Annotated in this window: 50 protein-coding genes and 1 pseudogene (2 of these 51 running past the window's edge); 18 read left to right on the top strand and 33 right to left on the bottom strand. The window is 44.0% G+C overall.

Translation table 11 applies throughout. From position 1 onward, the window contains the following. The 3 genes in view from AC13DA_RS11565 to dapA are tightly spaced (at most 24 nt apart) and all read right to left on the bottom strand, a layout consistent with a single transcriptional unit that may run on beyond the window. Positions 1-461 carry the 5' portion of an MBL fold metallo-hydrolase gene (locus tag AC13DA_RS11565; RefSeq protein WP_284450783.1) on the bottom strand. It extends 307 nt beyond the left edge of the window, so only the first 461 of its 768 coding nucleotides appear in the window; the start codon lies at positions 459-461; its stop codon lies beyond the left edge, outside the window. Next, positions 461-1492, bottom strand: coding sequence for an outer membrane protein assembly factor BamC (gene bamC / locus AC13DA_RS11570; protein WP_284450782.1), 1032 nt, complete (start codon positions 1490-1492; stop codon positions 461-463). Before bamC ends, AC13DA_RS11565 begins: the two co-directional genes overlap by 1 nt. A 24-nt stretch (positions 1493-1516) precedes the next feature. Continuing rightward, on the bottom strand, positions 1517-2395 hold the full coding sequence (gene dapA, locus AC13DA_RS11575; protein ID WP_007145178.1) for a 4-hydroxy-tetrahydrodipicolinate synthase: 879 nt from the start codon (positions 2393-2395) through the stop codon (positions 1517-1519). 119 nt (positions 2396-2514) lie between these two features. Between dapA and AC13DA_RS11580 the strand changes: the two genes are divergently transcribed. The 7 genes from AC13DA_RS11580 to AC13DA_RS11610 all read left to right on the top strand — a co-directional run bounded on the left by AC13DA_RS11580 (position 2515) and on the right by AC13DA_RS11610 (position 12339). Then, complete coding sequence (locus AC13DA_RS11580; protein WP_007145179.1) at positions 2515-2982, top strand: peroxiredoxin; 468 nt, start codon at positions 2515-2517, stop codon at positions 2980-2982. A gap of 190 nt (positions 2983-3172) precedes the next feature. After that, positions 3173-5320 carry a methyl-accepting chemotaxis protein gene (locus tag AC13DA_RS11585; protein WP_482945952.1) on the top strand — a complete coding sequence of 716 codons (2148 nt, stop codon included), beginning with the start codon at positions 3173-3175 and terminating at the stop codon, positions 5318-5320. Positions 5321-5407: 87 nt separating this feature from the next. After that, complete coding sequence (locus AC13DA_RS11590) at positions 5408-5935, top strand: hypothetical protein (protein WP_284451884.1); 528 nt, start codon at positions 5408-5410, stop codon at positions 5933-5935. A 351-nt stretch (positions 5936-6286) separates the two neighbouring features. Beyond that, the gene (locus tag AC13DA_RS11595; protein ID WP_040576223.1) at positions 6287-9190 is read left to right on the top strand and encodes a ribonucleoside-diphosphate reductase subunit alpha; all 2904 of its coding nucleotides are present in this window, start codon (positions 6287-6289) and stop codon (positions 9188-9190) included. Then, entirely contained in the window at positions 9190-10356 is a 1167-nt protein-coding gene (locus AC13DA_RS11600) for a ribonucleotide-diphosphate reductase subunit beta (RefSeq protein ID WP_284451885.1), read from the top strand. The genes AC13DA_RS11595 and AC13DA_RS11600 overlap by 1 nt, the downstream gene beginning before the upstream one ends. A gap of 117 nt (positions 10357-10473) precedes the next feature. Then, on the top strand, positions 10474-11652 hold the full coding sequence (locus AC13DA_RS11605) for a Swt1 family HEPN domain-containing protein (protein ID WP_284451886.1): 1179 nt from the start codon (positions 10474-10476) through the stop codon (positions 11650-11652). Positions 11653-11805: 153 nt separating this feature from the next. Continuing rightward, complete coding sequence (locus tag AC13DA_RS11610; RefSeq protein WP_284451887.1) at positions 11806-12339, top strand: REP-associated tyrosine transposase; 534 nt, start codon at positions 11806-11808, stop codon at positions 12337-12339. 62 nt (positions 12340-12401) lie between these two features. Here AC13DA_RS11610 and AC13DA_RS11615 read toward each other — a convergent pair whose 3' ends face one another. The 3 genes from AC13DA_RS11615 to nfsA form a co-directional block, all read right to left on the bottom strand. After that, on the bottom strand, positions 12402-13097 hold the full coding sequence (locus tag AC13DA_RS11615; protein ID WP_284451888.1) for a hypothetical protein: 696 nt from the start codon (positions 13095-13097) through the stop codon (positions 12402-12404). Between the two features lie 205 nt (positions 13098-13302). After that, entirely contained in the window at positions 13303-15606 is a 2304-nt protein-coding gene (locus tag AC13DA_RS11620) for an FdhF/YdeP family oxidoreductase (protein ID WP_284451889.1), read from the bottom strand. A 189-nt stretch (positions 15607-15795) separates the two neighbouring features. Continuing rightward, positions 15796-16527 (bottom strand): oxygen-insensitive NADPH nitroreductase, encoded by a 732-nt coding sequence (gene nfsA, locus AC13DA_RS11625; RefSeq protein ID WP_284451890.1) that lies wholly within the window; start codon positions 16525-16527, stop codon positions 15796-15798. Positions 16528-17213: 686 nt separating this feature from the next. Here nfsA and AC13DA_RS11630 point away from each other — a divergent pair. Then, positions 17214-18101 (top strand): annotated as a pseudogene (locus AC13DA_RS11630) (diguanylate cyclase domain-containing protein). A gap of 72 nt (positions 18102-18173) precedes the next feature. On the opposite strand, the gene AC13DA_RS11635 reads toward AC13DA_RS11630, so the two are convergent. Then, positions 18174-18368: a hypothetical protein gene (locus tag AC13DA_RS11635; RefSeq protein WP_284451892.1), complete on the bottom strand. Its 195-nt coding sequence runs from the start codon at positions 18366-18368 to the stop codon at positions 18174-18176. A 166-nt stretch (positions 18369-18534) separates the two neighbouring features. Here AC13DA_RS11635 and AC13DA_RS11640 point away from each other — a divergent pair, with 166 nt between their 5' ends. Further along, positions 18535-19038, top strand: a complete 504-nt coding sequence (locus AC13DA_RS11640) for a YgjP-like metallopeptidase domain-containing protein (protein WP_284451893.1) — start codon at positions 18535-18537, stop codon at positions 19036-19038. A gap of 422 nt (positions 19039-19460) precedes the next feature. Then, positions 19461-21551, top strand: a complete 2091-nt coding sequence (locus AC13DA_RS11645; RefSeq protein WP_284451894.1) for a putative bifunctional diguanylate cyclase/phosphodiesterase — start codon at positions 19461-19463, stop codon at positions 21549-21551. A 39-nt stretch (positions 21552-21590) separates the two neighbouring features. Here AC13DA_RS11645 and AC13DA_RS11650 read toward each other — a convergent pair whose 3' ends face one another. Both AC13DA_RS11650 and AC13DA_RS11655 read right to left on the bottom strand, forming a co-directional pair. After that, positions 21591-22775: an MFS transporter gene (locus tag AC13DA_RS11650; RefSeq protein WP_284451895.1), complete on the bottom strand. Its 1185-nt coding sequence runs from the start codon at positions 22773-22775 to the stop codon at positions 21591-21593. Between the two features lie 184 nt (positions 22776-22959). Then, positions 22960-24459, bottom strand: coding sequence for an FAD-binding domain-containing protein (locus AC13DA_RS11655; RefSeq protein WP_284451896.1), 1500 nt, complete (start codon positions 24457-24459; stop codon positions 22960-22962). Between the two features lie 189 nt (positions 24460-24648). Here AC13DA_RS11655 and AC13DA_RS11660 point away from each other — a divergent pair, with 189 nt between their 5' ends. The 3 genes from AC13DA_RS11660 (at position 24649) to AC13DA_RS11670 (ending at position 26757) form a co-directional block, all read left to right on the top strand. Then, complete coding sequence (locus tag AC13DA_RS11660) at positions 24649-26052, top strand: TonB-dependent receptor (RefSeq protein ID WP_284451897.1); 1404 nt, start codon at positions 24649-24651, stop codon at positions 26050-26052. 209 nt (positions 26053-26261) lie between these two features. After that, positions 26262-26450, top strand: a complete 189-nt coding sequence (locus tag AC13DA_RS11665; protein ID WP_007145211.1) for a hypothetical protein — start codon at positions 26262-26264, stop codon at positions 26448-26450. A gap of 85 nt (positions 26451-26535) precedes the next feature. After that, positions 26536-26757, top strand: coding sequence for a hypothetical protein (locus AC13DA_RS11670; protein ID WP_007145212.1), 222 nt, complete (start codon positions 26536-26538; stop codon positions 26755-26757). 90 nt (positions 26758-26847) lie between these two features. On the opposite strand, the gene AC13DA_RS11675 is transcribed toward AC13DA_RS11670, so the two are convergent. Then, complete coding sequence (locus AC13DA_RS11675) at positions 26848-27315, bottom strand: hypothetical protein (protein ID WP_007145213.1); 468 nt, start codon at positions 27313-27315, stop codon at positions 26848-26850. 84 nt (positions 27316-27399) lie between these two features. Between AC13DA_RS11675 and AC13DA_RS11680 the strand changes: the two genes are divergently transcribed. Together AC13DA_RS11680 and AC13DA_RS11685 are read left to right on the top strand one after the other, a co-directional pair. Continuing rightward, positions 27400-28437 carry a helix-turn-helix domain-containing protein gene (locus tag AC13DA_RS11680; protein ID WP_482945953.1) on the top strand — a complete coding sequence of 346 codons (1038 nt, stop codon included), beginning with the start codon at positions 27400-27402 and terminating at the stop codon, positions 28435-28437. Between the two features lie 88 nt (positions 28438-28525). After that, positions 28526-28963, top strand: coding sequence for a hypothetical protein (locus AC13DA_RS11685; protein WP_007145215.1), 438 nt, complete (start codon positions 28526-28528; stop codon positions 28961-28963). A gap of 73 nt (positions 28964-29036) precedes the next feature. On the opposite strand, the gene AC13DA_RS11690 is transcribed toward AC13DA_RS11685, so the two are convergent. Beyond that, complete coding sequence (locus AC13DA_RS11690; RefSeq protein ID WP_284451899.1) at positions 29037-30152, bottom strand: choice-of-anchor A family protein; 1116 nt, start codon at positions 30150-30152, stop codon at positions 29037-29039. Between the two features lie 102 nt (positions 30153-30254). Here AC13DA_RS11690 and AC13DA_RS11695 point away from each other — a divergent pair, with 102 nt between their 5' ends. Next, entirely contained in the window at positions 30255-30803 is a 549-nt protein-coding gene (locus AC13DA_RS11695) for an NUDIX domain-containing protein (RefSeq protein ID WP_284451900.1), read from the top strand. 30 nt (positions 30804-30833) lie between these two features. On the opposite strand, the gene AC13DA_RS11700 is transcribed toward AC13DA_RS11695, so the two are convergent. Both AC13DA_RS11700 and AC13DA_RS11705 read right to left on the bottom strand, forming a co-directional pair. Beyond that, on the bottom strand, positions 30834-33227 hold the full coding sequence (locus AC13DA_RS11700; RefSeq protein WP_284451901.1) for a YbcC family protein: 2394 nt from the start codon (positions 33225-33227) through the stop codon (positions 30834-30836). Continuing rightward, positions 33224-34795 (bottom strand): NADH-quinone oxidoreductase subunit L, encoded by a 1572-nt coding sequence (locus AC13DA_RS11705; RefSeq protein ID WP_284451902.1) that lies wholly within the window; start codon positions 34793-34795, stop codon positions 33224-33226. The genes AC13DA_RS11700 and AC13DA_RS11705 overlap by 4 nt, the downstream gene beginning before the upstream one ends. 93 nt (positions 34796-34888) lie before the next feature. Here AC13DA_RS11705 and AC13DA_RS11710 point away from each other — a divergent pair, with 93 nt between their 5' ends. Both AC13DA_RS11710 and AC13DA_RS11715 read left to right on the top strand, forming a co-directional pair. After that, positions 34889-35773: a LysR family transcriptional regulator gene (locus AC13DA_RS11710; RefSeq protein ID WP_007145222.1), complete on the top strand. Its 885-nt coding sequence runs from the start codon at positions 34889-34891 to the stop codon at positions 35771-35773. A 150-nt stretch (positions 35774-35923) separates the two neighbouring features. Beyond that, positions 35924-36340 carry a glycine zipper 2TM domain-containing protein gene (locus AC13DA_RS11715; protein WP_284451903.1) on the top strand — a complete coding sequence of 139 codons (417 nt, stop codon included), beginning with the start codon at positions 35924-35926 and terminating at the stop codon, positions 36338-36340. Between the two features lie 65 nt (positions 36341-36405). Here AC13DA_RS11715 and AC13DA_RS11720 read toward each other — a convergent pair whose 3' ends face one another. The 20 genes from AC13DA_RS11720 to AC13DA_RS11815 form a co-directional block, all read right to left on the bottom strand. Beyond that, complete coding sequence (locus AC13DA_RS11720; protein WP_284451904.1) at positions 36406-38625, bottom strand: NADP-dependent isocitrate dehydrogenase; 2220 nt, start codon at positions 38623-38625, stop codon at positions 36406-36408. A gap of 261 nt (positions 38626-38886) precedes the next feature. Beyond that, a complete protein-coding gene (locus tag AC13DA_RS11725) occupies positions 38887-39885 on the bottom strand; it encodes an energy transducer TonB (protein ID WP_284451905.1) in 999 nt (332 codons plus the stop codon). A gap of 33 nt (positions 39886-39918) precedes the next feature. Beyond that, on the bottom strand, positions 39919-40329 hold the full coding sequence (locus tag AC13DA_RS11730) for an ExbD/TolR family protein (RefSeq protein WP_273181432.1): 411 nt from the start codon (positions 40327-40329) through the stop codon (positions 39919-39921). Positions 40330-40401: 72 nt separating this feature from the next. Next, positions 40402-41046 carry a MotA/TolQ/ExbB proton channel family protein gene (locus AC13DA_RS11735; protein WP_284451906.1) on the bottom strand — a complete coding sequence of 215 codons (645 nt, stop codon included), beginning with the start codon at positions 41044-41046 and terminating at the stop codon, positions 40402-40404. 197 nt (positions 41047-41243) lie between these two features. Continuing rightward, complete coding sequence (locus AC13DA_RS11740) at positions 41244-42578, bottom strand: TolC family outer membrane protein (protein WP_284451907.1); 1335 nt, start codon at positions 42576-42578, stop codon at positions 41244-41246. A gap of 5 nt (positions 42579-42583) precedes the next feature. After that, positions 42584-43927 (bottom strand): HlyD family type I secretion periplasmic adaptor subunit, encoded by a 1344-nt coding sequence (locus AC13DA_RS11745; protein WP_284451908.1) that lies wholly within the window; start codon positions 43925-43927, stop codon positions 42584-42586. A 14-nt stretch (positions 43928-43941) separates the two neighbouring features. Beyond that, positions 43942-45672 carry a type I secretion system permease/ATPase gene (locus AC13DA_RS11750; protein ID WP_284451909.1) on the bottom strand — a complete coding sequence of 577 codons (1731 nt, stop codon included), beginning with the start codon at positions 45670-45672 and terminating at the stop codon, positions 43942-43944. Positions 45673-45715: 43 nt separating this feature from the next. Further along, on the bottom strand, positions 45716-46186 hold the full coding sequence (locus tag AC13DA_RS11755) for a type II secretion system protein (protein WP_284451910.1): 471 nt from the start codon (positions 46184-46186) through the stop codon (positions 45716-45718). Beyond that, on the bottom strand, positions 46173-46550 hold the full coding sequence (locus AC13DA_RS11760; RefSeq protein WP_284451911.1) for a type II secretion system protein: 378 nt from the start codon (positions 46548-46550) through the stop codon (positions 46173-46175). The genes AC13DA_RS11755 and AC13DA_RS11760 overlap by 14 nt, the downstream gene beginning before the upstream one ends. Continuing rightward, the gene (locus AC13DA_RS11765) at positions 46550-47032 is read right to left on the bottom strand and encodes a type II secretion system protein (protein ID WP_284451912.1); all 483 of its coding nucleotides are present in this window, start codon (positions 47030-47032) and stop codon (positions 46550-46552) included. Before AC13DA_RS11765 ends, AC13DA_RS11760 begins: the two co-directional genes overlap by 1 nt. A gap of 5 nt (positions 47033-47037) precedes the next feature. Next, entirely contained in the window at positions 47038-48915 is a 1878-nt protein-coding gene (locus AC13DA_RS11770; protein ID WP_284451913.1) for a type II and III secretion system protein, read from the bottom strand. Between the two features lie 86 nt (positions 48916-49001). Continuing rightward, entirely contained in the window at positions 49002-49544 is a 543-nt protein-coding gene (locus AC13DA_RS11775; protein WP_284451914.1) for a hypothetical protein, read from the bottom strand. Continuing rightward, positions 49544-50101 carry a hypothetical protein gene (locus AC13DA_RS11780; RefSeq protein WP_284451915.1) on the bottom strand — a complete coding sequence of 186 codons (558 nt, stop codon included), beginning with the start codon at positions 50099-50101 and terminating at the stop codon, positions 49544-49546. The genes AC13DA_RS11775 and AC13DA_RS11780 overlap by 1 nt, the downstream gene beginning before the upstream one ends. After that, the gene (locus AC13DA_RS11785; protein ID WP_284451916.1) at positions 50101-50622 is read right to left on the bottom strand and encodes a hypothetical protein; all 522 of its coding nucleotides are present in this window, start codon (positions 50620-50622) and stop codon (positions 50101-50103) included. Before AC13DA_RS11785 ends, AC13DA_RS11780 begins: the two co-directional genes overlap by 1 nt. Further along, a complete protein-coding gene (locus AC13DA_RS11790; RefSeq protein WP_284451917.1) occupies positions 50619-51494 on the bottom strand; it encodes a hypothetical protein in 876 nt (291 codons plus the stop codon). The genes AC13DA_RS11785 and AC13DA_RS11790 overlap by 4 nt, the downstream gene beginning before the upstream one ends. Further along, positions 51475-53193, bottom strand: coding sequence for a GspE/PulE family protein (locus AC13DA_RS11795; RefSeq protein WP_284451918.1), 1719 nt, complete (start codon positions 53191-53193; stop codon positions 51475-51477). Before AC13DA_RS11795 ends, AC13DA_RS11790 begins: the two co-directional genes overlap by 20 nt. Further along, entirely contained in the window at positions 53190-54386 is a 1197-nt protein-coding gene (locus tag AC13DA_RS11800) for a type II secretion system F family protein (protein ID WP_284451919.1), read from the bottom strand. Before AC13DA_RS11800 ends, AC13DA_RS11795 begins: the two co-directional genes overlap by 4 nt. 12 nt (positions 54387-54398) lie before the next feature. Then, positions 54399-54848: a type II secretion system major pseudopilin GspG gene (gene gspG, locus AC13DA_RS11805; protein ID WP_284451920.1), complete on the bottom strand. Its 450-nt coding sequence runs from the start codon at positions 54846-54848 to the stop codon at positions 54399-54401. A gap of 74 nt (positions 54849-54922) precedes the next feature. After that, positions 54923-57253, bottom strand: coding sequence for a calcium-binding protein (locus AC13DA_RS11810; RefSeq protein WP_284451921.1), 2331 nt, complete (start codon positions 57251-57253; stop codon positions 54923-54925). Between the two features lie 83 nt (positions 57254-57336). After that, on the bottom strand, positions 57337-57671 hold the 3' end of the coding sequence (locus AC13DA_RS11815) for a hypothetical protein (RefSeq protein WP_284451922.1). The gene runs 655 nt beyond the window's last position; the window shows 335 of its 990 coding nt (coding positions 656-990); the start codon falls outside the window, past its right edge; it ends in the stop codon at positions 57337-57339.

Below are 57671 nucleotides of genomic sequence, written 5' to 3' on the forward strand. Positions count from 1 at the left end.
CAACCAGACAATATTTGCTCAATCAAAGGTGTAATTGAGCCCACGTCTGTCAATAATCCTAAACGGTGTTGTCCATCACCAAATACAAACTGACTCGGCTCTCTTGCATCATGCGGAACTGGGAAAGGTTCAACTTCCAAATCCTTGATGCTGAAGGTTTCGTGGCAATTAAATGTTTTAATGTGAGGTGCAACATCTTCAGGTAAACAGCCTGCAGTGCCGGGTGTTGTATAGACTGGTAGGCGATATTTACGTGCCATGACCCGGATGCCCGCCATATGATCCGCATGTTCATGCGTCACTAATAATGCTGACAGGTGATGAGGATCGACCCCCAGCATCTGCAAGCGTTTTTCAGCCTCACGAGCAGAAAAACCACAGTCAATCATGACTGTGGTTTCTCCCGATGTTACCAGTGTAGCGTTTCCTCGACTACCACTTCCAAGGGAAGCAAAACGCATTACGGTGCAAGTTGTTCCTGAATCAGATCTAACAAACGTTTAGCAGATTCATCAGAAGTTCGCACTTCATTTGAATCTAATACCATCACACGTGTTTGATCAGCATCAGACAGCAACTTAATGTAGTAGTATTCGTTTGGTTTTTTCTCAACATCATCACGCCAGAAAGCCAGCTTACTCAGCATGCCTTCATCATCTTCTTCGGCTTTCTTGAATGGATCAATGTAACGAACAAAGTATTGTCCTTTAGTACGATCACGATCTTCTACAGAGAAACCTTTGCTATCAAGTACACGTCCGACTCGGCCCCAAACAGTTTGGAAATCCTGCTCAATCAGTAAGCTTTGCTGACCATTGCTATCATCCATCAGTAAGACACGCGCTGTTTCTTCTGGTGGTGGTGCTGGCGTAGCTAATTTAAACTGTTCCATATCCTGTTGATAAAGCGTACCTAAATAATCAGCCAGTTGACGAAGCATGGCTTCATCTTTCTGAGTATTCGCTTGCTCATCATCAGGGTTACCTAAATAGACTTTCGCCATCTTAGAGGTATCGCCTCGTTCCACTCGGATTCGATACACATAACCATCTGCATCAGGCGTTGTATCCATCAAACCAATGCGGTCATCTGCGCGAGCAATGCCCAAGTCTTTGGTAGCCCAGAAATCAATGATGCGCTGCCAAGTCACTTCACGTTCACCTGGCACAACGAGATGTCGGTCTTTACCTTCACCTGACAGTGCGGGTTTTGTATCCGGTGTAATGTTGTATTTAGCTGCCAGAGGATTTGTCGCTGCTTCTTCAAATTCAGAGTAAGTTGCAGTATTAGTTTGATTACCGGAAATATCATCTTTAATACGGCTTGTGCTTAAATCCGGCGGCACATCAAGCGGTGGCATGGTTTCAGCTTTACGGTATTTCTGAGTATTGTCAGGAACCACCTCATCCAATGATGAAAAAGCGCCACAAGCAGTTAGAGCAGTCGTCATCATGACAACCAGCGATGTTTGTTTAAATAATTTTACGTTCATTTAATACAGTTCACTCACTTGAATTTAGTTTAGAACACCGGCAGTGTTCAATGCATCACGCACAGATTGATGATAATTCTCAGACAATACCGTCATTGGCAGACGAATGCCACTAGAAATAAGTCTCATTTCGTTCAAAGCCCACTTAACAGGTATAGGGTTTGATTCTACAAATAAGAACTGGTGTAGTGCGACTAACTTTAAATTGATTTCGCGTGCCAGCGTCTCATCACCAGCAAGAGCAGCCTGACACATTTCATGCATCAGTTTCGGTGCGACATTTGCGGTAACAGAAATGACACCCTGACCTCCTGCGAGAATAAAATCGACAGTATTGGCATCTTCACCGGTATAAAGTTCAAATCCTTCTCGTGATAATTGTTTAATTTGTTGAACACGAGATACATCACCAGTGGCTTCTTTGATACCGATGATATTGGACAGTTCAGAAAGCCTTCCGACCGTTTCTGGTAACAGATCAGACGCTGTGCGACCTGGAACGTTATAGAGAATTTGTGGAATGTTGACGGCTTCAGCAATAGCTTTGAAATGGAGATACATCCCCTGCTGAGTCGGTTTATTGTAATAAGGTGCGACCAGCAATACAGCGTCAACACCCAGATCTTTTGCAGATTGAGTCAGTTCGATAGCTTCTGACGTGGAGTTAGCACCTGTACCCGCAATAACAGGAATACGACCATTAACTTGTTCTACCACCAGACGAATCACGTCGCAGTGTTCTTCTACGCTCAAGGTTGCAGATTCACCGGTCGTACCGACAGCGACAATGGCATCTGTGCCCTGGCTGATATGAAACTCGACCAGCTTTCGCAGGCTGTCAACATCCAAGGCACCATCTGCCTGCATGGGTGTGACAAGAGCTACCATACTGCCGCTAAACATATTTAAATGACTCCGAAAAAATAACAGGCATGGTACTTTGCCTGCCTGTTGATGACAAGATCAGACTGAATTGTGTAAGGTACTTTGCTTTCTAAATCTTTTCAAACAGGACGACTAAGATGACACAAGTACGATTAGGTGAAGCTGTCCCAGACTTTACGCTGCCAAGCACAGGCGATAAAACATTCCAACTTTCAGCGCTCAAAGGTAAACGTGTTTTGATCTATTTTTATCCAAAGGATAATACGCCCGGTTGTACACTTGAAGGTCAAAACTTCCGCGATAATATCGACTTTTTCAATGAGCATAATACCGTCATTTTTGGTATTTCACGTGACAGCCTTCGTATGCATGAAAATTTCAAAACTAAGCAGGCATTTCCTTTTGACTTACTGTCTGACGCTGATGAAGAAGCCTGCCAGTTATTTGATGTGATCAAACTTAAAAAACTCTACGGGAAAGAACATCTGGGCATTGTCCGCAGTACGTTTTTAATCGATGAAAATGGTGTACTTCAACAAGAGTGGCGAAATGTGAAGGTCAAAGATCATTTAGATGAAGTAAAACAAGCAATACTTGACCTATAGATACCGGATACAGGCTTGGCCATGTTACAACCACGACCGTGCCCATAATGGAACATCTATCTTTATCATCCGCACTAAATTTGTGCACTTTTTGTCAATACCACTTTGTAGGTATACCAAAATAGATAGTCTTGGCGATTGGTCTGCTTTTTGCCTCTCGCAGTGTTAAACAACACTGTTAGGGGTAACAATGAGTCAATTACGAAGTACTTCCATGAATCTTAGCCACAAAGAAAAAACGTGGCTACCGTGGTTTGGACCAACAGGGAAACTGGCCATGTCCTGGTCGTGTCGCCTTAATCGACACAACTATGCCGCTGTCGAAAAAACATTTGAGGGAATCGCCGCTACCCGAGTAAAAATTCTTCAGCAATGGGTAGAAAATCAATGGAATCAAATGTCGTTCTTAGCTGAACAGCTAGCGGGTTCTTATCCAGAGCTACAAGCATCGCTGTTGGACGATCGGCTCAAGGCTGCGCCAGATTTCTCTGAATTATTTATCATCGATACCTCTGGCAAGGTCACTCACTCAACGTACAGCTCGCACGTCAATAAAGCAGACCTATCGAGTAAAGCGGTGCAGCATGGACTATCCGCACCGTTTCTTCACGGCCCTTATGTCGACAAATTAACCCTAGAAATTGGTCCTTCAAGCTCTAAGTTCCATGATGAAGTTACACTGATGTTCTACCAACCATTGATTGTGGAAGGTGAGAGCGTCGGAGCCATATGTGGCCGTGTGCCAAATGATGTGTTAGGTGATCTTATCCAGCGTGAAGCAGGTCATATCTATACCGAATCAGGTGACAACTATATTTTTATGGTCGAATCGCGGTTCGATCCTACTTTGCAACAGGGCATAGCCCTCTCCCGCTCTCGTTTTGAAGATAATACGTTTTCACATGGCGAAAACCTGAAAAGCGGTATTCATACAGCTTTTGGTGTCGTAAAAATTCAACACCATACCGAGTTTGAAATACGCTTTACTGATCCGGCAACCAACGAGCTTCATCCAGGTGTACGTGAAACCATTCGCAACGGCGAAAACCTATTTGTCACCTATCCTGGTTACTCAGATTACCGGCACATCCCTGTTATTGGTAAAGGTGTCACCTTCCAATTAAAAGGTTCGCCAGATCGTTGGGGCATGATGTGTGAAGGTGATCTTGAGGAAGTTTACCGACGACGTTCAGTCAATGTCAGTTTAATGAAAGGCTTTGTCTGGTCAATGTCACTACTGCTAGGCACCAATATGGCATTACACGCTTTCACCCAATTGCCCGTGGTGGCTGTCAATGCTTTATCGATTGTCATGATTGCTGTGATAGCCATGATGTATAAGAAATTGACGACCAATCCACTGGCCAACCGCCTTGACCAAATGACCCACGTTATTCAGACGATTGCCGAGGGTGAAGGTAACTTGGCACAGCGACTTGATAACACTAAATTTGTTAACGACGAAACGGGTGATATGGGACGTTGGATAAACAGCTTTATTGATAATCTGGATGGCATTGTTGGTCAAGTCATCAAAACCAGTACGAATGTCCGCCACACGAATGAAGCTATGCTCGAAACAAACCGGGAAGCGTTTCATGTTTCTAATGAAGTAGCTAGTGCGATAGAAAGAATGTTGCAGCTGCTGGAAGATCAAATCCGTGACATTGGCAATGCATCAAACACAGCAGAAGCAATGAAACAAGCGATGGATGAAGTTGTTCAAGAGGCCAGGTTGCAATATGAGTCAGTACGAAGTGGTACGCAGGAAATTCGTGATGTGGTTGAAACGTCAGCTAAAGCAGTTCAATCCCTACATAATCGTACCGCAGAAATCGGCAATATTATTGGCGTCATCACTGAAATCACTAATCAAACCAATTTGCTCGCACTAAATGCGGCTATTGAAGCTGCCAGAGCCGGTGATCATGGTAGAGGTTTCTCAGTGGTGGCAGATGAAGTCCGTAACCTAGCACAAAGAACAGCAACATCGGCTGATGAGATTCAACAAATGATTGAAACTATTCAGTCTGAAACGCTGGAAGCGTATAAATTTATGGAGTCAGGTGTAGAAAATGTGGACCGCAGCCTGAAGAAAACGGAAGAAGCCTCTTCTGAAAATACACAATTACATCAGTTAGTTGAACAAATGTTCTCCACCATTAAACAACTTGATCAGAATAGTCAGTTGCACGGCGCCACTGCACGGGACGTTGGACACTCGGCAAGCTTGATGACACAAGCCATTGATGCCTTGCAGCATCGCTCTGTTATGGTAAAAAATACTGCCCAAAAGCTCAGCCAACTGGTTGGCGTTTTCAGTGTGAGTACTCAGTAAATTTTCAGAAAATATAAGCAGATAGGGATATCTGCTTTATTCCTATTGTCACCTACTCTGTGTTTAGCCAGAAAAGGAGACTGCTCTATGGACATGCACATCAACCAAGAAACTAAACCAAGTAAACTTGCTGCTGTATTTGATGATGAACAGAAAGCCATCGATGCCAAGCAAACCCTCGTCAATGTTGGTCACTTCAAACAGCAAGATATCGAAGTAATACAACCAAAAGACCGTAACACCAGTAAAAAAATTGAATCCGAACCCAAAGCTATCGCACGCTTTATTACACGTTCTCATTTTATTTTTGGTGGTATTGGCTTGCTAGTTGGGCTAGTCATTGCCAGTGCGATGGTAGTATCCGGTCCAATGATGACTCAGTCGAGTCCACTCTATACCTATATAGCACTGGCCGTAGTGGGTACATTTGTTGGACTGTTGTTTGCCGGATTACTGTCGCTACGTCCGGATCATGATCCGCTAATCAACGATACCATGACCGCAAGCCGTCATAATTTATGGACACTCATTGTGCAGACCGATGGTCGCAAAAATCTGAAGAAAGCACATCAACTCATGAACCCGACGGCCGTCTCTGTCACAGAAACATTCTAGTTCTTAAGTGCTTAGCGAAAAGTCTTCTGGTGCTGGTTGAACAAAACAATCAGCACCAGTATGATGCCCGTCCCCCTGGGACCAGACACAACAAAATCTGCCTTTTTTTCAGTAATAAAAAAAGTTTTTTCAGGCACCAAAAAGTTACAAAAGCTGTGATCCCGCATAGGCGCTGACTTAGCTCTAAGCACACAGTAAGTTATCCACAAAAAGTGCACAAATTATGTGCAAAATCTCCACTTGCCAAGCCTTCAAAAACACACTATCTTGTGGTTCAATCATTTCGAAACCACAACCTCTAGTGGTTTTGTGTTTTTTGATTATTTCAACATTATTGCAGGGATTTTCATTATGGCGAGCGAAACAGCACAACCCATTTATACCTCATCACAATCCGAAAGCGGATACAGCGTTATCCGTCGAAACGGTAAAGTCACCGAATTTGATAGCAGCAAAATTGCTGTCGCTATCACCAAAGCTTTTTTAGCGGTTGAAGGTGACTCAGCAAAAGACAGTCGTCGTATTCATGACACAGTGGCAAAACTGACCAGACAAGTCACTGACAATCTTTTACGTCGTATTGATGATGGTGGCACCGTTCACATTGAAGATATTCAAGATCAAGTTGAATTAGCTTTAATGCGTGAAGGTGAATATAAAGTTGCTCGCTCTTACGTTGTTTATCGTGAAAAACAAGCAGAAAAACGTGCTGAAGAAGAAAAGAAACATCCACAGCCTGCCAATGAATCTCCCCTGCATGTCATAGCAGCTGATGGCAGTCGTCACCCGCTAGACATCGATCGCTTACACAACCTCATTACCGAAGCATGTGAAGGTCTGGCAGAAGTTAACCGTGATGCCATTTTACGTGACACCCAACGTAACCTGTTTGACGGCGTTAAAGAGGCCGACGTCGAAAAAGCACTGGTGATGTCAGCGCGTACCTTTATCGAAAAAGATCCTGCCTACAGCACTCTGGCCGCTCGCCTGCTGATGGATGGTATTCGTCGTGAAGCATTAAGTTTTGTCTACAAAACACCTAAACAAGCCTCTCAGAATGAAATGGGCGATTTGTACGCTGACTACTTCAAAACTTATATCTCAACAGCCATTGAAAAAGAACTGATTGACTCAGAACTGGGCTTATTTGATTTAGACCGTCTGGGTAATGCATTAAAACCAGAACTGGACTTCGAGTTCACTTATCTGGGTCTGCAAACGCTGTATGACCGTTACTTCATTCACTTTGATGGTACACGCTTCGAATTACCACAAGCCTTCTATATGCGTGTGGCAATGGGCTTGGCTATCAACGAATTAAACCGTGAAGAACGTGCTATCGAGTTCTATAACTTGTTATCAAGCTTCGACTTCATGAGCTCGACGCCTACCCTGTTCAACTCAGGCACACTGCGCCCACAATTATCTTCTTGCTACCTGACAACCGTGCCGGATGACCTGAGCGGTATTTATAACGCGATGCGTGATAACGCCCTTTTATCAAAATACGCCGGTGGACTGGGTAATGACTGGACCCGTGTTCGTGGTCTGGGTGCTCATATCAAAGGCACCAATGGTAAATCACAAGGTGTTGTGCCTTTCCTGAAAGTCGCTAACGATACTGCCGTTGCCGTTAACCAAGGTGGTAAACGTAAAGGCGCTGTTTGTGCGTATTTAGAAACATGGCACATCGACGTTGAAGAATTCTTAGACTTACGTAAAAACACCGGTGACGACCGTCGTCGTACACACGACATGAATACCGCTAACTGGATTCCAGACTTATTCATGAAACGTGTGGCTGAAGAAGGTCAATGGACCCTGTTCTCACCAGAAGAAGTCGAAGACTTACATGACTTAACCGGTCTTGATTTTGAAAGAGCCTATGAAGCCTACGAAGAAAAAGCCGCCCGTGGCGATATTCGTAACTTCAAACAACTGCCTGCCACAGACTTATGGCGCAAAATGTTAGGTATGCTGTTCGAAACAGGTCACCCTTGGATTACTTTTAAAGATCCATGTAACCTGCGTAGCCCACAGCAGCATGTTGGTGTCGTTCACAGCTCAAACCTGTGTACAGAAATCACCCTCAACACATCAGATAAAGAAATCGCTGTCTGTAACTTAGGCAGTGTCAATATGGTGAAACATATTGATGAAAACGGTAAGCTGGACAAAGAAAAACTGCAAAAAACCGTTCGTACCGCGATGCGTATGTTAGATAACGTTATTGAGTACAACTACTACAGCGTACCGCAAGCACGTCACTCAAACTTACAACACCGCCCTGTTGGTTTAGGTCTGATGGGCTTCCAGGATGCACTGTACAAACTGCGTATTCCTTATAGCTCTGATGAAGCCGTTCAATTTGCTGATGAATCAATGGAAGCGATCAGCTACTACGCGATTGAAGCTTCTTCTGATTTGGCTGCAGAACGTGGTAAATACCAAACCTACGAAGGTAGCTTGTGGAGCAAAGGTATTCTGCCCATCGATTCAATCAAATTATTGAAAGAAGCACGTGGCGAATATCTGCAACAAGACGAAAGCAAAACCATGGACTGGGACATGCTGCGTGACAAGATCAAACGTCAAGGCATGCGTAACTCAAACACCATGGCGATTGCCCCAACAGCGACGATTTCAAACATCTGTGGTGTCAGCCAATCGATTGAACCGACCTATCAGAACCTGTTCGTGAAATCGAACCTGTCAGGTGAGTTCACGGTTATCAACCCATACATGGTTGAAGATCTGAAAGCACGTAACCTGTGGGATGATGTGATGATTAACGATCTGAAATACTTCGACGGTAGCCTGCAAGGTATCGACCGTATTCCAGCCGAGTTGAAATCACTCTACACCACGGCATTTGAAATGGATGCACGCTGGTTAATTGAAGCCGCATCACGCCGCCAAAAATGGCTGGATCAAGCTCAAAGCCTTAACTTATATATGGCTGAACCATCAGGTAAGAAGATGGACAACCTCTATAAACTGGCTTGGGTACGTGGCTTGAAAACCACCTATTACCTCCGCTCTATGGGGGCAACAGGTGCAGAGAAAACCAGCACAGCACCGACTACAGCAACAGAAGCGCCTGCACCAAGCAAGCCTAAACCTGTTGCTGCCGCGAGCACGCCAGCGCCGGTTGCCAGCTCGTCATCAAGCATAGACGATTTAGTTCTAGGTGAAGGTATGGAAGCGCCAAAAGCGTGTTCAATTTTAGAACCAGATTGTGAGGCATGTCAGTAATGTTGAATTGGGATGATCCATTCTCAGCACCGATAGCCGGTACTGCGGAAGCAAAAAAACAAAGCGAAGAAAAAGCAGCAGCACAGCCTGCTGCTCCAGCCGCTAACGATCTCAGCGAAGCCCCGGCTTCTGCTGAGATCAAAAAAATGCCATTAATGAACGCCAAACCCGTCAATGCTGACGACAAACGTGTTATCAATGGTGAAGCCGATATTAACCAGTTAGCCCCGTTCAAATACCCTTGGGCATGGAACTACTTCCTGAATGCCAACAAGAATCACTGGACACCGCTGGATATCAACATGGCGCAAGACGTTCATGACTACCGTCATAAACTGACGCTGGAAGAACGCCATGTCTATGAAAACGTGCTCTCATACCTGACCACCTCAGACATCCTGGCGATGCGTAATATCGGTCTGGCCGTAATGGAAAAAATGACCGCGCCTGAACTGCAAATCTATCAGGCTCGCCAAGTGTATGAAGAAGCATTGCACACATGGACATACCAGCACTGTATCGAAACTATTGGTCTAGATCAGTCAGAAATCTACAACCGCTACCGTGTTGTACCAGAGATTTACCAAAAAATTAAACTGGCCAATGACCGTTTAAACACGGTCATGCGTAGTGATATTGATCTGCATGACCGTGATGAACTCGAAAACTTTGTCATGTCCTATGCGTTCTTCGCTGGCATCTTCGAAGGTTCATGGTTCTACAACGGCTTCAGCCCAATCTTTGCTCTGCAACGTCGTGGTTTGATGAAAGGCACCGCCGAACAGCTGCAATACATCATGCGTGACGAGGTCATGCACGCATCTTTCGGTATTCGCGTCTGCAAGCAAATCATGAAAGAAGAAAACATCACGCTGGACCCGAAAAAAGTCCAACAGATGTTTGAAGAAGCCGATGCTGCAGAAGAAACCTATGCAGGCTACATTCTGCGTGACCCAATTTTAGGTTACTCAAAAGAAGTGCATCACGGCCAGTTCCGTTACACAGCCAACCGTCGTGCGAAACAACTAGGCTTTGAAGAACCCTTCCCCGGTGCCGAAGCCACCCTGCCCTGGCTTGATGAACAAGCCAATATGCGGAAAGAAAAGAACTTTTTTGAGACAAAAGTAACAGAATACCAAACAGGCGGTGGCCTCAAATGGGACTGATTATTTAATAAAAAAAGCCGACTTTTATGTCGGCTTTTTTATAATATTTAATGAACAAATGGATTTGTGTATACCTGAGGATACATGCCACTCATGTCAGGCTAGGTACTAAAACTTATGGAATGGAAAAAAGCAACGAAGCAAGACACTCATCTGGTACAAATTCCAGAAAGATGGCTACACCTATACTACTATGAGGCGCTTAATGTTCTATTCAGGTTTGAAAATGCGCTTCGTGTATTCGTATATGTCATCTTAAAAAAGGAGTTCAATGAAAAATGGTCAGAAACGGCTATCTCATCTGGCGGCTCTATCAAAAGTGAAACAAAGTCCAGAATAGCCAAAGCCAAAGAGCATGCATATTTAGGATACGAATTGTCTTCGCCAATGTTGTACCTCAATAGCGGAGAGTTAATTGACATCATAATATCTGATGCGTATTGGAAGTACTTCTCCCCATTCTTTAAAGCTAGTAGATCTATTGTTTCGACTAAACTTCAAGAAATAGGAATGGTGAGAAACTCTCTCGCCCACTTTAGACCGATAAAAGAAGATGATATTGATTTAATCAAACAAAACACAAAACATGTCCTCCTTGAAATCGAAAAGTGTTTAATTCAATTGACTGCAATAACTACTATCGTTCCATCGAATAGTAATGACGACTGGTACAAAGAAATTAAGCCTATTGGTAGTGAGAGTCTAAAGATATCCATTTTTCACAGCGAAGATGAAGAATGGGTAAGAGTCAGTATCATTCACACAATTCCAACTCTAGAGAAGAAAAAATTTGGTGAAAATTACTACTCATACAAAGCAGGTAATTTTCGAACCGATCAACTATTCTCAGAGTTTCCGATTTTAAAAGACAAATGTATCTATCTATCAGAAGGTCATCTGTGGGGTGGCCAACATCCAAACTTTGATCTCAATAGTGTCAAAGAAATTAGTCTAGTATTCGCCAAAAACTGCTTAAGTGATAACTTACAAAATATAGTGAAGGCCTTAAAAGAAATTGTGCAGATTGTAGATGAAGAGACAGATTTGCTGAAACAAGATAATTTAGCTCGTGGGAAACTAATCGAAACTAAAAGTGCAAATGCCAGTATTAGAACTAGAGATGATGGCTCTAGTTATTGGTCTGTGTCCTTAAACTCTATGACTACTCCCCTTGTTAACACAAGCGAGGTTGAGTATTGGGGCACACGTGCACATTATGAGACTGATTTTATTTCAGGTTCTAACCAATACCCTTGGATGCCTGATTCAATCTCTGACTACGAAATTCCTTTTTGAAATGACTAAGCCCGTAGGTTGGGTTGAAGCATGAAACCCAACAAACACCTCAAATAACAAAACACCTCTCAAAACATCACAATGTTGGGTTTCGTTATCACTCTCCCCAACCTACAATAATGGTTATTTTTTGTTTCACATGGATAGTGAACAATGCAATATCGACGAGCCTTTGTGCCCGGTGGTACATTTTTCTTTACGGTCAATTTATTGGAACGTCGTAAAACGTTATTGACGGATAATATCGATCTGTTAAAACGATCTTTCCAACACGTTAAACAAGCTCATCCATTTAACATCGATGCCATTGTTATCTTGCCCGAACATTTACATACTATCTGGACATTACCTGAAACTGATTATGACTTTTCGATACGTTGGCGATTAATCAAATCGACATTTTCGAGAGGCTTGCCCAAGGATGAACATATCAACAAAACTCGTCACTCGAAAAATGAACGCGGTATCTGGCAACGTCGATATTGGGAACACTTAATTCGCGATGAAAAAGATTATATGAACCATGTGGATTATATTCACTACAATCCCGTCAAACATGGCTATGTCGATAAAGCCATTGATTGGCCTCACTCCAGCATTCATAAATTTATTCGTAACGGCATGATTGATAAACACTGGGGATATGATGAGAAGATTGGTATGAAAGCTTTTGGTGAGAGAACTTGAGTTTTTATCCCGTCCTAGACATGTTGGGTTTCGCTACCGCTCTACCCAACCTACGGAATGCGTTATTTACCTTTTTGAATCAGATAGCTATCTACTAACGGCCAGACTTCTATCTTGTTGTTGTACAGAGCAACTTTCTTATCATTAGCAGAGATAAGAATTCCCTTGGCAATCATTTGATTATTCTTGGTGGTATCGATCAAATACGTGCAACGGCCAACTTTTTCTTCAGTCTGGCAGCCTGATTCTGCAAATATTTTCATTTGTTTTTCGGCATCATACTGGCCTCTTTGATAAGGAAAGACAGTCAATAACCCAATAAAACAAAGAATGACCAGCGGATAATAAAACCGAGATGAAAGCTCAACATGCATTTCACCTAATTTGCACCAATGCCATTGAGTAATACCTAATATTTTTCTACCTTGGTTTTCTTTGCTTAGCTCTTGAAAGAACCAATCTTTACCATTTTCTTTTGCATGCCTTGCAATAAAAAAAGTAGCTAAACCAATAATAACGAGCAATATAAAGAAGCCAAGAAAATATGGCCATTTAGAAAGTAACCAACCAATCGCTAATACGCCGATATACCAGCTTTCTACCAAGACATCAGACATGTCTTTATTAAGAAGTTCGTGACTTAACCCAAACTTATAAATATGACCGATATGGTAACTAAAGCCAGATAACAAGATACATGGCACAACGAGTGCCACAGCCGATGCTGCTAATTTTAATAACCGCTCAAACTTTTCCATACAACACGTCCCTGTTTAGCTCAACTCGCTTTTATCTATTCATCAACATAGAGAAAACTAAGAATAATAAACACAACGCGTTTTGCATATCTATCAACCCACAATTTAAAGTCTGTAGGTTGGGTTGAAGCATGAACCCCAACAAAACACCGCTTAAAACTTCAAAAAATTGGGTTTCGCTATCGCTCTACCCAACCTAGAGAACTCATTGCCTGATTTCCACAGGTACACCTTTGTATGCAGGGGTAAGAGAATTTTTTTCGTGATAGGACAATGGAATCAGAGGATTGAGTTCAGGATAATAGCCAGCTACTGTGCCATCAGGCAGATCATAGGCCGTGACTTTTAGCCCATCGACCTGACGCAAATTGCCATCTTCTACCTGAGTATACAGGCTGACTATTTGCCCTTCCTGCAAGCCAAGTCGAGCCATTTCTTCGCGATTGATCAATACGATTTCGCGACTGCCTGCCAATCCACGCAGCCGATCAGAAAAGCCGTAAATGGTGGTGTTGAATTGATCGTTGGAACGCAATGTAATTAGGGTAAATCCATTCTCACCGCAGGGATGCTGTCCCAGTGAGGTAAGTGTTGTTGGTGGGGTAAATTGTGCTTTACCGCTTTCCGTTTTCCATTTTCTTTCACGGGCTGGGTTGCCACGATAGAAGCCACCGGGCTGCATCATTCTGTTGTTGAAGTCACTAAAATCATCAGGGAAGGTCTCAGCAATGAGATCACGAATCAGATCGTAGTTGGCACCCCATTCATCCCAGCGGAGTTTAGGGTTGGAAGGTAATGTCGCCTTCGCGATACCTGCCACAATCGCTGTCTCGGAACGGACTTGATCACTGGGTGGCTCTGCCGCGCCAATCGAGGCATAAATATGACTGAACGTGTCTTCCATAGAAACAGCTTGTGGCCCACTTTGCTGCTGATCAATATCGGTACGACCCAGACAAGGCAGAATATAACTGACTTTACCCGGTATAAGATGTGATCGATTGGGCTTGGTGGCGATATGTACCGTCAGATCCAGATTTGACCAGCCCTTTTCCAAACGCTCACGATCAGGCAGAGCCCGTAACAGGTTTCCACCCAGTGAAAGCATGGCCTTGATGTCGCCATTTAATACACCTTCACTCGCTTGAACAATATTCTGACCGTCTTCCGTCGGGGCATTTATACCAAATAACTGATGTAATTTGTCAGCTGGCATATGTGCAGATTTTTCGCCTATACCGACGGTCCGCTGTCCTTGCACATTTGAGTGGCCACGCACAGGCGAAATACCTGCACCAAGACGACCTATATTGCCCCGCATCAGCAGTAAGTTGCAGAACATCCCCAGATTGAGCCAGCCATCAACATGCTGCGTCAGTCCCATACCATAGATACCGATAACCTTTTTTGCCTGACAATATATCTCGGCTGCTTCTTCAATCATGGTACGAGTTAAACCAGATTGTGCTTCGATATCTGACCAATCAAATGCGTTGACCTTTTCTACGGTTTCGTCAAAACCTGTTGTCTCCGCAGCAATAAAATCTTGATCCAGTATGGTGCCAGGAGCAGCTTCTTCACGTGCCAGCACATATTTCATCATGCCTGCGATAACGGCAATATCACCGCCAGGTTTCACTTGATAATATTTGTTGGAGATCTCGGTGGGGTTATTGGTGATCATCTGCATGATATTCTGTGGCTCAATGAATTCAATCAGCCCCCGTTCACGTACAGGGTTGAAAGTCACAATTTTGCAGCCACGTTCAACAGCATCTTTGAGGATATGCATAAAGCGTGGAGAGTTGGTGCCGGTATTCTGTCCGAAAAAGAAAATGGCATCGCAATGTTCGAAGTCTTCCAGTGTACAGGTGCCAACGGGTGTACCGACAAAGGTCTTGAGGTTCACACTGGTCGTTTCGTGACACATATTGGATGACTGTGGCAGATTCTGATGCCCCATTGCCCGCGCAAAAAGGGCATAAAGATAGGACGCTTCCAAGCCGGCATGGCCACTAGCATAAAAAACGGCTTGCTTCGGGTTCATCGCAGCAAGCTTTTCACCAATATCCTGTATTGCCTCATCCCAACTGACCGGCACATAGCGGTCGCGTTTCGCATCATAGCGAAGCGGTTCGGATAATCTGCCCGCTTTTTCCAGATCATGGTCGTGCCAGGTTTTTAATTCAGTAACGCTATATTGCTCAAAGAAGTTAGCATCCGCCTTTTTCTCATCCAACTCCCATAAGGTTGCTTTGGCACCATTTTCACAAAACTCGAACCGTGAGGGATTGGCAGGTTTGGCCCAGGCACATGAACTGCACATCACCCCACCGGGCTTATTAAGCCTGGAAAGAATTTTCGCTGCGACGGTAGAACCATGGACCTCACCGAAGATTCTAGATACACCGCGCAGCGATCCCCACCCACCTGCTGGGCCTTTGTTATAGCTTGTATTGGGGTCCTGTTCTGTAGGGGAATGATCGTTTTTAGTGCTCGAGTTTGCCATGCTTTCTCCTAAGCTGTTTCGCCATCAGAATAATATTCAGCAAGCTGGAAGCCGATTTCGAGTGTAGAAAGCCTAATCATCAGGCTCCAGAAAATCGTGCTTCCATCATCGGATAATTAGTTTGGTTATTTTGTAAGTTAATAGTTCCAATGGATGTAAAGGCGTCTAGCTCAGGCTGTTGCCCAAAGTTTATTTAAACTTAAAGCCCTTTTTATCAAGAAACGCTTTCATGTGGGGACGCATTGGTTTACTCATCATCGTCGCTATCTGGTGTGTCCAAGTCTCATCACGGGCACCGCTGGAACGATTTTGATAGTAGGCTTTGCACGTCTCGTTGTACTGTCCCAGTTCTGACTTATCTTGCTGGTATGATTCTTCTTTCAAAATGACATCGACAGGTAACCTTGGCTTTTGCTCGGGCGATGCTGCCGGATAACCAAGACACATCGCAAACACAGGATAAACTTGCTCAGGAAGTTTAAGTAGCTCAGATACTTGTTCCGGGTTATTACGGATACCACCGATAAAAACACCGCCAAGGCCGAGCGATTCTGCTGCAATCATCGCATTTTGTGCGGCCAGACTGACATCCACGGTGGCAATAATGAATTGTTCAGTATATCCAGGCACCATTTCCTGACTTTCATAATCACAAGCCGCCTGACTACGTTTAAGATCGGCACAAAAAACTAAAAATACCGGACTGTTTTCCACCCATGTTTGCGAACCGGCGAGCTCTGCAATCTGCTGACGTGTTTGTGGATTTCTGACTCTAATAACGGTGTATGCCTGGACGAAGTTAGATGTGGCAGACCAGCCTGCTGCATCAATAATCTCACGCACCAACTCATCACTCACAGGTTCTGGTGTGAATTCTCGAATTGAACGATGATTTTTCAGCAGTTTGATAGTTTCATTCATATAACTTGTATCCATTGAGATTAAAGGCATTGCAATTTTAGATACTCCATTGATAAAGAGTTTCCAACTCGCTGCAATTAAGTGACATTTATTAAATAAGATAATTGCTCAAGTCATCACCACGTTGGGTTTCGCTTTCAATCTACCGAAACTACGGGCTGCGTAATTCATCTTTTCGAATTAGATAGCATCTACCTTATCTGGATGTTTCTTATGCGATAATAACTTTTCTATTTTGCTAGCCGACAAACGATAAATTAACTCGATTCATGACCACTGATTACCGTCACCTCACCCATATCAAAAGTTTAGATGAGCTTGGTCTTTACGAGTTGATTCCTAACATCGTCTGGATTTTTGATCTTGATAGACATGGTTGGTGGTGGGGTAATGCAGCAGCGCTGACGTTTTGGGGACTCAACTCAGTTGATGAACTGATAAATAAAGATCTATCGGGTGATACCCAAGGTGCAAAAGATAGAATGCATCAAACCTTTGAATTAGCCGCTAAAAATGGTCTTAGCATTGACCCATGGACCACCTATCCAAACGGTAAAGCCAAAACACTGTATATGTTACATCGGGCGGTTTTAGTGGGTCCTGAACGTCATCGCGCCATCATTGCTTATATCAACGAACAAGTTGAACTCGGGGAAACACCTGAAAATTTATTGCTTGTTGAAGCCATGCGCTATACCACTGTATTAGTGAGTACCTTTACCTTCTCCGGTGATATCGTCATCGAAAACCCAGCAGCCACAGAAGCCTATAAACACATCATTCCACAACAACTTGATAGTGATAGAAATGCCTTCACTGCCCGCTTTGATAAGCTCGAAGAAGGGATTGAGCGTTTAAAGGATGCCACGGAAAAACGGGTTGGACGTTGGACGCATATGATGAAAACCAGTGCAGGGCTTCGCCAACATACGCTGGATATTCGCATAACACGCCACCCATTAACGGCCGAATTTTTAATGTTGGTCACTGAATATGATGTCACTGAACTTCATCAAGCGTTAGAAGCAGCCCATCATGCGCAAATCGAATTAGAGAAGCAGGCGCATTTTGATGCTATTACCGGCCTGCCATCTCTGCATTATTTGCAACAACATGCCGATAATTATTTGGCTAAAGCTAAGCGACAAAATCAACAAATCGCTGTGATGTTTTTAGACCTGGATGGCTTTAAATCGGTCAATGACACGTGGGGTCACGATGCGGGCGATCAGGTGTTGCGGCAAGTGGCTAGGCGGTTTACTGGTATCCTGCGTTAAGCAGATCAGTTGGCAAGAATCGGTGGCGATGAGTTCGTGATGATGATTGATGATCTAACGGATAGCGATGACGTGGAAATCATTGCCCAAAAGCTTATCAATGAACTGAAAACACCCATCGAATTCACTTATTCAGAAAAAGAAACAAGGCAAGTCAGCATTGGTGTCAGTATTGGTATCGCCTTTTTTCCTGAACATGGCACTACCCTTGATGAACTGGTCAAAGTCGCAGATAGAGCAATGTATGATGTTAAACGTCAGGGTAAGAACAGTTATTCTCTGGCTATGCGTGGTTGAGCTCGTTTTATTCTGATTCAATAAATCAGTGTATTTGACCTTTTCATTACCGCAAAACAAGACAATGTTGGTTTATTTCTTCTTGCGTTTTTTTGCTGACTGAATGGCTGAATATATCTGGTAAAGCATATAAGGCAGCAAAGCCAGTATCAGCGCTTCTATACCACTTAGCTTTTCACCGGCCAGAATAAGTACAATAATGAGCAATAATCCTACAGCCACAAGCTTGAGAAACTTCATTGATTCTTTCGCTAACACCTTCTGCATTTTGCTTCCTTTTTTTTAAACAGAAATACTATTCATGAAAAGCCAGTTAACAGTAAAAAACTATGTCCATTTATGGCTTTTCACGCTTAAATAGTCAAGCGAGTAGCTGATGAAAACTCAGAGTCGGTTATCAAAGAAACAAAAAGCAGAAAACAAGGCAATCACTATGTCGGCACTAAAATATTTATCAGGTTACCCTGCCCCTGTTCTCGATCAAGTCAGCGCCGCTATTTCAGCAAAAACACTCGGCCAGTTTCTGTTAAAAAAATATCCAGCCACACATGACATTAAAACTAATAAAACGTTGTATGCCTATGTGATGGATATGAAGAACCAGAATCTGCGTCAATCCAGTCCGCTCAGCAAAGTGATTTATGATGACAAGCTGGATGTGTTGCATAATGCTCTGGGTTTACACAGTTATGTCTCACGCGTTCAGGGCAGTAAATTAAAAGCCAAAAATGAAATGCGTATTGGCTCCGTCTTTAAAACTGCACCGATAGAATTTTTGAATATGATTGTGGTGCACGAACTGGCGCATTTAAAAGAGAAAGACCATAACAAAGCATTTTATAAGCTCTGTATGCATATCGAACCGAACTATCATCAGTTGGAGTTTGATGTGCGGCTTTACCTTACCCACTTAGAGATATTTGGTGAGCTATATTAGTCTTTTATAATGCGCTAATGTATCGGTTTTAGTCTGAATAATGATCAAGTATTCAGACAAACAGCACATAATCTGAATTACATGATTCCACTGGATTATTCGCTTATATATATCAATGTTCAACTCTCTCCGAGCACTGTAAAAATGTTCATTGACAACCTTGTTAATTATATGGTTATTTAACCTTATAACTAACGTGTGAATTTAATCAAAAAATAACATTTTTCTACATAGCTGATTGGGATATAGAGACAGTGCCAACGAACAACCAAACCATACAGAATAAACATTCTTTTGTTGTTTTAAAGCATGGTTTATTAAAAACCGGCCCAACCTATCTCACTCCAAACAATGACAAATGTTTACATTTATTATTGTTTGTAATGAGGTCATTAACTAACAGCCAGAAAGAGTATTAGTCAATGACATCGACGATATCAAGAACCTCGTCAGAGGCAAAACTGAGTGTTCTTTATCTGGGCAAAGATAAATACTCAGAAAATAAAATTAGCACTTTACTTGGCTCTCACATAAGTAATTATCTGACTGCTGATAATTGCGATAATGCATTAGCTTTATTTAAACAATATGCCATTGACACCATCGTTGCTGAGACTTTTTTTCTTAGGGACATGCCAGACTGCACTATTCATAAACTTCGTCACATTAATAACAATATCAATATCATTTTAATTAATGAAAATTATGAAGTGATATCTTCACCTTTCGATTTGCCTTGCTTGGCAAAGGAACAATGTCCTTTAAAACCTACCAGTCTGGATAATCTATTCAACGCCATATCAGATAGCCGTAAAGAATCTGATAAAAATGATCTGATTCACATCACTTCATCAGCTTTTTTTCACAGTTCTGTGGCAATGACAATAACTAGTCATGACAATAAAATCATCGCCGTTAACACTGCATTCACTCAAATTACAGGCTTTAAGCAACATGAAATTCTTGGTAAAAATCCGAGAATACTGAGTTCGGGTAAGCACGATAAACAGTTTTATGGAGAAATGTGGACGGCCCTTTCTCGAGAAAAGAAATGGAGCGGTGAAATTTGGAATAAACGCAAAAATGGTGAATTATTTCTCGAATGGATAACCATTAATGCCATCACGAACAGTACTGGTGAAATCACACATTATTGTTCAATCTTTGCTGATATCACCGAACGTAGGGCGGCAGAGGAAGCCATCTGCAGGCTGACATATAACGATCCTCTAACAGACTTACCTAATCGACGTGCCTTTATGGAACGCCTGGAAGACTCGCTTGTTATTTCCAGGAAAAACAATCAACTATGCGCCATTTTGTTTCTTGATCTTGATAACTTTAAAGATATCAATGACACCTTGGGCCATGATATCGGAGATGCCGTTATCAAAGAAACGGCATTACGTTTGAAAACGTGTATCCGTGAAGATGATCTGATCGCCAGATTAGGCGGTGATGAATTTACCGTGTGTCTAACAGACATGTGCTCAGCAGAAGATGCAAGTACGGTTGCTCAGAAACTGCTGGATGCCATGTCATCCCCATTTATTTTAGACGACGAAAGACTCTATTTTTCATTTAGTATTGGTATTGCTCTATTTCCTGAGCATGGTGAATCAACTCAAGAACTACTCAAGCATGCTGATCAGGCGATGTATCATGCAAAATTCTCTGGTCGTAACAAATTTTCTTTTTTTGATGTTTCCATGGCGCAGCATGCCCTTAACAAAACGGAGATCGTAAAACATCTTCGAAACTCGATGGGTTCAGACCAGTTTTCAATACATTATCAGCCCATAGTTAACCTTGAAACTGGCATGATTGATAAAGCAGAGTCTCTACTGAGGTGGACACATCCAGAACTCGGCTACATTAGCCCAGATGAATTTATCCCAATAGCCGAAGATATCGGACTGATATGTGAGCTTGGCGATTGGGTATTTCGGCAGAGTGCATCTCAAGTTAAATCCTGGCAGGAAAAATATAAGGAAAATTTTCAGCTTAGCATAAATATATCGCCTAAACAGTTTCAAAACGAATCTTGCGATCTGGAAGAGTGGACTGATTTTTTATCACAAAAAGCCCTTAGCAATAAGGCAGTTTCCCTGGAAATTACTGAAGGGGTGATGATGAATGAAGGCCCGATGACCGAACAACGATTAGGCATGTTAAAACAGGCGGGGATTGAAATTTCACTTGATGATTTTGGTACTGGATATTCTTCATTGGCTTATTTAAAAAAGCTGAATGTTGATTACCTAAAAATTGATCGTACTTTTATCCAGAATATCCATATCAACCTAGATGATCAGGCCATGTGTGAAGCCATTGTCGTCATGGCGCACAAGCTCAATATTAAAGTCATTGCCGAAGGTGTTGAGAACGAAGCACAATTAGACTTTTTAAAATCGGTTGGCTGTGATTACGCTCAAGGCTACTGGTTTTCTAAACCAGTCCCTGGTCATGACTTCGAATTGTTATTGTCGAAAAATGGAGCTCAAATTCACTAACAATAGCTAATAAACCATGTTGAATAACAGCTGCGTTTGTTAATTTGTACGTGCTTCTACAGTAAGTGCAAGTTTAAATACCGCAAGGCCGGACAAGCTTAAAAATAAGCCCACCCAGACAGGTGCGACCCAGCCCATTTGCTGACTAATCACAAACCCGCCTAAAAAGGCACCAAGTGCGTTTGCTGCATTAAATGCCGAATGGTTAAGTGAGGCCGCCAGAGCTTGCGCCTCCCCGGCAACATCAATTAAGCGAATCTGCAAGACACCCGCCAAACCTGTCACAGTAAAACCAATCAAAAACAAGGCTGCCATCGCTGAATAAAGTTGCGTCATACTGAATGCGGCTATCACAAAAGCAATGGCAGAACTGACCAGCACCGCAACGATGGTTTTATTCAAATGTTTATCTGCTAACCAGCCAGCAACGAGGCCACCAATCACCATACCAGTGCCAAATATGGCTAAGGCCATGGGTACGACTTTAATGCTGGCGCCAGTATATTCAGTCAAAATTGGTGAGGCATAGCTGTAAACAGAAAACATACCGCCAAAACCAATCGCACCTATAGCCAGGGTCAGCCACATATTAATGTTTTTAAAGCCTGCCAGTTCAGATCGGTAACTGGCTGAAGCATGTGGTGCAATGCGTGGTACAAAAAAGCTAATCGCCAAAATGGTCGCCAATGCAATCATTGCTGAAAACTCAAAACCTGTTCTCCAGCCAAAAGATTGACCTAACCAGGTAGCAAAAGGCACGCCGATAACATTGGCAATCGTGAGTCCCATCATCACTTGGGCAATGGCTGTGGCGCGGCGATGTTGTCCGGCCAGATCAGCAGCAACCAATGATGCAATACCAAAATAGGCACCATGAGGTAGCCCAGCGATAAAGCGACTTAGCAACATGGTTGTTGAGCTATCTGCAAACGCGGTCATCGCATTAGCCAAGCCATAAAACAACATCAAACCCAATAGCAAGGTTTTACGTGGCAACTTAGCCCCAAGAATGGCTAGGGCTGGCGCACCGACCGTCACACCTAAGGCATAAGCAGTAATGAAATGTCCCGCCGAAGGAATGGATACCTTCAGATCAGCAGCGATTTCCTGAATCAATCCCATTGCCACAAATTCTGTGGTGCCAATGCAGAAACCACCGATAGCCAGGGCAAAAATAACCCAGGGTAATGAATAAGAATGTGATGCTGTGTCTTGCGAAGTCATGTGCTCAAATGGCTTATTGGGAAGGCGCGCAATGTAACACAAACCGTGTTAAACCAACATTAAGATAAAGCGACATTTATGCCTGTCATCAGCTCATGAAGTCGTGAGTAGAAATAAATGATAAATTCGTTGAAGTGCACATGGCTAACATTAGGCAATTGCAGCAAATTTGCTGTGGATTTATTTAAAGAGGCAACTCACCTTGTTGCCACGATGATGTTTTTTGTTTCTTGTTCGTTGCGGTTTTTTTTCGACTCGCATGTTTTTTAACGATAATTGCAGCTTCTTGCTTATGTTGTGATTGCTTCCTTAATTCATACAGACGTTGTGCAGCTGATTTTCGAGCCGACTTTTCATCAACAATGGGTGCAGGATACCCGTTCATCAATGAAGGACGAGTCCATGGTTGATGAATAAACGGTGCTGGCATATCAGCTAATTCAGGTATCCATTGTCGTATAAAGGCGCCTTGGGGATCTTGCTCCATACCCTGCTTGATAGGGTTGTAGATTCGAATACTATTAATGCCCGTGGTCCCAGACTGCATCTGTACCTGTGGGTAATGTATACCTGGTTCGTAATCCGTAAATAACCTGGCCAGATATAATGCTGGTTGCCGCCAATCTAACCAGAGATGATAACTGGCAAAACTCATCAACATGGCTCGCATACGAAAGTTTATCCAGCCTGTAGCAATTAATGCTCGCATGCAGGCATCAATCATAGGAAACCCGGTCAATCCACTTCGCCAGGCATCAAAATATGTCTGATTGATATCGGACATTCGCAAGCTATCGTATATCGTATGCATATTCTCAAACTCAATACGCGGTTCATCCTCCAGTTTTTGCATGAAATGACAATGCCAGCGAAGACGGGCTGAGAATGAACGCATTGCTTGTCGCCATTGTGATCTCGCTTGTGTATCGCTTTGTTTGATAGTGGTAATACGTTGCTCAGTGGCTTGGTACACTTCGCGAATCGATAAAGTGCCAAATGCCAGATAAGGTGAAAGCCGGGAACAACTATCAACCGCTGTCAGCGGTGAAGACATTTCCTTAGTGTATCCCTGTCCTCGTTCGTACAAAAACGTATCTAACAGGCGAAGTCCTCGCTCCCATCCCCCTACTTGCCGTTGAACACAACCATCGTCAACTAAGCCGAGTTTGTCGGCCTTTGGCAGATAATCATTTTTTTCGCTTGGGCCGGTCAGTTTTTCAGGACAGATATAACAAGCCTGACTCATATGTTGATACCAGCGCTTGGCCCACCCATCTCTGTCTTTAAGCCGTCTGATAACACCATGCTGACGAAGTTGATGCCAGTTGAGCTGATGTTTATCAGCCCAATTCTGAACAGCAATATCCCGCTGATATGTCCAACCATTCCAGGTCTCCTGATGCGACCATAGTGATGTGACATTATATTTTTGCCTGAATGATTCCAAAATGCTGACAGCATCACCGACTTTAACGATTAATGGACACCCCAACACGCTGAGTGCTTCATTTAGCTGGTATAGGCACTCTTTAAGAAACGCGAATTGTCTGTAACTCATGTCTGGCTGTGACCATAGAGCCGGCTCAAAAATATATACAGGTAGAATCGGCCCCTGCGCTGCTGCAAGTGTCAGGGGGGCATGATCATGTATTCGTAAGTCACGCTTAAACCAAACCAGATTCATTAAATGATGACTTCTTCAAAAAAATTACGGTGTTGAATACTTTCACTAAATATGTGAAAAATAAGTTAAGTAGTTAAATTCGGTTAGCCATTTTTGTGACTTAGAAAAACACTAATGACCGACTTGCACCAGCAACAAATTCGCTGAAGCTCAACACGCTCTCTTTCACACGCGTCTAATAGGTAAGATATGGAAAACAAAATACTCTCTCCCGGAGCAAAAGCACTTGAAGTGAACCTTGATAACGTCCGTTACGGCTCTTTTGCTGAAATTGGCGCAGGTCAGGAGGTAGTGCGTTGGTTCTATAGAGTGGGTGGTGCCGCCGGTACTATCGCAAAAAGTATTTCCGCTTATGATATGAAAGTGAGTGATGATATCTATGGCGAAGCACCAAGATATGTCTGTCGTGAGCGCCTCGAAGATATGCTGGAGTTGGAATATAACCTCAATATAGAGCGCTTGAGTGAACAACGCGGCGACACTACCGCTTTTTTTGCCTTTGCTGATACGGTCTCTGCTCGCAACTATCACGGAACAAATGAGTGTCATGGCTGGTTGGGTATTCGTTTTCAAACTGAACCCCACAGCGCGCCCAGTGAAATCATTATTCATGTGCGTATGCTGGATAATGAAAACTCTCTACAACAAGAAGCGCTCGGTATTATTGGTGTCAACCTTGTTTATGGTGCATTCCACTATTATCAAAGCCCCGATCTCTTAGTGAAATCCTTACTGGATAACCTCACAACTGATCGTATAGAAGTAGATATGGTGGACATGCATGGCGATGCCTTTTTACATGTTGATAACCGCGTGATTAGTCTACGCCTGGTGCAGCTTGGCTTGAGCGATGTGGCCATGTTCTCTGCCGAAGGCAAGGTTCTGCAGCCATCTGAACATCTGCGAAAGAAAAATGTGCTTGTCGAACGTGGACGTTTTCGCCCAGTGACCCACGTCAACATTGATATGCTCAATTCAGCACGTAAACAGTTTGATGCAGATAATGCAGCGTCGCCAGCAGATACGATCTCAATTATGGAGATCACAATGCACAACCTCCGTAGTGAAAGTGACAGTATTGATCTGGAGGACTTCATCAGCCGTGCTGACGTGCTGGAGGCTGCAGGACACACTGTAATGATTTCTGATTATCCAGAATATTATCGTCTTGTTTCCTACCTCTCCCGCTATACCGATCGTCATATTGGTTTAACGATGGGGGCCCATAGCTTGGTGGAATTGTTTAAAGAAGACTATTACAGCCGCTTGCAAGGTGGGATTCTGGAAGCCTTTGGTCGCTTATTCAAGCACAACGTTAAGCTATACATTTATCCATACAAAGATACTCAAACCGGTACTTTATACAAAGTAGATAACCTTAGAATTGATCCTAAACAAGCTAATCTCTATGAGTATTTGAAACAAGGTGAACACGTTCAGCAGCTCAGAGAGTTTAATGAAGCCTATTTACCGATATTTTCACCGGATGTCTTGAAAATGATTACCGAGAATCAACACGGTTGGGAATCTCTGGTGCCTGAGGTAGTGGCTGAAAAAATAAAGAAACAACGTCTGTTCGGTTATAAAAATTGATATACGTAGGATCATCCACTGCTCTTCGACCTATTTTACTCGTGACAGATTGCAACTTACTGACTTATTTTCAGACTCATTAATAAGATCAGTGCTGATGTTTCTGTTCGCAAAAATCTATCTCTATCAGCCAGCCGATTTAAGTCAGCCATAATCAGTCACTACCGAGTGATGATAGATAAGGCATTTACTGAAAACAGGATATCGCCATGCAGATAAAAATTTCGATACCTCATGCTGATAAACCTCAGAACACTGAGGTGATTGAAGATCGCAGGGATTTGATATTAACCCACCAGGAAGCATTGGCAGGAAGTCCTGACGATATGGCTGCGTGTGGTGAGGAAGATATCGGAGCCGGCCTAGAGTTTTTGGTAACACGACATGAGCATCACTAAGCTGATGGCTAATACAACAGAAACTATCGATTAGCTTAAATGTCACTTCCTATAACTTTGTTTCAGTTTTTAATGGAGGTAAGTCATGGCTCAAGGCAGTAAAGAAAAATATACCGACAAACAAAAACGTAAAGCAGAACATATAGAAGAAAGCTATAAAGAACAAGGCGTTTCAGAAGAAGAAGCTGAAAGAATTGCCTGGGCTACAGTCAATAAAGAGTCCGGCGGTGGCAATAAATCAGGCTCAGGACGCGGTAAAAAAGACAACCACAGCGCTAGTCGAAATGGTGGTGAGAAAAGTCACTAACAATCAAACCAGTCAGTGACTTTTACTCACAAGGTATCCCTGCCCTGCTCTTTCTGTGTATTTATTAAGGTGGCCATCATTAATCAGCGGTCACTGTGATTCTGTTTTTACTGTGAAGGTAGATTTCAGAATAATGACAGCACCTTTACCAAAGCCGTAACTGGTCATCAATAAACTGGCATACAAATAGACATTAAATAAGCCTGCTCCGGTTACCTCAGGGTTAAATGCATCATGCAAAGGATCTAAAACCGGGAAAAGCGCATACATCAAAAATAAGCTTGAGTTAGTAAAAGCCCCTATAACCATTGCCCAACGGACATGCCAGGGTAAAGCGACTTTGACAGCATAATAGCCTAATATCAACGCCGTCATAATCAGAAAGTCCAAATGCGCCTGTAACACACGTTTAGGTGAACCTGGTATAAGCGCTTGAAGAAATTCAAGCTGGTTATATAAGCCCACCAAACACCAGGCCAAGATTAATGCCATAAGAATCCATAAACAGGCGCCTCTAAGCATCACAATATTAACGTTATTATCTGTTCTATTCTGCATATTTCTCTCCTCAAATTTCTCATTTTTTTCTGTGTTATTATCCACTTATAAAAACCGACGTCTTGACTCAAAAGGCGCAATAACATGACCGATAAAGCGATGGTCAATATGAGAGAGAGAAACATGAATACTAGCCTTTCCCAATTACATGGGCAGCGCTTATGTACTGATGATCAGCCACATTCACACCGACTGGATTGGTTAAAAGAAGTGATTGGACGTGAGTACGCGAATGTCGATGTTAATCCGTTTAATGATGAACCGGTATTTAACGAAATGGCGATATATCCATGGCAAAATGGTGTGCGTTTATCGCCCATTAAATCTCATTCACTGCAAATAGAGCGTTTATCAAGAGAACCGACGGATATCAGCCAGGATTGTTATTTTGCTGTTTTAATTACTGAGGGAAAATACAAACTCGAACAAGATGGTCGTGAAGTCTTTTTAGAAAAAGGTGATATGACCTTATACGATGCAACACAATGGCACCGCATTACCATGCCACAGGCTCTATCAAAAGTAATTATCTCGCTCCCCAGAGACTATCTGAGACAACGGATCAGTCATGTAGGTAATCTGACAGCAAAGAAAATAACAACTCAATCCGGCACTGCAGCCATCGCAGCATCCTGTATCCAGTCTCTGACGCAACAACTGGATATACTGGATAGCAATGCCTTTCACTCCTTGCAAGATCCTCTTGTTGATTTACTGACCTTATCACTCAATCAACTGGAACCTAAGTCAGTTCAACTATCTAACACACAAAGCTCAACACTATTTCATGTGAAACGGTATATTAATCAACACTGCCACTACCATGATTTAACACCCAAAATGATATCTGATGCGGTGGGTCTGTCCGTGCGTTACATCAATAACCTTCTTCAAGCTGAGCAGACATCATTAATGCGTTACGTCACACAACAACGACTCAACAGCGTCTATCGAAAATTAAACAGCCGGCAGTTTATGCATCGCACCATTACCGAGATTGCACTGGAATCCGGATTTAACAATATGGCTCACTTTAGTCGGGCGTTTAAAACACAATTTGGTGTATCGCCCCGTCGTTTTCGACAAGAAGCTAAAAATAAACTGCTCATTTTTGACGCCTAATCATCAATTTAAATTGATAAAGTAGGACGTTGCTTTACTTTTTTATGATCATCGTAGTGATGACTTTTCACCCAGAGAGAGAAATAAAATGATAAAAAAACAATCCGGTAATGCCGCTTCACAATTCTTATTGTGGCTACTCGTGTTAGTGAATACCGCAGGAATTGCTTATTACTATTACCAAACTGAGATAAAAGCGAAACAGATTCCTAATCTGGTTGGCACCTGGAGTGGTGTTAATCTCACGGTATCCGATGAAAAAGGTTATAAAACCTGGGATGATAAAACCGTCACTATTACAGAACAGCAAGATCGTCGTTTTCGCGGCACTTTTACTTATGCTGATGGCACTAAACACTTTTTCGGTGTAATTTATCCTGATAATAAGTCTTTCACCTGGGTATCAACACCAAGCCATGGTTATGTCCATGGTCGTATTCTTAACGACAATACGATAGGCACCTGTTATGTGGAAACCTGGGAGCATGCGACTGCAGGTTGTGCCACATTAGAGCGACAAAAATAGTCATTCATAAAAGTATTAGAAACAAAAAAGCCACCGTTTAAGGTGGCTTTTTATTTTTACCTGGAACAAATTACTAAGCCGCTTTTTGTAGGTTTGCTCTACGACGCAGACCTAAGAAGCCAAGTAATGCTGGAGCAAACAAAAAGGCTGCTGCAGGAACAGGCACTGCTGATGGAGGAATAAAACCAGATGGCTGTGAGTGAATTTCAGCATTTTGATTCAAGCTTCTAGCCACTAATGTGCCTTCAATATTGCCATAAGTAGTCACATCCGTACCCAGCGCTAAAATGCTACCGCCAAATTGTGCTGTGATATGAAGACTATCTGCATCAACAAAATTCCATAACAGCATATCGGCTAAATCAACGGCTGAGTTAGCCAGGAAATTCACACTGATATCGTATTCAGAAAGTGCGTCATCAAAGACATTGAATAAAATACTGGTAGCACTACCGAGATTAAATGCAAACTCATTGACGCTCTCGAAGAAGCTCTGACCGTCGTTAATATTAAACACAGCCAGTCCATCGGTATTTGGTGTGGCATTAAAAGTCACTTTGCCACCGGTAATGGTGTAGTTACTATTGAAATCAGTGCCTGCTAACTGGTTCGAAAACTGGCCTAATGTATTCACCGCATTTGCTGCTGCAGCAGCCGGGTCAAACGGTGCTGATACAGGTTGATTGATAACCGTACCACTGCCGTTAGCGCCAGCAAAACCTGTATTAGTGCCGCCATAGATGGTATTACCGCCGTTGGTATTGACACTACCAGAAATATCGCCGATGACTGAGGTCGAACCATTACCGTTGGCATTATTTTGCACCCAGCCTGAGACTGAGTTCATATATGCATCGCCACCGTCATTAATGTTCAGTGAGCCCGACACATTACCACCGATGTTAACGCCCTTACCTTTTGTTTGCACAGTGCCGTTAAGGTCACCGCCAACAGTCAGAGAAGGAACGACTGCATTGGAAGTTGAATGCATGTTGTACATGCCACCAGTAACATTGCCACCGATTAATGCGTTACCATCAATTTCAGAAGTACTGATCACATTACCGCTAGTAATGAGATTGTATTGATTAAGAAGAGACATGGCGTCAATCTCAACAGCATCAGCGTACGCAAGTTGATTGACACTTAAAGTAACTAATCCGACCATGGCAAGTTTAGAAAAACGCATTTTGAATCTTCCTTATATGTGATTACTTAAAGCTTATTAGTGCTGCAAGTAAATATCTATTGTACTAAAGTACTATTTTTTATTTTTTGATCACAAATTAATATGTCAAAAACAAAAATAGGTGGCTGGATACAGAAATCACTGCAGATAGTCTATGACAATCCGTGGATTCAAATCCGTCATGAAGAAGTCATCAGACCCAATGGCAGCGAAGGTATCTATGGTGTGGTTCATTTCAAATCCCGCGCCATTGGCGTCATCGCCATTGATGAAGACGATCATACTTGGTTGGTACAACAAAGTCGCTATCCAAATAATGAAACCACCATTGAAATTCCAGAAGGTGGCGGCCCACTTGATGAGCCTCCCTTGGAAGCGGCGAAAAGAGAACTCAAAGAAGAAACGGGATTGACCGCTAAAAACTGGCAGCCACTCATGGAATTACGTACCTCCAACTCAGTGACAGACGAAAAAGCTTATATATTTCTTGCCACAGAGCTGACAGCCGGTGAACAGCAACTGGAAGAAACAGAAGATATCGAACTGATAAAAGTCCCGGTGGATACCGCCATAGACATGGCAATGAACGGCGATATCATTGATGCCATGTCAGTGGCAGCCTTATTAAAGCTGGCCTTGATTCGTCGCTAACACTAATTGCATCAAAGCGATCAGCAAGCTTTATTTTGCCTCATGCCAACCACTGTTTTGATAACGTGCAAAGCTATTATCATCAGACCACTGCAGGATAAACAACCAACCGTTTTCAACAAGATCACGTACAGTTTTATGCTTGGCAATCACATTTTCAATCGCTTGTTTCGGAGCAGCAATATAAACACTGAGTCTAAGTGGTTGGTGACGCCACTGCTCTCCATCATGAATAGATTGCATTGCGAGACCAATTCGTAAATCGCCACCATTCCCCTCAAACACGCCGACATGCTGACCAACGGCATTGTGTAACAACTTATTACCACTGCCGAAAAACGTATTATCTGTCACCGATAGGTTGTACTGCATATTAATCCACTGCGTGACGATCATCGGCGCCGTCATGATTTGCTCTAGTAATGCAAATTCAGCGTCTGACTGCCAGTCATAATCATGCAAAAAGGAGCGTCCTTGTAAATCCAGTCCACGCGTACGTTGACGCGGCGCCACAATAAATGACGCATTATTGGCCAAGCCCCATTCAGGACGCACTTCAGACCAGTCTTTGCCTCTGTCTTTAAGTGATTTTTCTAATGCAGCATCATCCAGGTCTTTTAATGCTGCATCCATTATCTGAACGCGTTCACGACGAGTTTCTATGGAAGCCTGTTTTAACCAGGCTTCAATATCATCATTATTCAATGTGTCAAAACACACAATTTCATCAGTTGTGGTGTTATGTAATCCTGCTATGAAACGTGTTTGTTCTGGAATATGGATGTCCGCTTTTTGCAGCTCCGTTCTGATAGCAGGATCGTTTAACAGGCTGGTTAAAACTCGGACATTCACCTCGCCACTCTGACCACAACAAGCACCACAGTCCAGACCTGAGGCATGCAAATTATTGCGAGTTTCACTACCATGGCCCAGCAATAATATGGTGGATGCAAACGTCTTCGTCAGTCCCATGCCTTTAAGTACGCCGGTAACCAAATTAACTTTTTCGAGCAAGCTTAACTCAGTGTGGTTTTGAGTTAATTGCCAGTCTTGATGGTGGGTGAACTCATCTATTAATTTTTCTTTCTTTTTACTAAAGAAATTATCTTTAATCAGTTTATAAGCGTAGGTCCAGCCCATGGTTTCTACCATGGTGAATGACGATACCGGTGAACTCGCCCAGTTTTTCCAAGTACTTGCGTTACTCACCTTATTCAATTTCTTATGATTCGGCGTTTGCTCACTCACCATCACTGAAGGCGCAATCAAGCCCGGTAGCTGTGGACGATTTGCCTGAGTCTGTGCCGGTTGATATGTAATAGGTAAGCCAAAGAAACCAGCAAAACCAATAGTTTGAATAGCATCACTCTGTAATTCCAGATTGCGTCTGATACGTTCAGAACGTACATCAATACAAAATGCGGCTTGTAAGACCGGTGCTGAATCAAGCGGCTTGGCTGTTTGGTTTAAGGTTTTCTGTAATTGTCGTTGGTAACTCAGTTCAGCTGCATAAGCCCATATCCAATAATGACAGGCATATTCATGATGGGCGGCTATGCGCGACATCAAAGACGCTTTTTGATGCTGCCACTGTTGTTTTAATGTGCTGAATTCAACCTGCCCAGGCTTGCTTTTCAACTGACGCCAGATAATCAAATCCCAGGCGATCCGAATCGCTAGTAGCGCTTCGACACAGGCTGTTTGTTGATTATTGAGACGGTTTTCCCAACGTTGCCATGCAAAATAGCTGGCCCAGCCATTAATACACATCAATAACTTATGGGCATACAACTCTAGTTGTTGTGGAGATAATTCCAACTCAGCAACAGCCTGAGCAAACAAGCTGTATGGATTATCGGGCAGCTGAGTGAAAGCATGGCGCAGTTTTTTCTCGCCCATCAGCAATGACATGCCGTAATCATGGCGCGTGAAATCCAGCCAGGCAGCGTAAAGATGATCGAAAGTCTCAGGCTCCTGATTCACAAACTCACCACAAAACTGACTTACCTGGTGAACGATTTCATCCTGCCAACGCATTTTGTGATGATCACGGCTTAAATCGGCAATTTCAGCAATGCTCAAAGCCGCATTCGGCTGGGCCTGTTCAAGTGTTGCCTTGAGTTCATCAACTGTCACAGTGCTGGCATCATAAGCCTTAGCAGATTCAATTAATGCCGACTCACTAATATCGCCTTGTTCGAATAAATCAAGGTAATAGTCAGCTGACATTGTGGTTTTCAAACCTTGTAATGCCCCTACTCTGGCTGAAGCAGACTCGATGGTTTGCTCACGAAACTCCCACAGGGCATTCACCGCAATAAATCGATCCAGAGGCCAGCTTGGGGCAATCAATGAACTCGCTTGATTGATGGCAGTCGCATGCTCAACACTGAGTTCAGTTAATGACTTATTAACACTGTTCATGAAGTGGGCTCCTTGGTAAGCGACGGATCGTTCTGTTTGATAGCTGTCTCTGGTCTTAACGTGATCGGCCAGAGAAACAAGGTCAGACGGGTCATGAGTTCATCTAAATACAAACCAGAAAACAACCAGCGATATAAGGTTCTGGTCGCTTTAGCCTGAGGAAATACTCGCACCTGTACGGCAAGTAAAAATAAGGCAACAAAGAGTGCAGACAACCAGATGTCCATGGCGTCAAACATCGTACTCGCCGGCAAAGGTGGCATTACCCAAGTCAAAATGGTTTTCCCGCCCATGTAAAAGCCAACCAGTAACGCCACTGTCAGACAAGAAGTTAAAAATTGAAGTATGGTGCCATTTCTGACAGCAGAGACCAGATATAGCGCCAACGCTGTATTTACTAATAACCAAACACTCAGTGGCCCTGAATAAGAAGTGAAATACACAATCCCATAGGTGCTGATAACGACCAATAATAAACTCGACATGGCAGAAATAAACGTCACATTTTTCTGCGGCGCTAATTGCTTCAAGCTATATTCCTGTAGCACATCACCGGCACTGAGGAACATATAAGCCTTATAAAGTGAATGAGAAATTAGATGCAGTAAGGCTAATTCGTGCAAACCTAAAGCACATTCAATCAGCATCAAGCCCATCTGAGCACAGGTTGACCAGGCCAGTTTTACCTTAACGCTGATACGCGTCATCATCACCAAGGCACTAATCAAGGTGCTCAGCCCTGCAATAATCAATATCAACCATTGTGCATCTGGGCTGAAGGCGATTAATGGGGCAAAACTCAGTAATAAAAAGCCACCCAGATTGATAATGCCCGCATGCAATAAAGCACTGATTGGTGTTGGCGCTTCCACAACCTGAATCAACCAGCCATGTACGGGTAACTGTGCACACTTAATCAAGGCAGTTAAGGCAAGCATAATGGCCGCACATTTTTCTGCCAGACTCAGTTCAACCGGAATACCTGCACTCATGTAATGATTGGTCATTTCAGCCAGATAAAACGTCCCCAGCTGTGAGTACAACAATACAATTGCGCTGAGTAAAAAAATCTCGGCTACTCTCGCTAAAATAAATTTTTTATGTGCGGCCAGAACGGCGCGTGGTCTGTCGGGATAAAACAATAATAAGCGATGGAAACATAAACTAATAGACACCCAGCCCAACCAGAACAGTAATAAATGATTGCTGACAATGACGACGGAGACGGACGTTAAACTGAGGAATAACCAACGCCAGTAACGATGAGTGTTTTTCTCAGCAAACAGATAACGCTGTGAGAATTTGATTAACACTATCGCCATAAAACACACCAGCAATAGCACCAGCAGATTCACATTATTCATTGCCAGTAATGCTTGTGGCTTGTCTGTTTTTTCGATGTGTCCCGCTGTAATGACGATAGCGGAGATCATAATGGCTGCCGAAATCCATTTGAGCATTATCTGACGCGTTTTGTCACTAATACGACTTAAGCCTGTGATAAAGCCGGCTAATGACAATGTCAGCGGAATAAGAATGGGCAAAACAGCTGTCAGATCAAGATTCACAAACACACCTCCTTAAGTTGAAGAGAGTATGGCAAATGCTTTAACATAAATAAAATAGATATTTATTAACAAAAAGATAAGTTTTACTTAACTATGGCTAAAATCAACTATCATCATCTCTATTATTTCTGGCGTGTTGCTCTGTCTGGGAGTATCACAAAAACAGCTGATGAATGCCATGTTTCACAGTCAGCTTTATCACAACAAATCAAACAACTCGAAACATCGATGGATGTCAGATTATTTGAACGCGCTGGCAGACAACTGTTATTAACCGATGTGGGCAGAAAAGTTCTAAGCTATGCAGATGAGATATTTACCACCGGTGAAGAATTACAATCCTTTATTAATAAAGGAGGAACAGCCACACAAAAACACATCAATATTGGTGTGCTCACCACCTTATCGCGAAACTTTACCGAAAGCTTTATCAGCCCGCTGCTCAAACAGCCCAATGTCAGCTTCACACTCACCACTCGGGGTATGACTAATTTACTGAATGGCCTGACCAGTCATGAACTGGATCTTGTGCTGACCAATCGTTCCGTCAGCCAACAGAATGATGATGCGATATGGCAAAGTCAGTTAGTATCGAGGCAATCAGTATCGATTATTGGACCAGCGCAACAAAATCCCAATAACACCTTTCCACAAGGTTATGAAAATCTGAAATGGGTTCTGCCCACCAAGATTACAGAAATACGCTCAGCGTTTGATGCCTACTGTGCAACGCTGGGTTACGAGCCCGATATTATTGCCGAGGCTGATGATATGGCGATGTTACGACTTTTGGTGCGTGATACCGGCGCCATCACCGCCCTGCCAGCCGTGGTCGTCAAAGATGAAATATCCAGTGGCAACCTGTCAGAGTACCAAGTGTTACCCAATGTCTATGAACACTTTTATGCCATCACCATTAAACGGACTTTTGTGCCTGAAATTGTGACCGACCTGCTTCAAAAGAATATTGTCGATTAACAGTCTTTACCTATCTTAACCATGACTTAACTTCCTGATTGTTATAACTCATCATGACAGCACGGTTACCTAAGCTGTTAATAGATAACCTTGCTGTCTAGCTTCTTTTTCACTTTCACAAAAGTGGATACCAATAATCAGGAGGTAGATATGAAGCGATTAATACCTATTATTTTGGCATCATCAATGATGTCGGGTGTCGCACTAGCTGACAATAATACCGTTAATGCCGCGATTGGCGGTGGTATCGGAGGCGCGGTAGGTGCGGCGGTAGGCCATGAAATGGGTGGTCAAAACGGCGCTATTTTAGGCGCAGCAATTGGTGGCGCTGTTGGTTCAGCCGTCACTACTCAGGTCTCATCAAACCGTTACCGTGATGATTACCATCACCACCATCATAACGATCACTACGATAAAAAACATTGGAAATACAAACAAAAAATGGCACGTCTAGATGCCAAATATCACAAAGATAAAGCACGTGAATATCGGAAATATCGCAAAGCTGTAGAGCATCAACATAGAAAATACCAACACGACCATGACTATTATCACGGTCGTTATTAATTACTCTGTAGAAAGAAACAAAAAAGCCCCGATTAACGGGGCTTTTTTATTAACATCAAACCAGATTATTTAAGCTGAGCCAGAATCGTATTAAAGGTGTTACTTGGACGCATAATACTATTCATCCTATCGTCATCAGGCATATAGTAACCACCCATATCGACGGCTTTACCTTGTTCAGCATTCAGTTCGTCCACAATCTTAGCTTCGTTTTCTATCAGTGCCTGAGCAATACGTGTAAATACCGTTTTTAACTCGGCATTATCTGTTTGCTCAGCAAGTGCTTCAGCCCAGTACATCGCTAAATAGAAATGACTGCCACGATTATCTAATTCACCGGTTTTTTCTTTAGGTGATTTGTTTTCCTGCAGCAATTTACCTGTCGCGGCATCCAAAGTGTCAGCTAATACTTTCGCTTTTGGATTATCCTGGGTATTCGCGAGATGCTCCAATGAGGCTGCTAAAGCCATCAATTCGCCTAAAGAGTCCCAACTCAGATGGTTTTCATCAATCAATTGGTCTAATAACTTCGGTGCGGTACCACCGGCACCGGTTTCAAATAAACCACCACCTTGCATCAGTGGCACGACCGATAACATCTTCGCCGATGTCCCTAATTCCAGAATCGGAAATAAATCGGTGTTGTAATCACGTAGCACGTTACCGGTGACAGAAATGGTATCTTTACCGGCACGAATTCTATCTAAAGAGAGTTGTGTGGCCACCACCGGATTCAAGATTCGAATATCTAATCCTGCCGTATCATGCTCAGGCAAATAGTCATTTACCTTTTTAATTAATTCAGCATCATGTGCCCGGTTTTCATCCAACCAGAAGATCGCAGGCGTATCCGATAAACGGGCGCGACTCACAGCTAATTTCACCCAGTCGCGAATTGGCTCATCTTTGGTCTGACACATACGGAAGATGTCGCCTGCTTCCACATCAAACTCAAACACGGTCTCAGCCTGTTGGTTGGTAACAATAATTTTGCCATCAGCTTTCGCCTGGAAGGTTTTATCATGAGAGCCATATTCTTCGGCTTTTTGTGCCATCAAGCCCACATTAGGCACGGTGCCCATGGTCACCGGATCCAAAGCCCCTTTTTGTTTGCAGTCATCAACGACTGTTTTGTAGACACCGGCATAACAACGATCCGGAATCATCGCTAAGGTATCTTGCTGCTGGCCTTGTTTATTCCACATTTTGCCACCGGCACGGATCATTGCTGGAATAGACGCATCCACAATGACATCAGATGGCACATGGAAATTAGTAATGCCTTTATTCGAGTCCACCATCGCCACATCAGGCTGGCTGGCATAGACCGCTTCAATATCCGCTTCCACCGCTTTTCTGGTTTCGTCATCAACATTGGCCAGGCGGCTGTATAAATCACCTAAACCATTATTGAAGTCCACACCCAGCTCATCAAACAGATCGCTGTGTTTTTCAATGAGGTCTTTAAAAAACACTTTGACGGCAAAACCAAACATCAACGGATCAGAGACCTTCATCATGGTGGCTTTTAAATGCAGAGACAGCAGTACGTTTTCTTGTTTTGCTTTTGCAATGGCATCGGCATAGAACGCTTGTAGACTTTTTGCACGCATCCGCGTGGCGTCTACGACTTCACCTGCCAACACTGGAATCGATTTTTTGAGAACTGTTTCATTACCTGCTTTATCAATAAAGCTCACTTTGAAGTCATCAGCCTGTGCAGAGGTGACGGATAATTCACTGCCATAAAAATCATCCGCATCCATATGTGCAATATCGGTGGCTGAATCCGCTTTCCACTCCCCCATGCTATGCGGATTTTTACGCGCATAGTTTTTGACTGCCGCAGGTGCACGACGATCAGAGTTACCTTCACGCAATACCGGATTTACTGCTGAACCTAATACTTTGGCATAACGATCTTTAATGGCTTGTTCTTCTGGGTTTTTAGGCGCTTCAGGGTAATCAGGCAGGTCATACCCCTTAGATTTTAATTCTGCAATCGCATTTTTTAATTGGGGTACAGAAGCAGAAATATTAGGCAACTTGATAATGTTAGTGGCCGGGTCCTGAGTTAAGGCCCCTAATTGTGACAAGTGGTCTGGAATGCGTTGTTCGTCGGTTAGATTATCGGGAAAGTTAGCAATGATACGTCCTGCAAGTGAAATATCTCGGCTTTCGATATCAATATTGGCATCGGCAGTAAAAGCACGAATAATCGGCAACAATGAATAGGTTGCTGATGCAGGTGATTCATCTACTTTGGTATAAATAATTTTCGACATTCTAAACCCTTAAAAATATGTGATTTTGAATTGCAAGCTCACAAACCGATGTGCTCACACAACCCGCGTCGGCATAGCAACAGTATGTATGTTGAAATATGAATGGCATTTCGACTATGCGTTAATCAACGACCATCAATGGCACGATGTTGATTCAGAGATTCTGTAACGCAGGGTTTCCATAATTTTGGCTGACACACTTTATCATATCTTCATTGGCGCTATACATCACTTAGCCATGATAAAAAGTGTCAAATGGGTTTAATCTGTTAAACGAAAGTTAACCGGCACCACGACGCTGAATGATTTGCCTGATAAGTTACCACGCACAGGCAAAGCCTTGACGGCTTTTTCCACCATCTCATGTGCCGCCTTGTCGAGTACCGTATGCCCGCTGCCCTGTCCGACAACGGAAATGCCAACCATCCGACCTTTTTCAAAACGCACACTGACCATCACCGTGCCTTCAAGATGACGACGAATCGCTAATTGCGGATAGTTTTTATTTTTGGACACCATGGCATATAGCAGCTGCCCATAGCCTTTCCACGCCGTATTTCTATCGACATCAGCCGTGCCCCCCTGATTTTTCTCATCAGGATTGCTGCCGCTACCCGTGGCATTGGTATTCGAGCTATTCTCACTACTTGCCACAGAACTTGTCGAGGGTTGTGCTGACGTATCCGTGCTGGGTGCCTCTACGACCTCCGTCGGTGTCTCAATCGGTTCCACCTTTTCAGCAACTTTGGGTTTCACCACGGGTTTCTCTTGCTTCGGCTTTTCTACCTTTTTAGGTTTCTCTGGTTTGGGCTTAGGCTTTTCAACCTTTTTTGGTTCCGGTTTTGGTTTGGGCTTTTCGACTTTCTTGGGTTCGGGTTTCGGCTCCACTTTTTTGGGCTCAGGTGTTTTTTCTTCGACTGGCTCAACTTCAGGGGGCTGTTCAATCACCACCATATCATCCGGTTCAGGTGGTGTGTCATCCTTGGCGATAAGGATCTTTTTTTTAGTTTCCGGTGGTTTTACCTGGGCTACAGGCTCAGGCGGTGGTTCGGGTTCAACAACCTCCTCTTCAACCATCGGTTCCAGCTGACTGACTTGCACGGTAATACGCACAGGCGCTGCCGGCGGCGAATGTTCAATGGTCGGCATAAATAACAAAATCAAAACGAGATGAATCAATACTGCCCATAAAAAACCAGGCAGCCATCGCTCTGAACCGACAGACTGGTTTGATGAAAAATCGGTCACCCAGGTCGTCATATTACGGCTTCACACGGCTAGTTTTGACTGACATTAACTATCAGACTCCGGCTGCATCACAAAGGTAAACTTACTGATGCCGGCACGCTGGATCGCTGCCATGACTTTAGCTACTGTGCCATATTCTGCTTTTTCATCAGCAAAAATCTCAACGCTGGTATCCACGTTTTGTGCGGCTTCATTCAGAGCGACATCCAATTGTTCCGGGCTGACCGGATCATCACTAAAATACATAGTGCCGTCGGCTGTTATGCTGATATTGATCGACTCAGGCTGAGTCAGGGTTAAATCAGAGCTCGCTTTGGGTAGATTCACCGGCACCGAGTTCATCAATAATGGGGCTGTCACAATAAAAACAGTGAGCAACACCAACATCACGTCCACTAAGGGCGTCACATTGATTTCACTCATCATATTGTCATCACCGCCAGTATTCATCGCCATAGCAGACTTCCTCTATTACTCATGGGTATCGTTTTCGTACCTGACAAAACAGGCATAACAGAAACACGACTGTTAATCGTGTTTGATACGGGATTTAAGCACCAACAGATGAAATGCAGACGCAAAGTTATCCATGGTGGCAGCAGATAATCTGACTTTTCGTAAAAAGTAGTTGTAGGCGAGAACGGCAGGCACAGCCGTCGCAATACCAATCGCCGTTGCGATCAGCGCTTCCCCTATCGGACCGGCGACGACATCCAGACTGGCCGAGCCCATCGCCGTAATGCTTTTTAATGCATTCATAATGCCCCAGACCGTGCCGAATAAACCGATAAAAGGGGCTGTGGAGCCGACACTGGCAAGAATAGATAAGCCATTTTCCATACGGGTTTGTTCAGCATGCGCCTGTTGTTTCAAGGAATGCATCAACATTTCACGTTTATCATCAGGCGCGACAGAATTCGCTAGATACTGCCATGAAACCAGTTCATCCAATCCGGCCTGGCAGACTCTGGCAAGACGCCCTTTTGTTGAAGACATCACCGCCAGTAGATCCTGAATATCACGCGCTTTTGAAAAAACAGCCAAAAACTCTCGGTCAAACCGGCTGTTACGATAAAACGCCAAGTATTTGCTAATACCTACTGACCAGATAATCACAGACAAAATAACAAGAAAGATAAGTACCGCATCAACAATATCTGGAACTGCATCCATAAAAACCACTTTCCTTAGAATTCAATATTACAAGCAATGACGTACTAAAAACTTCAGCAGATCATTCGCGAACGAGCATCCTTTTGTTGTGCTCTTACTCTCTATGCCAATCGAAAATGAAAAAGTGACAATTTATTTACACTTTTTTTGCAAAAACACGTTTTTAACACGCCCTTGGTGACCAGCTATCTTGTTATTTACTGTGATCGGAAACGAGATGCCACATGTTCAAGATCATCAAATACCAGCGTGCCTGCCGCTTTTTTAAAATTGAGGTAACTCTGAAGATAGTTATAACGGGCCAGCAATAAATCTGCTTTGGCTTCAAATAACTGACTTTCCGCATTAAGCACATCAACATTGGTACGGGTGCCGCCTTTGATGCTTTTTTTGGTCGCGTGAACCAACATCTCAGCCGAGTTGACCGCCGTTCTGTAGGCTTTTAGTTTGCGTTTGGCATTGGACACCAGATTAAACTGCTGCTGTAATTCCAGTGTTACCTTGTTCGCCGTCTCATCAAACTGTTCTTTGGCTTTATATAAATTAGCTTGTGACTGACGCACGCGCGCCGATGTCGCACCACCTGAAAAAATCGGTACTGTCACTTGCAAACCAACAGAACGGATGGTGGATTCCTGGTTATACGTATTGGTGGTATCAGAGGTATTGTTATTCCAGCTGGCAACTGCATCCAGCTTTGGCAAATGTCCGGCCTGACTGCGTTTTAGCTCCTGCTGTGCCACCTCAACGGCATAACGTTGAATGCTTAATTCGATATTATTTTGTAACGCTATCGCTTCCCACTCGGCTAAATCATCAGTTTGCAGTGGCAGCAGCGTAAAGTTATCCAATAAGGGATCAATGCTTTCTGTTGTTCTGCCCAGGATTTGATCCAAGGCAGCCTGAGCATCACTAACGTTATCCCTGGCTTCCACAATATCGGCTTCAGCCAAATCGTATCGGGCTTGTGATTCCAGAATATCGGTCTTGGTGCCTTCACCGTGTTTATACATATACAGATTGGCCTGCATCTGTTCTTCATAGGCGGCTTTTTTACGTTCTGACAGTGACAACATATCTTTGGCATATAGGACAGCAGCGTAGCGGTTAAACACACGTAAAATCAGTTCTTGATCACGAATGGCAAACTCCTGTTCACTCATTGATGTTTGTGCCACCCCTTGTTTATAACGGGCATAAGCATCAAAGTTAATCAATGGCTGCCGTAGCTGAACCGCAGCGGATTCACTGGCATATTCACGTTTTTCAGTTCGGCTGAATAAACTATTCTGATACTCAATATCCGCATGATTACGAAACCGTGAATAACTGGCAGTGACCATCGGTAATAAATTGGCCCGACCTAATGTTTTGTATTCCTTACCTGCCTGATACGCCTGATAAGCGGCCTTAAAGGTCGGATCATTAGCCCGTGCCAACGTATACGCTTCCACCAAATCTAATGCCTGTGCCTGATGGATACATAACGCCCCCATTACAGCAAGGTAAACAGCTTGTCTCCATAACGTCATATTCACTACTCTTCGGTCATGGACAGTTTCAGACGATCAATAAACGGCTTGAGCAGATAATTCATCATGGTTCGCTCACCGGTTTTAACAAACATTTCTACCGGCATACCCGGTTTCACAGTGAGATCCGGCATCATCTCTATACCTTCAGGCGAGACCTTGGCAATCAACTGGTAATAGGGCTCACCGGTTATTTCATCAATCAAACGATCAGCCGATATCTGGGTGACTTCACCCGGTACATGCGGCGTCAGGTTTCGATTAAAGGCGGTAAACATTAACTCTACCGGCAAACCGGCACGCACTTTATCAATTAAATGTACTGGCAGTTGCCCTTCGACAACTAAGGAATCTTCGCTGGGCACGATGTCCATCATTTTAAATCCGGGAGCAACTACCGCCCCTTCAGTGAATACCTTGAGTCCGACCACAATGCCAGAGGCAGGTGCTCGCACCAGCACCTTTTCTAAGTCATAGTCCAGACCGGTTAACTGACTGCCCAAAGCATCGACTTGTCTTTGTACCTCTGACAGCTGCTCCCTGACTTGCTCTTTATATTCCTGCTCGCGACGTAAGCGGCTTAGTTTGAGTTCACTGACCTGACTCTGAGCACGGGCAATATTGCCAATATCTTCTGAAATAGTGGCATTGATTTGTGCCGCGGTTTGCTCCAGTTCCAATAGACGATTACGGGCCACATAACCTTCTTTTTCCAACTCGCGGATGCCTTCGAGCTGTTCGTTAATATAGGTCAGTTGCTCTTCTTTATTTTTACGTGAAGCTTGTAAACCTTTGGTTTGTGAGATTAAGCCATTAATGTTTTCACTGATGGCCGATAACTCACTTTTTAAGGTATTGCGGCGTGAGAAAAACACTTCTTTTTGCGTTTCCAGATAGCTCGTCACCCTTGGGTTATCTGATATTTCAGCTAGCATTGCTGGAAATTCAATCTTGTCCTTATCATCTCGCTCAGCAATCAATCGGGCCTCAGTGGCTTTGGCGATGTAATATTGCACCCGGTTGGTTTCAGCATTGGCCTTCGCCTGAACATTGTTCATTCTGACCAAGACATCACCGGCTTTCACCACCGAGCCCTCTTTGACCAGAATGGCATCAACCGTGCCGCCATCCTGATACTGCACGGCCTTTTTATTGGTAGCGACAGAGACTTTGCCATTTAACGGGACGCCCTTGTCTAAAGGTGCCAGTAAAGCCCAGACTAAAAAACCACCAAATCCAGCCAGTACGATTAACCAGCCCATCCGGGTGTATTTTTGGATATCGGTACTGATGGTTTGACTCACGGCCTCGGGCTGTTGATGACGAGATTCAGACTGTGTTGTACTCATAGATTCGCTCATAGTTATGCTGCCGATGTTGCTTTTGCCGGGGTACTTTTATTTTTCTGTTTATTAGCCAGTGTCGCCATCACCTCTTTGGTCGGACCGAACAGTTGTGCAGTGCCATCGACTAACAGCAGTAACTTGCTGGTTGCCGCTAAAGCATTAGAACGATGGGTAATCATCACAATGGTTTTTCCACGTTGTTGCAGACGTTTTATCGTATTAATCAGCGCCTGCTCACCGGTTTCATCCAGATTAGAATTCGGTTCATCCAGCACCAATAAGGAAGGATCGTCATAAATTGCACGTGCCAGCCCCAGACGCTGCTTTTGACCACCTGAAAGACCAGCACCATCGTCGCCGAGTCGGGTGTCATAGCCCTCTGGCAATCGTAAAATCATGTCGTGCACACCCGCCTGCTGGGCTGCTGAAATCACCTTACTGGGATTCACTTCACCAAAACGGGCAATATTTTCACTGACAGTGCCAGCAAACAGTTCGATGTTTTGTGGTAAGTAACCGATATATGGGCCAAGCTCATGTTTATTCCACTGAAAAATATCAGCCGAATCGAGGCGGACATGTCCCGCTGCCGTGGATGCAATGCCAACCAATGCTCGTGCCAATGTCGACTTACCTGCACCACTGGGACCAATAATGCCAAGCACATCCCCGGGGGCGATAGAAAAGCTGACATTTCTCAGTGTTGGCACTGTTCCACCCGCCGGAATTACCGTGATGGCCTCTACCGTCACCAGACCTTTGGGTTTGGGCAAAGGCATATTCACCTCACGGGCAGGGTTTGCCGTCAGTAGTTCATTAATCCGACCATAGGCACTTTTCGCCCCGCTCCAGGTTTTCCAGACACTCATCAGTTGCTCGACAGGAGTCAGTGCACGGCCCATTAAAATCGAGGCCACAATCATCATGCCTGGGGTGATTTTATCTTCTAGCACCAATAACCCCCCGAGCCCGAGAATAAGTGACTGCAATGACAATCTGACAAAACGGCTGATGGCAGAAATGACGCCTGACTTTTCACTGGCATCGCCCTGTAATAATAAAAAACGACATTGCAGTTTGTACCAACGTGACATCAGGTTGGGCAGCATGCCCATCGCTTCAATCACTTCTGCATTACGTAAATTATTGGTCGCCAGATTATTCGCTGCGATGGACGCTTCATTCGCTTCTGATAAAGGCTTTTTAGATAAACGTTCATTAGCAATAGCCAAGGCAATCAATGCTAATGAACCAAACAAGGCAAAGAAGCCCAGCGAGGTATCAAACAGAAAGATGATAAACAGATAAATGGGAAACCACGGCGCATCAAAAAAGGCGAATAAGGCATTGCCGCTCATAAACTGGCGGATACTGGTCAGGTCTTGCAGAAACTGGCCGGCATTGACACCGGCTCTTTTCAAACTCTGTTCAAATGCCGCGGTGTACACCCGTTTATTCAGCATCATATCGAGCTTGGCAGACACCCGGATCAACACAAAACTACGTACAAACTCCAGACCGCCCAGCACTAGATAAGCACCCACCACCATCACGGTCAGCATTAATAAAGTCGACTCATTACGACTGGTCAGCACTCGATCATAGACCTGCAACATATACAGCGACGGCGTCAGCATCAGAATATTCAAAATAGCACTGAAAATCCCCACCGTAATAAACACGGATTTAAAGGCGAGCAACGACTCGGCGATTTCATTCTTTGTAGTTTTAAGCGGCTTCTTCACCATGGTCACCTTCATTTTTGTTGCGTGTTGTCAGAGGGTTTGCCTCTTATGAGCGATAGTCTTCTACGTAGACAAAAAACCATTCAGCGTAATATTCCTTATCCTCAAACTCCTGGTAGATAGGCCGAAAATTTTTCTGCTTGAAGGGTTTATCACCGGACAGACTATTAATGCCCATCACCCCGCCACTGGGGGCGACAACAATGCCCCAGCCTTCCCGTTGTGTCATAGGATCGATATAAAGCTTTCTCAGATAACGTTGTGGTGTAGGAAACCTGTCGTCATATAACAAGGCTTCCAAATTGGGCGGATACTGTTTCACTACGCCCGGTGTGGCGTTGTAATAACGACCAATGGCTTTACGGATGGTGTCACCGACTTTTAATAATTCCTGTTCCCGCTGACGCTGAACCACATCACTCCAACGGGCACTTGCCTGGGTTAACACGTAACCGGCAATCACCAGCAAACACAGCATGCCAAGCAAGATAAAACCTTGTTGCTTACCACTCGGCATACGGGGTTCCTTCCGAGGAGATCAACTCTGAGCCGCTATAGACATTGGCAATATCGCCTTCGTAATAACTGTCTTTGGGTGGTGTAAATACCCATGTGTCACGTCGTTCAGTAATGGGGTCTACCGGCACTTCACGTAAATAACGCCCTTCAACCAGTTGCTCAAGGGTGTCCGGATAGGCATTTCTGTCGGCAAAATATTGGTCAATCGCACTACGCATGACGATCAAATCATGACGTAGCACTTTTTCTTTTGAACGATCTATAGAGGCGAAATAACGTGGCGCCACCAGACTCAATAAAATGGCGATAATGGTTAATACCACTAATATTTCCACTAAGGTAAAGCCTTTATTCGTCTTCATTACCATTCCTTGTATGGCTGTTGATTAATACCCATTCCATTGGATAGTGAGTACACGTCGTACACATCATCACCGGCAGATTTATCCTCAAACGAACTTTCGTAACTACGTAATCCCCAGGTTTCGGCATTACTTAAACTGGGATCACTGGCAAACGGATCACGTGGAATACGTCTAAGGAAATAGATCTTTTTGTGTTCCGGATCTTGTGCATCTTCGACACCATCCACCAGCATTTGCAGGCTTTCCGGATAGCCCGAGGCGTCATCAGAGAGTTCAATTCGTCCGTCATCCACCGCTTGTTTATAGGCGTCAATCGCATCGCGTATTTGCCAGAGCGCCCGCTTTAGTTCCTGCTCTTTATTACGTTGAGCACTGAGTTGCACTAAAGGCGCTGCGGAGCTGACAATCAGCGCTAATAAAGTGAGCGCCACTAACAACTCAATTAATGTGAAACCCTGCTGTTTTCTGTTTCCAGGCATCTTGATTACATGCCTCCATAGCTATCTTTTTGCAGGATTTGATCAGCAAACTCCTGAGCTGTTTTGGCGTTATCGCGTTGCTTTTCGTCATCTGTGGGCACCACAGGCGGTGGCGCTGAAGAGTAAGCAGGTTGATACGCAGGCTGAGGCTGTGGCATGCCTCCATACTGACCCTGCCCATTTTTCGCAGAATGGTTAATCCCAGATGGGAAAGCGGTATACACCGAGTTTGCCGGCACAATGTTATGCAGAATGCGTGGGGTAATTAATAAGACAATCTCGTTTTTCTGTCTGTCTTTATTCTTATCGGTGAAGAAACGACCAATAAAGGGCAAACCCGATAAACCTGGTACTTTGTAGTCGGTATTGGTCTCATCATCTTTGAATAACCCTGCCAGAATCTGCGTTTCACCATCTTTTAAAGACAAGGTGGTATCAGCATTACGGCTACCAATCGAATAGGCCACCACGCCACTACTGGAGGTAATTTGGTCAATGATATTACTGACTTCCAGTTTGACCTTAATCGAGACTTGATTCTGAATCAGGATAGTCGGTTCCACTTCCAGTTTGATGCCCACCTCAATGTAACTGACCGACTGGGAAACAAAGCCCGTTGAATTCGACACACTGGTTAATACCGGCACTTTATCGCCAACATGGATCTTGGCTTTATCACGGTTTTTCACTCGTATTTTCGGGTTGGCTAATAGATTGGTATCGGTGTCTTTTTGCATCAGGTTTAATGCCAGCACCGGATCGGTCACCGTGAACACCCCCATGCCGGAATTAAATTCTTTCAGCTCGGCCAATGTCAGCCGCCCATCGACATCATCTTCACCACGCACACCCAGCGCAGCCGAGGTAGGATAACGAATGCCAATCTCTTCCAGATTACGGCGATTGACTTCCATCACCTCCACTTCCAGCATCACTTCTGGTTCAACCAGATCCTGAGAAGCAATCAGTTTTTCAGCGGTTTTTATCGACTCCAGACTGTCTCGCATCACCAGCGTATTCAGCTTTTCATCAACGTAGACATCTTCCACTTTTAATACCGTTTGCAGCAAAGCCAGGGCTTGTTTGGCATCCATATTGTTCAGGTAAAAGCTGCGTACATATAACTCTTCGTATTCCTGACTACGGCTTAATGGATAAATCAGAATGGTGTTTTCATTCAGGATTTTTTTACCCAGTTGATTTGTCGTCAGAATGGTGTCAATCGCTTCTTTGATAGGCGTATCACGCAGCATAATGCTGGTTTGCATGGCATCGCTGAGTTCACGGTCAAAGGTGAAATTTAAATCCCCTGCTTTGCCGATATACTCAAAAACCGATTTGATAGGGGCATTGTTAAATTCCAGACTGACAGACTTTTTAAATGCCGATTTGATGTGTGGCACCGCAGTGACTTTCTCAATGGCCTGCTCATCGAGCTTTTCAAATAACTGTCTGGCCGCTTCATTGGTTGAGTCTTCCGCCAGCACCACACGCACTAAGCTACGAGCAGTATCAAAGTCCTGTTTGGCAAATGCCTGTTCGGCACTTTGTATGATGGTTTCGTGTTTTTGGGCACTCGCCACTTTTTTCAATCCATTCAGGGCGCGTTGATTTTCGGGTGCCAGTGCCAACACCTGATTAAAGGTTTTCTCAGCCACTAATGGTTGATGGTTATCCAGTGCCGTATGAGCGGACTGTAACAGCCCGGCGATTTTCATCTCCTGCTGCAGTTTTAAGGTATTGCGATATTCCGGGTTAAGCGGGTATTGCGTGGTTAACTGTTTTAATTTGGCAATGCCTTCATCCACCTGTCCATAAGCAATCAATCGTTTTGCAGCGATAAACTCGGCATCGGTGTATTGCTGCTGTTGCGTCTCCTGCATACTGCTACAGCTTTGCAAACACGCTAAAGCCACCAGCAGTGCTGAACGTCTTATTATCCGTAACCTTTTTTGATCCCTAGCTATTCTCAAAGTACTGCTCCAATTTCAACACGAATCTGTGTCTGTGTTGGTAAGTTGAGTAAAATCATTTCTGTTGAATGAATCGCTTTCACCTGCCACACCTTTTCCAGCGTATCGCCTGCCCGCACAACGTAGTTTTCACGTCCATTGGTCAGAAATACGCGCATTTCTCCATCTTCAATCAGCTTGCCTACATAGGTGTATGGGTTTACAGGGGGTGCCGGCGGTCTCGGTGCCACGGCAATGGGCTGGCTTTCCTGCTTTGCCTGAGGCAATGCAAATAAATCAACCGGCACATCAATGATTTTTTTTCGTAAGGTAAAACGGCTGTTGTTATCCGCCTGGGCAACAACAAATGTCTCTTGCGTCTGAACGGCTTGTTTCTGAATCTGTTGTGTCTGTTCGCTTTGTGTTTGTACATGATCAGGTGCTACCACAACGACTTCGGTCATATCGTTATCTGGCTCATCATGCAGTTCAACAAACACCACCAAAAGCAATGTCAGTGCTAAACCCACCCACACCAAATTGTCTTTCAGCTTCTGCATCAGTGTTTACCATCCGCTTTGGTGTAGAGCACAAACTCGATATTGGCTTTCACCTGCTCGCTACGCATATTGTCACGTTTAAAATTAATATGGCTTAGCGCCATGCTTTGCTGACGGTTCATGATTTCCGTCACCACATTTCTAATCGCTGGATAGGCACCTTCCAGAGGAAATTTGATGTGATAAAGCACCATGCTCGATTGCGGGACTTCGCGTGTTGAGTAATCAGAACGGTTCAGTTTTAAGCCATGCTGTTCAATCACCGTTAATACATCAGCGATGTTTTTATTGGCCTGTGTTTGCTCAGGCAAGGCCTGATAAAAACGTTGTGTGATCTGAGTGGATCGTGGTTCAGGTTGAATATCGACAGGAGTATGTTGAGCCAAATCATCAATCGTTAATCGCAGTTTTTCTGCCTGCTCATTATTAGCCTGAATCATTATTGAAATCACGATACTGACCAGCAATAACCCTACTGCCAGATTGCCTTGCCAACCCCACTGCCTAAGCTGGTAAAGCAGCCATTGTCCGTAATGTTCCATCATGACTTTTTGCATCAGTGCTCTACCCACGTCACTAATAACTCAAACTGTGTGGCCTCTTTGCCATCGAGACGAACTGATTCAGTCGATAACAAGCTTACTGAGCTCACCATGGCTTGCTTTTTTAATTCGTCGATATACGTCAGGATCTCATCCACTGGAGAGGTAATCGCGATGATCTGCACAGTGTTTGTCTTCGCATTAGGCTCAATAGAAACCAGATTGATACTGTCCAACCGAGATTCTTCTAATACAAAAAACAGTTGCGACCACGGACGCACAATCTCATTAATCGCCACATTCACTGCATCCAGTTCCGCCTGTTCACGTTCCGATAAAGGCTGTGCTGTCGATTTAGAGTCTGTGGTACGGGTGTAGCGGGCTTTTTCCTGTTTTAATTCCGCCAGTCGGGCATTGCTCTGCTGTAAAAAGAACAGACTTAACAACACCAGTAACACCGCCACAGATAATAAAAATGATGCTAGCGGCTTGGGTGCGGATGTATGCAGACGGTGATTAAGATGAATCGTTTTCATGAGGCAATTAACCTCGCTACCTGAGTATCAGGCTGTTCCTTGGCAAATAACTTTGACGATGGCAGGCGAATAATGCGGTAACTGCCGATTTTTATGGCACTGGATACAGAGATATCTGGCCAGTGTAATAACATGACTTGTTCATATCGTTGCTGCACGGCTTTATCAAAGACGCTATTGATCAGACGTTCACGTTGAATCAACAGCTCAATCTGACCGATCACATCACTTTCTTGCTGTACGTTTTTAAGCCATAACCACTGACCTTCTGACATCAGCCCCAGACATAAACGTCCATCACTAATCACTGTCAGCCAACACAAACTTTGTAACTGCTGTGATTTGATCACCGCAATCGCGTCATTCATTACCGACATCAGATACGGCTGGATGCTAAGGAGTTGGATGGCTAATGAGGCGAATATTTCATCAATCGTCTGAATGAGTGGTGTCGGTATCGCACTGGCGACAGCAGGCTGACCGAAGCCTGACGGACTGATGGTTTTATTCCAGCTTTTCACCACATCGCCATAGAGACTGACAAACAGATGTTGCAGATACCCCTGCTTTTCTTCATCAGTCTTAATGACCGGATTCCAGGGCAGAACGGCATAACGTACAAAACTGTTGGCTAAAACAACGCGAGCCGTTTTTGCCTGCCAACGCGCTTGACTGAGTGTGGTATGAAGCACCTTGGCAAGATAAGCTACCTCCACATCCCTGTGGTCGACAGCCTTTTTCATCATAATTTTCTGTTGATCGATACAACGTGTTTTACCGGCGACACCTTTAAAGCGTCTGATAACAAGACTATTCGGCCGAATACACACATTCAGCTCATCGGTCATAACATTAAGCCAATGTGGTAACACGATTAATCTCCTCTAGTGTCGTCTCACCATTTTTCACCAGTAACAATGCCGCTTCACGCATTGTTCTGGTGCCATTGGCATAGGCTGCCTCTTTGATTTTTCTCACCGGTTGACGCGTAACAATCAGTTCGCGGATTTCATCGTTAAAGCACAATAATTCGGCAATCGCTTTCCGGCCTTTGAATCCTAATCCGTGACACTGACCACAACCTTGTCCTTTTTTAAAACGAAAGTTGCTTATCTGCTCGGCGTTTAAGCCTGACTTTTCTACCAATGCTGCATCTGGCTTATCCTCTGTCAGGCAATGTGGACAGTTCACCCGCACCAGTCGCTGTGCCAGGATGCCATTCATGGCCGAAACAAAGTTATAAGGATCCACCCCCATATTGGTGAAACGGCCAATCACATCAAATACATTGTTAGCGTGCACAGTGGTTAACACCAAGTGACCGGTCAACGCTGATTGCACGGCGATTTGTGCGGTTTCATTATCACGAATCTCACCGACCATGATTTTGTCTGGATCATGACGCAGAATAGAACGTAAACCTTTGGCGAAAGTCAGTCCTTTTTTCTCATTGACGGGGATTTGCAATACACCGGGTAACTGATATTCGACGGGATCTTCAATGGTGATGATTTTGTCGGTGCCGTGATTAATCTCAGAAATAATGCCATACAGCGTGGTGGTTTTACCGCTACCAGTTGGCCCTGTTACCAACAACATGCCGTAAGGTTCTTCAGCCAATAAACGAAACCGCGCCATAATATCGGGAGCAAAACCCAATATTTCTAAACTCAGTCCCTGAGCTTCTTCACTTAATGCTTGTCTGTCTAAAACCCGTAAAACCGCATCTTCACCCAACACACTGGGCATAATCGACACACGTAAATCAATTTCTCGCCCCAATGCCATCACTTTAAAGCGGCCATCCTGGGGGATGCGACGCTCAGCGATATCCAGATCAGACATGACTTTGACACGGGAAATCACTTGCTCTGCCTGAGCCAATCCCTGAATGCCACCAACATGACTCAATACACCATCAATACGGTATTTTACTTTAAGCCCGTTTTGATCCGTTTCCAGATGCACATCACTGGCACCGGCTTTTAACGCATCATATAAAGTCGAACGTACAAACTTCACAATCGGGCTGGTATCTTCGCTGATTGAGCGTAAGGAGATATCTTCTATACCCTGCTCATCCTCATTACGCTCAGCATGGTGCTCTGATACATCATCACCTAAAGCGCGCATATTGGCTTCATGATGAGAGAGATAGACGTTTAAATCTTCGGTATGCGCCAGGGCCCAGGTGGCAGACTCATTGACCAGCAAATCTAATTTGGAATAAATAGTGGCATCGAAAGGATTGGCATGAACCAAATATAAAGCATTGTTTTTATCCCGAACGGCGATACAAGCCAGCTTTTCTGCCTGCGTAAAGGACAGCACATCAAAATCAGGCTGCAACTGATAGAGTCGAGAAATCGTTAACACCGGATAACGCACCAATAAACCCAGTGCCCGTACAAAGATATCAGGAGCTAACTCGCTGACTTCTTCCAGCACCTTAAGTAGAGGCTGCTTAGTTTGCTGTGCCAGTTGCGTGGCTTGATTTAACTGCTCTACGGTCAGCGCATCGACCTGAATATCCGTCTGCATAATAGGCGTGTCATGATAGGCCGTATTCATTGAATACTCCCTGCCAATTCAAAAATCGGCATATACATCAGCACCACGACTAAGCCCACCACCAGACCAATAATGATCATCAAAGCCGGTTCGAGTAATTTGGTAAACCATTCAACCGCACGGGCAATTTCATCATCGTAGAACACGCCAATGCGTTCCATCATGTCGCCCATCTGTCCGGTACGCTCACCCACCCGTAACATACGGACAGAAATCGAGGTGGTCATGCCATGTAATTCCATGGCGTTAGATAAGGGTTTACCTTCTTTCACATCATTAGCCACCAGCGCTAATTTGCTACGTAATAAAGGTTGTAATAACGAGGAGACCATCTGCATAGCCGTAATCAGTGGAATACCACCACGCAGTAACATACTTAATGTTCGGTAAAAACGGGCAAGCTGGTAGATTCGCAGCGTTTCACCCAGTTTCGGAATTTGCCAGACTTTCGCCATAACAAAACGGCGTACAAACGACCGCGTCAGCACATAACTCATTACGGCAATACTGGCGATAAACACCATAAACGCTTCACGTCCATGGCTGTGTAACAACTGGCCCCAGCTCAATAATAACTGTGATAACCAAGGCAGATCCGCATTGGTGCTTTCATAAATCACACTGAATTTGGGTACGACATACCCCAGTAAAAACAACACCACCAAACCGCCGACCACCAGTAATAACACCGGATAAATAGCAGCAGAGACAATTTTCTTTTTCATTGCATCGACTTGGGACTGATACGCCACATGTCGACTTAATGCCGTTGTCATATCCCCCGTACGTTCACTGGAACGAATCAGGGCTATATATAAAGGAGTAAACACCTCTGGTACTTTTTCCAGAGCTGCAGATAACGGTTGTCCATCAAATAAGGCGGCTTTGATTTGGTTCAATACCGCTTTTGACTCGGCATGAGTTTCTTTCTCAGCTAAGGCTTCAATGGCCTCAACCAGACTGAGTCCGGACTCAAGCAATGCCAGTAATTCCTGGCTGAACAGCATCACATTGAATTTAGTTTTTTTTAATTGAGGCAAACCCAAAGACAATGCCCCACTTTTTTGTTGATTGATAGAAAGTACGTGATGGCCCTGTCTTTCTGCCAGATAACGTGCCTGATTGGCATTACCGGCTTCTATCTCTATCAGCCTGACAGCACCATCATGGATGACTTTCATCGTAAAAATCATAAAGTCAGATACCTAACGCCAGCTCACAATGTCTGCCGCCGTGTCTTTACCACCGCTGGCACCATCGCTGCCTAATGACCACAAGTCATAGTCTGCATACTGACTATGTGTACCCGGCATCTGATAAAAATACGGGTTATCCCAAGGATCGTTTGGTACGTCTTTTTTAAGGTATGGCCCTTGCCATTTACGTTCATTATTCGGGGGTGTATTGAGTGCAGCCAGTCCCTGTTCTGTTGTTGGATAATGGCCTACATCCAAACGGTATTGATCCAAGGCTTTACCTAATGCTTCAATCTGCGCACGGGCCGTTTTCACTTCGGACTTACCAATTTGAGCAAAATACTTTGGTCCAACATAACCGGCTAACAAACCGATAATGACCATCACCACCAAGAGTTCTAACAAGGTAAATCCGGCTTGATGGTGTTTCTGTTTTAAATAAATAACAACGTCTGGCATAACAATAATCTCAACGGGTGACCAGTAAGAAAAAAAGAGGATGTACCCAATGGGTACACCCTCTCCATTCACTTTTATGCAAACACTTCAATGTCAGATGCGCTTAATGAAGTCACACCTGTCAAAGTAGCAAATTGCACAGCAGCACCAGAGCCACTGCCATCCGCGTCATAGCTCAATGCACCCGTTGATGTGTCGAATAACAAGAAGTCATTCGCATCACCAGCAGCTGCACCTACACTACAAACAAGATTATCAGCAGTGAAACTACCTGCTGTTAGAGACGTAAACTGATCGATATTGAGTGCGATTTTATCTACCCCACTCAAGAAATCAGTAATGGTATCGATGCCAGTCAAATTAAATGCAGTATCTACATAGGTTTGAACTTCATCGTCATCGCCAGTCACGACTTGCTCATGGACCTGACCAAACACGAAAGTATCCGCGCCATCACCACCAGTCAGCGTATCGTTACCACCGTTACCGACGAAAACATCATCCTGCGTTGTACCGATAAAGGTATTGTCATTACCATTACCTTCAAAACGCAGACCATTTGCAGTTACACCAGAAGCATCAACAACGACATTATCGATGGTACCGCCATTGTTACCCAGGCTATTGTCTAAGTCATCGACAGTACCGTTGGCAGCAAAATAGTAGTGGTCATTCAACATTTGCAATGCATCATTTTCCACATTTAATTGGTCTACTGTGCCACCCACTTGAACGACTTCCATTCCTTGGAAATTAGCGTCATTTAAAACGATAGTACCGTTAGCTTTTGTATCTGCACCGACACCCGTGGTAATACGTAATGTATCGACACCATCACCGCCCACGATCAGATCGTGTTCAGCACCTGTTGCAATCCATTCCTGATTACCATCATCAGCCGCAGAGGTTGTGCCTGAGTTACCAGAACCGAAACCACCAACAAGGAAGATATCATCACCTTCTTCACCGTAGAGGCTATCGGCACCACTTTGACCAGCTAAGACATCATTGCCGCCACCGCCATAGTAGGTGTCGTCACCAGAATGCATGGTGCCGTAATCCACACCTTCACTACCGTAGACAGTTTCAGAAGCACCGGCTGTTTCGTTACCACCATCTACACGGGTAAAGCTACCTTCTTCACCTTCGCTAGCATCGTAGATGATGTCGACGTTGTGGAACATATTAGCCACAGAATATTCATCTGCAGAAAAGCCTGCATAGTCATATTCGACTTCCTCAGCACCGACAATATCGTCTTCAGGCTCAAACTCTTCTTCCTCATATTCGAGTTTGATAGTGACAGATTCAGACTCACCACCTGCTGTACCAAAGATATGTGTACCAGGATTTAATTCACCTAAGCTAAGTGATTCACCATTTTCTTCCAGTTGCTCAGAAGACAGGGTGATATTGACACCATCACTTAACTCAATGCGTTCAATCCCACTAAAACCAATTGACTCTGAGAAGTCACCGCTTTCTGTGAATTCCATCGTATCAGCTGCGTTATACCCCGCAATCGTAGTGGCAGCAGTATTGATTTCAGATGAACCAGGACGAGTCACAATATTCAGACGCACATCCGTTTCAGTCTGCTCTGCAATCTCCAGGCTATCTAATGCGACGAATTGACCAGTCACATTGTCGTAAACAATAAAACCAGCTTCTTCGTTATCTTCTTCAGCTTCTGTGACATCAGTGTATCTGGCAGCGTTACCATCATTATCAAGTGCTGATGTAGAACCTGCGATGCTTACCGATGGTGCTTCTTCATCATCGTCATCGTCGTCTTCTAATTCTTCATCATCCTCAACGACTTCTTCTTCGTCGTCTTCCTCTTCTTCGTCATCGTCGTCCATATAGTCGTCGGCATCGGAGAGAACGAAAGTATCATTTCCTGCACCGCCTAATAAGAGGTCATCTGATGTTGCAAAGTAAACGTTACCGTCAACGGTTTCGTCACCAGCGGTGCTATCTCCGCCTTCAACATAATCATTACCTTCACCGCCATGCATGATGTCATCGCCAGCACCACCGATGATCGTGTCATTTCCAGTGCCACCGACCAATAGATCATCGCCATCGCCACCAAAAAGACCGTCGTCGCCAGCACCACCAAAGGCGACATTATCACCATTACCAGTGTCAATAGTGTCTGCGCCATCACCACCTAAAATGATATCGTCACCATCTTCACCTAGGAGTGTATCTTCACCAGCGCCACCAACAATAATGTCATCACCAGCGCCACCAAGCACAATGTCATTTCCACCTGTGGCATAGATGAAATCGTCACCGTCATTACCTTCAATGAAATTATCTAAATCATTACCGACAACAAAGTCATCATCAATGGTGCCGACATAATCCGTTTCAGTTGCATCAAATATTTTTATAGCCATCGTTGTATTCCTTCCTAATATCCGTTTATGAATAGTGCGGTGTGCATGCACACCGCACTATTCCTCTATTTCAGTTATTTAAACTATGGAACAGTCGCACCTGGAGGAGCGTAACCATCGATCGCTATTTCTTTGAATGTAGTTTCTTCCTGAGCAGTTTGACGTAAACGAATCGCCCCAGTTTGTACCCATGTACTTGGAGAACTTGAGTCACAAGGTGCCTCAATATAGGTAAAACCTGAAAGAGCGTTCGTTGAACCATCATCATCTGCAAAAACAGTATCTGCGGTAAAGTCAACCCAGTTACTATTAACTACAGCATCCTGCGTTGCTAAAGTCGTACTAGCTGCAGTGGTTGCATTAATAGGCGTGTTCTCACCAGTAATTGCCGCAGTCACACTGTTCTTGGTCGGCAGAT

It is taken from the genome of Methylophaga sp. F-2, from assembly GCF_056859315.1.

Excerpts from the sequence above, each read along its gene's own strand:
- AC13DA_RS11750 (WP_284451909.1), bottom strand. The coding sequence starts at position 45,672 with ATGGTGAAGAAGCCGCTTAAAACTACAAAGAATGAAATCGCCGAGTCG.
- AC13DA_RS11670 (WP_007145212.1), top strand. The coding sequence starts at position 26,536 with ATGGCTCAAGGCAGTAAAGAAAAATATACCGACAAACAAAAACGTAAA.
- AC13DA_RS11695 (WP_284451900.1), top strand. The coding sequence starts at position 30,255 with ATGTCAAAAACAAAAATAGGTGGCTGGATACAGAAATCACTGCAGATA.
- AC13DA_RS11735 (WP_284451906.1), bottom strand. The coding sequence starts at position 41,046 with ATGGATGCAGTTCCAGATATTGTTGATGCGGTACTTATCTTTCTTGTT.
- AC13DA_RS11645 (WP_284451894.1), top strand. The coding sequence starts at position 19,461 with ATGACATCGACGATATCAAGAACCTCGTCAGAGGCAAAACTGAGTGTT.
- AC13DA_RS11620 (WP_284451889.1), bottom strand. The coding sequence starts at position 15,606 with ATGGCAAACTCGAGCACTAAAAACGATCATTCCCCTACAGAACAGGAC.
- AC13DA_RS11590 (WP_284451884.1), top strand. The coding sequence starts at position 5,408 with ATGGACATGCACATCAACCAAGAAACTAAACCAAGTAAACTTGCTGCT.
- AC13DA_RS11580 (WP_007145179.1), top strand. The coding sequence starts at position 2,515 with ATGACACAAGTACGATTAGGTGAAGCTGTCCCAGACTTTACGCTGCCA.
- AC13DA_RS11655 (WP_284451896.1), bottom strand. The coding sequence starts at position 24,459 with ATGAATCTGGTTTGGTTTAAGCGTGACTTACGAATACATGATCATGCC.
- AC13DA_RS11795 (WP_284451918.1), bottom strand. The coding sequence starts at position 53,193 with ATGAATACGGCCTATCATGACACGCCTATTATGCAGACGGATATTCAG.
- nfsA (WP_284451890.1), bottom strand. The coding sequence starts at position 16,527 with ATGAATGAAACTATCAAACTGCTGAAAAATCATCGTTCAATTCGAGAA.
- AC13DA_RS11675 (WP_007145213.1), bottom strand. The coding sequence starts at position 27,315 with ATGCAGAATAGAACAGATAATAACGTTAATATTGTGATGCTTAGAGGC.
- AC13DA_RS11700 (WP_284451901.1), bottom strand. The coding sequence starts at position 33,227 with ATGAACAGTGTTAATAAGTCATTAACTGAACTCAGTGTTGAGCATGCG.
- AC13DA_RS11765 (WP_284451912.1), bottom strand. The coding sequence starts at position 47,032 with ATGCCTGGAAACAGAAAACAGCAGGGTTTCACATTAATTGAGTTGTTA.
- AC13DA_RS11640 (WP_284451893.1), top strand. The coding sequence starts at position 18,535 with ATGTCGGCACTAAAATATTTATCAGGTTACCCTGCCCCTGTTCTCGAT.
- AC13DA_RS11685 (WP_007145215.1), top strand. The coding sequence starts at position 28,526 with ATGATAAAAAAACAATCCGGTAATGCCGCTTCACAATTCTTATTGTGG.
- AC13DA_RS11615 (WP_284451888.1), bottom strand. The coding sequence starts at position 13,097 with ATGGAAAAGTTTGAGCGGTTATTAAAATTAGCAGCATCGGCTGTGGCA.
- gspG (WP_284451920.1), bottom strand. The coding sequence starts at position 54,848 with ATGCCAGACGTTGTTATTTATTTAAAACAGAAACACCATCAAGCCGGA.
- AC13DA_RS11770 (WP_284451913.1), bottom strand. The coding sequence starts at position 48,915 with ATGCAGGAGACGCAACAGCAGCAATACACCGATGCCGAGTTTATCGCT.
- AC13DA_RS11665 (WP_007145211.1), top strand. The coding sequence starts at position 26,262 with ATGCAGATAAAAATTTCGATACCTCATGCTGATAAACCTCAGAACACT.
- AC13DA_RS11730 (WP_273181432.1), bottom strand. The coding sequence starts at position 40,329 with ATGGCGATGAATACTGGCGGTGATGACAATATGATGAGTGAAATCAAT.
- AC13DA_RS11715 (WP_284451903.1), top strand. The coding sequence starts at position 35,924 with ATGAAGCGATTAATACCTATTATTTTGGCATCATCAATGATGTCGGGT.
- AC13DA_RS11610 (WP_284451887.1), top strand. The coding sequence starts at position 11,806 with ATGCAATATCGACGAGCCTTTGTGCCCGGTGGTACATTTTTCTTTACG.
- AC13DA_RS11760 (WP_284451911.1), bottom strand. The coding sequence starts at position 46,550 with ATGAAGACGAATAAAGGCTTTACCTTAGTGGAAATATTAGTGGTATTA.
- AC13DA_RS11745 (WP_284451908.1), bottom strand. The coding sequence starts at position 43,927 with ATGAGTACAACACAGTCTGAATCTCGTCATCAACAGCCCGAGGCCGTG.
- AC13DA_RS11605 (WP_284451886.1), top strand. The coding sequence starts at position 10,474 with ATGGAATGGAAAAAAGCAACGAAGCAAGACACTCATCTGGTACAAATT.
- AC13DA_RS11690 (WP_284451899.1), bottom strand. The coding sequence starts at position 30,152 with ATGCGTTTTTCTAAACTTGCCATGGTCGGATTAGTTACTTTAAGTGTC.
- AC13DA_RS11720 (WP_284451904.1), bottom strand. The coding sequence starts at position 38,625 with ATGTCGAAAATTATTTATACCAAAGTAGATGAATCACCTGCATCAGCA.
- AC13DA_RS11680 (WP_482945953.1), top strand. The coding sequence starts at position 27,400 with ATGACCGATAAAGCGATGGTCAATATGAGAGAGAGAAACATGAATACT.
- AC13DA_RS11710 (WP_007145222.1), top strand. The coding sequence starts at position 34,889 with ATGGCTAAAATCAACTATCATCATCTCTATTATTTCTGGCGTGTTGCT.
- AC13DA_RS11755 (WP_284451910.1), bottom strand. The coding sequence starts at position 46,186 with ATGCCGAGTGGTAAGCAACAAGGTTTTATCTTGCTTGGCATGCTGTGT.
- AC13DA_RS11600 (WP_284451885.1), top strand. The coding sequence starts at position 9,190 with ATGTTGAATTGGGATGATCCATTCTCAGCACCGATAGCCGGTACTGCG.
- AC13DA_RS11780 (WP_284451915.1), bottom strand. The coding sequence starts at position 50,101 with ATGCAAAAAGTCATGATGGAACATTACGGACAATGGCTGCTTTACCAG.
- AC13DA_RS11585 (WP_482945952.1), top strand. The coding sequence starts at position 3,173 with ATGAGTCAATTACGAAGTACTTCCATGAATCTTAGCCACAAAGAAAAA.
- AC13DA_RS11650 (WP_284451895.1), bottom strand. The coding sequence starts at position 22,775 with ATGACTTCGCAAGACACAGCATCACATTCTTATTCATTACCCTGGGTT.
- AC13DA_RS11595 (WP_040576223.1), top strand. The coding sequence starts at position 6,287 with ATGGCGAGCGAAACAGCACAACCCATTTATACCTCATCACAATCCGAA.
- AC13DA_RS11660 (WP_284451897.1), top strand. The coding sequence starts at position 24,649 with ATGGAAAACAAAATACTCTCTCCCGGAGCAAAAGCACTTGAAGTGAAC.
- dapA (WP_007145178.1), bottom strand. The coding sequence starts at position 2,395 with ATGTTTAGCGGCAGTATGGTAGCTCTTGTCACACCCATGCAGGCAGAT.
- AC13DA_RS11775 (WP_284451914.1), bottom strand. The coding sequence starts at position 49,544 with ATGCAGAAGCTGAAAGACAATTTGGTGTGGGTGGGTTTAGCACTGACA.
- AC13DA_RS11725 (WP_284451905.1), bottom strand. The coding sequence starts at position 39,885 with ATGACGACCTGGGTGACCGATTTTTCATCAAACCAGTCTGTCGGTTCA.
- AC13DA_RS11800 (WP_284451919.1), bottom strand. The coding sequence starts at position 54,386 with ATGATTTTTACGATGAAAGTCATCCATGATGGTGCTGTCAGGCTGATA.
- bamC (WP_284450782.1), bottom strand. The coding sequence starts at position 1,492 with ATGAACGTAAAATTATTTAAACAAACATCGCTGGTTGTCATGATGACG.
- AC13DA_RS11785 (WP_284451916.1), bottom strand. The coding sequence starts at position 50,622 with ATGAAAACGATTCATCTTAATCACCGTCTGCATACATCCGCACCCAAG.
- AC13DA_RS11810 (WP_284451921.1), bottom strand. The coding sequence starts at position 57,253 with ATGGCTATAAAAATATTTGATGCAACTGAAACGGATTATGTCGGCACC.
- AC13DA_RS11635 (WP_284451892.1), bottom strand. The coding sequence starts at position 18,368 with ATGCAGAAGGTGTTAGCGAAAGAATCAATGAAGTTTCTCAAGCTTGTG.
- AC13DA_RS11740 (WP_284451907.1), bottom strand. The coding sequence starts at position 42,578 with ATGACGTTATGGAGACAAGCTGTTTACCTTGCTGTAATGGGGGCGTTA.